This window comes from Salinimicrobium gaetbulicola (genome assembly GCF_042676025.1).
GTDB classification, from domain to species: Bacteria; Bacteroidota; Bacteroidia; order Flavobacteriales; family Flavobacteriaceae; genus Salinimicrobium; species Salinimicrobium gaetbulicola.
Window position 1 is genome coordinate 1 of sequence record NZ_JBHTJP010000002.1, and the last position, 57,671, is coordinate 57,671.

The window sequence follows — 57,671 nt, forward strand, 5'->3', positions numbered from 1 at the left end:
TTAAGCCCGTTAGCGCAGATGGTACTGCATCCCGTGGGAGAGTATGTCGCCGCCTTTTTTTTAAAGCCTCTACAGCAATGTAGAGGCTTTTTTTATACCCTAAATTTAAATCTGGAAAACAATCTCAGCTCCCCTCCCTTCCAGGGAGGGTGTCCGAAGGACGCGGAAGGTCCCGTTTCCTGTGGGAATCTAGAAAGTTATCGGGAGCATCCCATATTTTTAAACCCTTCATCATTCATTTGATGAAGGGTTTTTTTATGTGCTAAATCTAAATCTGGAAAACAATCTCAGTTCCCCTTCTTTCCAGGGAGGGTTGTTCTTCCCGCATATCTCTTGAAGAACTGGGATGTAAGACTTATCGCGACTGACCACTTCTCTTTTCCCTGAGGGCAGGACTGGAAACTAAAAAAGAAGATTTGTATCAAGGAAATACCGGTTAAGTCTGTTCGTAAGGTGTTGAACGAACTGGAAGATAATCCTTAAAGAATCTTACTGAACTTCATAAGTGATAAAATCTGTTTCGGAAAGACGAAAATATCCAAAAGGGAAGTTATCAGGTTGTGTCTGGTTCACTATATTCCCTCTAACAATGGTAGGTTGAGTCTGAAAAGGACCGCCTGCCGTCCCCGCTTGAGATCTTAATATAAATAAGTATTCATAGAATCCTTCTGATATTCCCTGGATCTCAAACCCTACTTCATCTCCAGGTTCCAGATCATCGTCACTAAAAAACGCGAAACTTTTGTTTCCATCAGTAAATTCGTCTGAATAGATCTGTAAAGCCAGGTCGTCATGAAAAAACCTGAAAAGGTAAAAATTCTCAATTCCTGCAGGGTCCGTGTAAAATAGTCTGAATTCGGTATCATCACCTGAAAAACCTCCGTCATTTTCCTGTAATACTTCCTCTAAATTTGACACTGAATAATAACTTTCCGTAGAAGTATAAAGCTGGTCATTGTAAAAAATGCTTAATTCATAATTACCGTCTTTAAATACGGGCATATCTTCACTTCGGTAAATCCCCGGACTAATTTCTTCAAATATGAAATCTTTTCCGTCTGGTGTTGATACCGAGACTTCTGCACCGGTTGCAGGAGGAATTTCAGTATCAAAATAGGGTGCAGTTGTTGTAAGTTTTATGACTTGCTGCTGCGCATTACCAGCTTCCTTATCCCATAATAAAGAGGCTTCAATGACCAATCTTGGTTCAGATTGTTCCAGATCAACATCAACAACTTCTTCGCAACTATAAAAACCGGCCAGAAATAATAAAAGGATCAATCTTTTCATAGCTTAAAATTTAAAATTATATGTTACTGATGGTACTATTCCAAACAAGGATAGTCTCAAAGCTTCATTTCTTCCTGAGTCTTCATTGTTACGGAAACTTAATGAAACTGCATTCTTACGGCTATAAATATTATAGATCCCGAAATTCCAGGAAGACTCGTAACTCCTTCGTCTTTTCTTTTGTGGCGTATAAGTGGCAGAAATATCCAAACGGTGGTAATCTGGTAACCTGTTACTATTTCGTGGAGAATACACAGGGATATTTAAACTCTCATATTCATATTGTGCCGTTGGGTAGGTAGTTGGTAAACCAGTCTGGAAAATAAAGTTGGCACTAAAATCCCATTTTTTCGATAGCTCGTAAGTTGTCGTAAGTGACAGGTCATGCGTTTTATCATAAGGAGTGTCATACCAATTGGAATTGTTAATCCCTGGCTCATTTTTGGTACGGCCGGGTGTTCTTTGTTCAGATTTAGAGATCGTATATGCCAACCACCCTGTTAGTTTACCGGAATTTTTCCGAAGTAAAACTTCAGCACCATAGGCTCTGGCTTCACCTTTTAAAATAACCTGTTCCAGGGCATCATTAGCGATCAAATTTGCCCCGTCAATATAATCTAGTCGGTTCTTTACTTTTTTAACGAATCCTTCGAGCTCTAAGGAATATTTCTCTTCATTAAAATTCCTGTAATACCCGGCCGCGATCTGATCGAGTTTTTGGGGTTCTACATATTTGCCGCTAGGAGTCCAGATGTCTAGAGGGGTTGGAGAGCTGGTGTTGGTGATCAAATGTAGATACTGCACCATTCTGTTATAGCTCAATTTTACCGAATGCGCTTCTGAAAGTGTATAGGCTAAAGCTAATCTGGGTTCCAGGTTTTGAAAGGAACGTTCAACTTTTCCACGGTTTAAACTAATAGTTCCTGATGGGTCTGCCTTTTCATAGATTCCAAATTCCTCATTATATAAAAGGGGTAGACCATTTTCGTAAATATTCAGTTCCTCTTGTCCCATTCTTAGGAAGTTGCTGAACCGGATACCGTATTCTGCGGAAAGATTTTCAGTTAATGAATGATCGAGTGATAAGTAAACCGCATTCTCAAAAGCATATTTCTTTGTGAGTTCTGAAGATATGATACCTGAAGATTCAGAATTCGGTTCTATTTCACCCGGATTAAATTCATGCCAGGTAGACTGGATTCCGTAGTCTAATTGGAGATCCTGGTTTATATAATGATCAAAATCATACTTGAAATTCAGGTTTTTGATCCCGCTGTTCCAGTTGAAACCAACAAAATCAAGGGTCAATCCATAATAATAATCACTGTAAATAAAGGAAAGGTTGCTGAAGATGTTTTCTCTCCACACATGGTTCCAACGTAAATTGAACACCGCGTTCCCATATACGTTGTCGAAACTTTCACTGATCTTAAAGACATCCCTTCCGAAGTACCCGGAAACTAAAAGAGTATTAGTGTTATCCAGCCTGAAAGTCAATTTGGTATTCAGGTCATAGAAATAAGCCGAATTCTCATTGTCGGTTAACTTCAGAAATAAATGCGCATAAGAACTTCTCCCGCCAATAAGAAAGGAGCTTTTATCCTTAGCTAGAGGTCCCTGTGCCAAAAGCCGGCTGGAGATCAGACCAATTCCTCCGTTTGCTTCAAACTTTCGACTGTTACCATCTTTTTGATACATATCCAATACAGAGGAAACCCTTCCGCCGTAATTGGAAGGAATACCTCCTTTATATAATTTAAGATTCTTGATGGCGTCAGGATTAAAAACAGAAAAGAGCCCGAAAAGATGACTGGCATTATAGATGGTGGCTTCGTCTAGTAAAATAAGGTTTTGATCAACCGCTCCCCCGCGCACGTTGAATCCTGAACTGCCTTCCCCGGCATTGGAAACTCCGGGAAGGAGTAAAAGGGATTTTATAATATCCACTTCTCCGAAAATAACCGGCAGTTTTTGGATGGTGGCAATCTCAAGTTTATTGACACTCATTTCAGGTTTTGAAATATTGGTGCGTTCAAAATCTTCTGTGATCACCACTTCTTCCAGACTTTCCGAAGCGGGTTCAAGATTAAAGTTTTGAACTGTATTTTCTGTCACATTTATTTTTGTGTTTATGGATGAAAATCCCAGAAAGGAAATGACTACTCTATGCTCTCCTTTTGGTAACCTGATAGAATAAAAACCATATTCATTAGTTACGGTGCCGGTAGAGAGATCGGGTAAGAGAATATTAACCCCGCTTAAGGTTTCATTGTTGGATGCGTCTTTGATAACCCCATTAAGAATGACGTTTTCCTGAGCTATAACAAATCCGGATAATAGCAAGAATAAGAAACTGAAAAGTATTTTCACTGAATGAAGTTTTTAGTTACCAATAAAGTCCGAAGATTTTGTTTTTAGTCAAACAGAGCTTTCATGACCGTCCTAATACCTTTGAACATTAAGAAAATGGCAGCTGCCATAGCGACCAATGCAAAAATTAGAATGGGAATAAACCATGCGTGCTCCTGATTTTTGAAAGAACTAAAAAGAACCACAGGTCCAAGGAATGAAAGAGGCAAAGCTCCTGCTAAGTATTTCAAGCCTTTCATGAGAAGGCTTTTATTGGTATGCTTCATCGAAATTTGATTATTTCCAAAGATACTTAAACTTCCCAGATCGTTTTCCTTGCATTCTTGTTCATATTTTTTGATAAAATGCATTACGAAATTCTTCATATTTCACATTGTATTTAAAAAATCATTAAATTTAAATTCATCTATCACTCTGATTGCTAGAATTAAAGATTTATTTTTTAAGTAATTGGAAAGGTTTTAACATTTTCCTATTCTAATAATGTTTAAATTTACAAATAAATATTTAAACATGAACTCTTTTTCGATATCTCAGCTTTCTCAATTTTCCGGAGTGAAACCTCATACCATCCGCATATGGGAGCAACGTTATAACGCCCTGCAACCACAGCGATCGGAAGGAAATACAAGATTTTATGACAGCTCTCAACTCAGGCGTCTTTTAAATATTGTCAGTTTGACGAAGACCGGGATGAAAGTATCAAAGCTATGTAAGATGAGCGATGAGGAGTTATATGGCCTTCAGAAAGAATATATAAATGAAGCCTTAGAGGAAAGTGATTTCGAATATTTCGTAAGTCAAATGATCTCTGCAGGAATGAATTACGATGAGAACAATTTTGAAAAGATCTTTTCTCATTGTTTTATTCGCTTCGGATTATTTAAGACTTACAGAGAAATAATTTATCCAATGGTAAACAGAGTGGGATTGCTTTGGACGACCAATACCATTCCGCCTTCACAGGAGCATTATATTACCAATCTCCTGCGCCAAAAATTATTTACCAGTATTGATTCCCTAACTACCGAAGCAGATAACCAGGGTGCCTGGATGTTATTTCTTCCGGAAGATGAATTTCACGAAATGGGTCTTTTGTTTGCCAACTATTTAATCAGAAGTATGGGAAAAAAGGTCATTTACCTGGGGCCGAATGTTCCGCTTTCTTCAGTAGAAAGGGCCCTGGAAGATACTGGGGCTGAAAACCTTTTGCTATTCATGGTTCATAAGGACCTGCCCGAACATATAGAACAGTTCATTGCCGAGCTTGGAAAAATAGGCAGGGATAAAAAGATCTTTGTTGCAGCCAATAAAGAATTAGCTGCGGATTTTTCAAAAGAAAAAGCTATCAACTGGTTGTATTCCATTGAAGATCTCGAAAAGCAATTCAATAACGAGAAAATCGAAATTTCATAAAATGGCAAAAATAGCAATTATAGGATCTGGTTTTTCGGGACTTAGTGCAGCATCTTACTTAGGAGCTGCTGGTCACCAGGTAGAGGTTTTCGAAAAGAACAGTATTCCCGGAGGAAGGGCCAGGCAATTCAAAACTCACAATGGGTATACCTTTGATATGGGACCCAGTTGGTATTGGATGCCAGATGTATTTGAAAAATTTTTCGGAGATTTTGGTTATCAGGTGTCTGAACTATACAACTTAGAGCTATTGGACCCTTCTTTTGATGTGGTAAATAAGGATCTTATAAAATTGAGTATTCCTGAGAATTACGGGAAACTTCGGGATCTATTTGAATCTATAGAAACCGGAAGCGCCACGAAGTTAGACAGGTTTATGGAAGAAGCCCAGTATAAATATGAGCAGGGAATGGATAGTTTGGTATACATGCCGGGACTTTCCCTTACAGAGTTTGCAGATCTTGACCTTATCAAAGGAGCCCTGAGACTTCAGGTATTTTCCTCATTCAGCAAGCATGTACGCAAATTTTTCAATGATCCCCGGTTAATCGCTCTTATGGAATTTCCGGTGCTCTTTCTTGGCGCCATGCCTCAGGATACACCTGCCTTATACAGTCTTATGAATTATGCCGGCCTTAAGTTAGGCACCTGGTACCCTCAAGGAGGCTTCGGAAAGGTGATAGAAGCCATGGTAAAAATAGCGAAGGAAAACGGGGTAGTCTTTCATTTTAATTCGGCTGTAGAGAGGATTTCCGCGGAAGGATCAAAAGTAGAAGGTCTCCTGGTGAATGGGGAGGAACTGCATTTTGATGCGGTAGTGGCTGCTGCAGACTATGAACATGTGGAAAATAAATTGCTTCCGGAGAAATTCAGGAATTACAGTGAAAAATACTGGGATAAAAAGACATTTGCCCCATCCTGTTTGATCTATTATCTGGGAGTTACTAAAAAGATTCCACAGCTGGAACATCATACTTTATTCTTTGATGAAGATCTATATGATCATTCTGTTGAGATCTACAAAGATCCCAAATGGCCAACTAAACCCCTTTTTTATGTTTGTTGCCCTTCCCAGACAGATGATACTGTCTCTCCTAAAGGGCATGAGAATTTATTCTTGCTAATGCCTTTAGCCCCTGGATTAGAGGATGATGAAAATCTAAGGGAGAAATTTTTCAACGTTATGATGGATCGCCTTGAAAAACAAGTGAAGACCAAGATAAGACCCTTTCTTGATTATAAAAAAAGCTATTGTGTGAATGACTTTGTTACTGATTACAATTCTTATAAAGGCAACGCATACGGGCTTGCCAACACCCTACAACAAACGGCTGTTTTAAAGCCAAAAATCAGAAATAAAAAATTGTCTAATCTTTTTTATGCCGGCCAGCTCACCGTTCCAGGCCCCGGAGTGCCTCCATCTCTCATTTCGGGGAAAATTGCAGCTGAACAGGTTATAAAAGAACTTAAAAAAAAGAAGTATGAAATCACTGTTTGATGATTTATCTGTAGAGGTGAGCCGAATGACAACACGATCTTATAGTACCAGTTTTTCCCTGGGTATCTATTTTTTACATGACCGTCTTCGTGATCCTGTCTATGCTGTTTACGGATTTGTGAGGGTTGCCGATGAGATCGTGGATAGTTTTGAAGGATATGACCAGGCCTATTTGCTTGATAAGTTCAAAAAAGATACCTACGAAGCAATTGATCAAAAAATATCAGCTAATCCTGTTCTAAATTCTTTTCAAAAAGTCGTTCATGATTATAAGATAGATATGGAACTTATTGAAACCTTTTTGGAGAGTATGGAAATGGATCTTCAAAAGGTGGATTATAACAGTGAAAAATATGAAAAGTATATTCTTGGATCGGCAGAAGTGGTCGGCTTAATGTGCCTTCATATTTTCACCGAAGGTGACATAGAGATGTTCAATAAGCTTAAACCATATGCCATGAAACTAGGATCTGCCTTTCAGAAAGTGAATTTCCTTAGAGACCTTAAGGATGATTATCACGTGTTAGGAAGAACCTATTTCCCGGGTGTGGATATGGCGAATTTTTCTTCTGCGGCTAAAAAAGAAATTGAAAAGGAAATTGAAGAGGAATTTAAAATCGCATTAAAAGGAATAAAAATGCTTCCCCCAGCCGCCAAAGGCGGAGTTTATCTGGCATATGTATATTATCAGTCCCTTTTTAAAAAGATAAAAAGACTGCCGGCCCAAAGAGTTCTTTCCGGAAGGATAAGGATCAATAACGGCCGTAAGTTCGGATTAATGATTAACAGCTTGGTAGAATGTAAAATGAAACTGGTTTAATGCAAAATCTAGTGATCATACTGGCAGTAATATTGGCTTTTGGGAATAACCAGGAATCGGCGCTTTCCAGGGTTAGAAGCTTGTATCAAAAAGCGCCAAATGAAGAAGGTGCTGCTAAAGACCTACTAAGGTTCACAAATGATTTTGATGAGGGCAATCCTGTACTTTTGGGCTATAATGGAGCCGCACATATGATGATGGCCAAACATGTCGTTAATCCGTTCTCTAAAATGTCACATTTTAATAAGGGAAAAAAGATCTATAAAAATGCCATTCTTTCGGCACCAGAAAATATTGAATTACGATTTCTGCGGTTTGCGGTTCAGTCTGAAGCACCAGGTTTTCTTGGTTATAAAGAGAATATCACTGAGGATAAAAAGTTCCTTATGGATGAAGTACTGACTTTGAAAGACCAGGAACTTAGAAAATTGATCCTTGATTATCTGTTAGCTTCCAAAAGCATGAGTGCAGGAGAAAAAATAATATTAAAAGAAAAAAGTAATTGAAATTCAGTATTTTAGAAGATGTTGAATTTGAAAACCTAAATCATGAATTCAATTGTAGTTAATATTCTAATAGTTTTGGCAGCTTTCCTTGCTATGGAAGGCGTTGCCTGGTTTACTCACAAATTCATAATGCACGGTTTGTTGTGGTCTCTGCATAAAGATCATCACAACAAGCAAACCTCCGGCTTCTTTGAGCACAATGACTTTTTCTTTCTCATTTTTGCTATCCCGGGTATAACCGCACTTTTCTTTGGGATGCAGGCCGGCTATAATTACTTGTTTTGGATAGGCCTGGGAATAACCATCTATGGAATGGCCTACTTCTTTGTACATGATATTTTTATACATCAGCGTTTTAAAGTTCTTCGGAAAACAGATAATGCTTATTTCAGAGCTATTAGGCGTGCACATAAAATGCATCACAAACATATGGGGAAAGAGGATGGAGAATGCTTCGGAATGCTTTGGGTTCCAATGAAATACTTTGCTGAACAAAGAAAAAAAGCCTAATGGAGTACACTTACTTATTAGTCAATTTTTTTACGATCCTTATCCCTTTCACATTTTCGTTTCATCCGAAGCTTAAATTTCATAAAACCTGGAGGGCATTTTTCCCTGCCGTGGTCTTCACCGGATTCATTTTTATAGTCTGGGACATGTTATTCACAGCGATGGGCGTGTGGGGATTCAATGATCGATACTTAACAGGACTTAAAGTGGGAAACCTTCCGCTTGAAGAAGTACTTTTCTTTTTTTGCATTCCATATGCTTGTGTGTTTACATTTCATTGTCTGAGCTTATTTCTTCCAAAAAGAGTAAATATCAGAAGGCAAAAAAATATCAGTGTTTTCCTGGCGACTGTTTTGCTGGTAGTTGGAATCCTGAACATCCAAAACCTGTATACTGCCAGCACCTTTTTAAGCCTGGCTGTATTGATCATTCTCTCGCATTTTGTCTGGAATATTTATTGGCTTACAAGGTTCTACATCGTGTACCTCGTTCTGCTGATCCCATTTTTCATTGTTAACGGAATATTGACCGGTACGGGAATTGAAGAAGAAGTGGTCTGGTATAATCCTGAAGAATTCTTGAATTTAAGACTGCTTACCATTCCGGTTGAAGATATTTTCTACGGAATGGAATTAATTCTCATGAACTTACTGATCTATAAATTCCTTCTGAATAGAAAGGTAGAAACAGCTTCTCATCAAAGAAAAAAGGAAGTTTCAAAAAAGGTGATTTCATGAAAAGAGTTCTTCAAATCCTGAATATTATCGCTTTTTTGGTAATGGTTACGGTCAATTACGCAGCTTCCAGTGGAGCCATTAATGGTAATACGATCGCGTCAATTTCTGCTAATTATGAAAATCTTTTCACTCCTGCCGGATATGCTTTCTCAATTTGGGGACTCATTTACCTTGGTCTTTTTGGGTTCGTTATCTATCAGGCCAGGGATATGTTCATGGATACCAAAAGATCTCCTGTTACTCTCCTAGTGGGGTGGTGGTTCATAGTCTCTTGTACTGCAAATATATTCTGGATCTTTGCCTGGATAAATGAGTACCTGGGATTCTCGGTCATCATGATGGTACTTCTTCTTTTCGCCCTAATGATGATCATTTTCAAGACCAGGATGGAACTGGATGACGAACCACTTTCGGTTATCGCTTTTGTGTGGTGGCCTTTCTCCATTTATAGTGGTTGGATCACTGTCGCCTTTATAGCAAACATGGCAGCCTGGTTGACTTCTGAAGGATGGGATGGTTTCGGTTTTTCTGAAGTTACCTGGACGGTAATTATGATCATAATAGCAGGTATAATCAACTTGGTCATCACCTGGACAAGAAATATGAGGGAATTTGCGCTCGTAGGAGTCTGGGCTTTAGCAGCTATTTCGGTGGCTAATTGGAATGAGCAGCAAACCGTGGTTATAACCGCTCTGATAGTTGCTTTAATAATTTTTGTTAGCAGCAGTGTCCACGGTTACATTAACAGAGAAACCAGCCCATGGAAAAAACTGTAGATCAAAAAATATCGGTTTTCTGGATGCGCAGGGACTTAAGGCTTTTTGATAATGCTGCATTAACCCATGCTCTAAAAAGTGATTTTCCGGTACTTATACTTTTTGTTTTTGACAAGGATATCCTTGAAAAGCTGTCTGATAAGAAGGATAAGCGGGTGGAGTTTATTCATCGGCAATTGAAGGAGATCAACAAAAAATTAAACAAGAAAACATCTTCCCTGTTGGTCTTGCATGATACTCCTAAAAAGGCATTTCAGAAACTGCTGAAAGATTATCAGGTTCAGTCAGTTTATACGAATCATGATTATGAGCCATACGCCATCAAACGGGATAAGGATGTAGAGGAGTTCTTATCTGAAAAAGGCATTTCTTTTCACACTTTTAAGGATCAGGTGATCTTTGAACGGGATGAAGTTATGAAGTCTGACGGCACACCGTATACCGTTTTCACTCCTTTTTCCAAAAAATGGAAAGAGCGTTTCTATAAGGAAGGTGTTACTGAATATGCTTCGGAAGAATTGCTCGAAAATCTTCTAAAGAGTCCAAGATCAGAATTGCCTTCGCTGGAAGATATTGGATTTGAAGCTACCGGGTTCCGGTTTACCGATCCTCATCTTTCCGAAGGACTCATAAAGGAATACGATAAAAAAAGAGATGTCCCGTCCGTAGAAGGAACCACCCATGCCGGCATCCACTTACGCTTTGGAACCATCAGCATCAGAAACCTTGTAAATCAGGCTAAACGACAGAACGAACAATTTTTGAATGAGCTTATTTGGCGTGAGTTCTTTATGATGATACTTTATCATTTTCCGGAGGTTGTCGATCATAACTTCCGAAGAAAATATGACCGTGTACAATGGCGGAACAATGAGGAGGAATTTGAATTGTGGTGCAGGGGAGAGACGGGTTATCCCATGGTGGATGCCGGGATGAGGCAGTTGAATGAATTGGGATGGATGCATAACAGGGTACGAATGATCACCGCCGGATTTCTTACTAAACATTTGCTGATCGACTGGAGGTGGGGAGAGGCTTATTTCGCTGAAAAATTGCTGGATTATGAACTTTCTTCCAATAACGGGAACTGGCAGTGGGCCGCAGGAACCGGCTGTGACTCTGCTCCTTATTTTCGGATCTTTAATCCTACCACTCAATTAAAGAAATTCGATCCGGATTTGAAGTATGTCAAGACCTGGATCAAAGATTACAAAGAAGATTATCTTCCCGAGATCGTTGAGCATAAATCTGCACGCGAACGTGCCTTAGAAACCTATAAAAAAGCGCTTGACAATTAAAGCATTCCCCGCTTTTTGATCTCCAGATATTTATTGATAGTATTGATGCTTAACTCCTGAGGTTTGGTAAGTACGGTCTGTATCCCGTATTTTTGAAGCTCCCTGGCCATTAGTCGCTTGTCATAAGCAAATTGTTCGGCTACGGTCTGGTCAAAGATACCCGGAATGTCATGCGCTTCTTTATTCACTAAAGACTCCAACTCGGTATTTTCAAAAAAGATAACTACCAACAAATGCTTTTTAGCCAGTGCCAGTAAATAAGGTAACTGTCTGTTCAAAGCGCTTAGGTGTTCAAAATTAGTGTAGAGCATTAGTAAGGTTCGTCTTGGCAATTTTCTATTAATGTGCGTGTACAGCATTCCGAAATCGGAGTCGAGGAAATCGGTGTCGATATTGTAAAGGTTCTCCAGAAGTATGTTCAGGTTTGACCTTTTTGAACTGGCAGGAACTATCTTATCAATTTTGTTCGAAAAAGAAACCAGGCCGGCCTTGTCTTTTTTCTTAAGGACGATATTTGAAAATGCCAGGCTGCTGTTAATGGCATAATCAACCAGTTTCAGGTTTTCAAAGGGCATTTTCATGGTACGCCCCAGGTCGATCACCGAATAAACGGGTTGTGACTTTTCATCCTGGTACTGGTTTATCATGAGTCCCCCCTGTTTGGCAGTAGCTTTCCAGTTGATACTTCTTATATCATCCCCTGGAACATAATCTCTTATCTGCTCAAACTCCATGGTGTGACCCACTTTCCTGATCTTTTTCAGCCCAGGCTGGGCGATCTTCCGGTCTATCGCCAGAAAATCAAGTTTTTTCATTTGAATGATAGAAGGGTAGACCTTGACCATTTGGCCTTTATCAAATGAAAATCGCTTTTTCGCCAACCTGAGTTGGGTGGAGGCGAAGATGTTCAACTTTCCGAAGAAATATTCACCTCTTTCAACCGGGGTAAGTCGGTATTCCGACACTGACTTGCTATTTGCCGGAATAAGAAGCTCCTGTTTAAAATCCCTTTTTTGAAACTGGATTGGAATTTCATCGATCACCTCGACATTCAGTTTGAATGGAAAATTATTCTGAATATTTACCTGTACCGGATTTTCATCACTATTCGAAAATTTCTCCGGAAGCTCCCTTCCGGCTCCAATTCCTGAGGCCGTGTACAGGGCGATCACATCAAAGAGAAAGATCACCACAAAAAGAACGGTGAGGATCCAAAGAACCGGGTAAAGCCACGCGAGCCAATATGAAAACAAGAAGCCTGCTGCCAGTGAATACACTACCAGGAAGAACCTTGAGTTGAGGTATAATGTTTTAAAGAACTTGATCAATTTATCTTGGGATTTCTACTGAATGCGTAATGATCTCTATGACTTTATCTGTGGTCATTCCCTCCATTTCACGTTCAGGCGAAAGGATGATGCGGTGTCTTAGCACCGGTGCCAGAGTTTTTCTTATATCTTCAGGAATGACAAAATCCCGTCCGTTAATTGCAGCGAAGGCTTTTGATGCGTTCATGATCGCGAGAGACGCTCGGGGAGAACCTCCCAGGTACAAATGCGGATGGTTTCTCGTACTGGTCACAAGTTGCGCGATATAGATCAATAATTTTTCCTCAATTCTTATTTTTTTGATCTGGTCCCGTAACACTTTCAATTGTTCAGGATCCAGAACGGGTTCAATCTCATCTTTTGGATCCTTGCCCTGGCGTTCATTATGTGTTTGCAGGATTTTCACTTCCTCTTCCAAAACAGGATAATCGACCTTTATTTTGAAAAGGAATCGGTCAAGCTGTGCTTCGGGTAATGCGTATGTTCCTTCCTGTTCAATCGGGTTCTGGGTGGCAACTACCATGAATGGTGGAGGCATGGAATGTACGGCACCGTCAATAGTGATCTGTCTTTCTTCCATTACTTCAAAAAGGGCGGCCTGGGTTTTTGCCGGGGCCCGGTTAATTTCATCGATAAGGATGATATTGGAAAAAACAGGGCCCTGTTTGAACTCAAAATCTGAAGTTTTTGCATTCAGGATTGATGTTCCCAGTACATCACTCGGCATAAGATCGGGGGTGAACTGAATTCTGCTGAAGCCTGTTTTTAGAGTCCTGGCGAAAAGTTTAGCGGTGATCGTTTTTGCGATCCCCGGAACACCTTCAATGAGAATATGCCCGTCTGCCAGTAATCCCACTATGAGCAGCTCAATAAAATCATGCTGCCCGATAATGATCTTGGACAACTGTGTTTTGAGATTTTCAACGGCCGATTTCAGATCCTCCAGAGGAATCCGGTTTTCAAAATTGATCTCTTCCTCTTTATTTTCCATGAGTTTGATTTTTGAAAGCGTTAATTACTTTATTTAATTTTTTCAGGTCTTCCTGGGTAATATTCGGTTTGTTTTTCAGAAATTCCATGAAGCTCCATAATTCTTTTACTTTTTCCTGAGAACTTCCGCTAACTCCAGCTAACTGCTGATAAGTTGTTTCTGAAGGATCTTCAGCAGGTATTCGAAAATGCGTTCTCACATAATCGAAAAATAAATTAATCTTTTTCAAGGTAATTCCCTTGTAGTCTCTCCTGTTGAGGTGTAAACCTGAAATTGTCCTTGTAAAATGATAGGTTTGGTTTAGCAAGGGTTTAATGACGGGTATACTGCGTTGCCTCCTTTTTCCTTCGAACAGGACGAAAAGAATGCTTCCGGCGATCACAAAATAATAAGCCCATTTAAGAGCCCTGGAATTCAGGAGCACATAAAGAGGGGAGGAGCTATAAGTTTTTCCGGTCTTGTAATATTGATCCCAGTAAACTGTTTCAGTGGGAGGAAGGTACGCCAGGGCGCGTTCAGCGTATTTGTAATTCTCATTTTCCAGTAAAAAGAAATTGGTAAAAGCGAGAGGAGCGTTGTGGATATAAATAGCGCCTTTTCCGATAGAATCTACCAGGTAATTAGTTTGGGGGTCGTTTATGAGCAGGGAATCTTTATAAAGGCCTGTCACACCCAAAACCTGTTGTTTTAAACTGTCGGTTACTTTGAAATACTTCGGAAAGGTTTCCCTCGGAAAGAGAAATGGCTGTTTCCCTTTTAAAGTTGAATCTGTGAGGTTAAAAAGGGGCTTTGAAACAATACTTTTTTCAGGATAGATGATTTCCGATTCCAGTCCCAGAGTATCCAAAAGATTCGGACTGTGGTTTTCAGTTATAAAGAAAACCGTATTGCCTTTTTCTACCCATTTCAGGATCCTGTTCAATTCACTGTCATGAAAGTTCAGGTTGTCATTCAAAAAGAGATAAGTTCCTTTAATGGTCGTATCTCCCAGGAATTCATAAGGCGGAATTTTCACCTTTTTTAATGGGAAAGACTGGTCTTTCAAATTTTCGAAAAGAACGGTGGTTCCAAAAGGAAGTTTATGAGAAGCTACAAAACTCGGAGTCCAATTAACTTTGTCCGGTTCTGTGGCTTCCAGGTAAGTGAGCCCTACCAGGAGGATAACCAATATAAAAAGTAATATTTTATAGGTTTTACTCATCTTTTGGAATTAATCAGGGTTTCCATTTTAGAGAATTCAGTTTTGATCTTCAGGTATACTTCCTCACCAGTTTCAAATTTACCATACCACACAAAATCATAGATCCTGTTCAGTTTTTTATAAACCGGTTTCAGCTCTTCTTTTTCTATTTCGTTAAGATAGTCTTCATCTGTTTTGGAACTGTCATAATTGATCACTCCAAAATGACTTAGCTGTTGAAGTATGTACAGAAAATGATAACGCACTGCCAGGTTAAAGTCATTGTTTGCGACCGCTTCGTCAATGAGAGCTTTAATATCTTCAAATTTGATGATATTCTCTTCTTCGTCCAATACGACCTTAGTTTTTTTAGGAGACCCCAGAAAGGCCGCGCCGGGATTCAATTTTGTGAACATATAAATCACAAAGACCACAAAACCGATCAAAATAAGATAGGGCAGTGCCTTTAAAATAATTGCCAGAACTGGAGATGCACTCAGATCACCGAAAAGCCAGTTTAAAATTTTCTTCCAGAGTAAAAACAACGATCTTTTAAATCTGGTCCACCAGTTCTCCTCTTTTATCTTTTCTGAATAATCAAAAGCGGGATCCTTCCGGAAATCCTTTAATTTTTCCTCCTGAAATTCTAAAGGTTTTAGTTGGCTGACTTCTTCCGAAGCATTTTCCTGTGAAAGAGCTGTAGCATTTAAAGCCGGACTGTTGATAGCCGGAAAATTCAGAAATAACCATATGCACAGGAAAGCTTTCAGCATTATTCAGAGTCTGAAGAACCCAGGTTAGAAATGGTCTTATAGGAACCTGTGTGATTAAGGCGTTCATCCAGGTTATAATAAATAAAGGCCGTCGCAACGATCAAAACTGTTGTAAGAATGTATTGAGCCAATGTCGAGATCACGTTGATCACAATAGAAAACCAGTCTACAAGGCTGGTAGGGTCTACCATACTAATTTCTTCAGAAGCAGTAAGGGCTTTAAAGAAATAGTAAAAGATCACCGGCAGTTGAAATATCAGACCTATAATGTAAATAAGGATAACCATTACCAACAGACATAGGAAAGTCGTCCACCAATTGTCCTTTATAAGGGTAAAGGTGTGACCTATTGAATCGAGGACTGACTGTCTTGAAAATACCAGGATAGCAGGGGCGATAGACATTGGGACCCATAAATAGATTCCTGGTAAGATACATAGAACCAGGCCTACCCCTGTAATTATGGTGGTGAGTATCAACAGGCCAAGCATGCCTCCAAAATCGCTTTTTATTCCGCTATAGATCTGGGATTCACTGACCTCCCCGTTATTTTCCACGTATGATCTTATGAAATGCAGAACAGAGGTGTACAGCAAAATATAGAATGCAAGCACAGAGAATGCCAGTATAAAAAAGGAGAAAATGAACGTATCTGTATCGAACAGTTCTCCTGAGGTTAGAATAGGGTTGCTAAAGGAGTCGAGTCCTAAATAAGAATAGTATCCCAAAGCGAAAATGAGGATAAGGAAAACCGGCCCGCATACCTTGAATATTATTTTTGAAAGCTGTTTATAGTTTTCACGCAAGAATTTAAAGGTATCGGTGATAATATCACCTAACTCACGTTCTTTCTGAAAATTGATGGGAGGATTGGTCATTTGTTGGTTTGTTATTTAAATAATGTGGGTAAAAAACATAGTAGAAAAGTATAGCGGCAAGGGAAATGGAAATAATCATAATTGCCAGCCAATCTGGCATTTCTGTATGCCTGGTGACAAAACCTTCCAGAAACCCTGCTGTTATAAAAAATGGAATGGTACTCACTACGATCTTTAGGCCGGATTTGATCCCTCTTACAAAGGAAGTCATGCGGGTATAGGTGCCGGGAAATAAAATGCCTTTTCCAACTACAAGCCCCGCGCAGGCAGCAATAATGATCACTGATATTTCAATAGTTCCGTGGATCCAGATGGTTCTTATCGACTCCCATAAAAGGCCTTTTTCATAAAAGAAATACTGGAAGGAACCAAGCATCACCGCGTTTTGCATGACCAGAAATATAGTTCCCAAACCAAAGAAGATCCCCAGGACAAAAGCGATCAACGCCACCCGAATGTTGTTTATGGTAATTCCCAGAAACATGTCCATTTCCCCCATTTCCTTATAGACAGCCATAGGATCTTTATTCTCGATATTCTCTAAAGTCATATTCACATAACCGTCTCCCAGGATTGACCTCACAAAGGCCCCATCGCTGGCCGCGGAAAATGTTCCAACCGCGGTGAAAAGTGTGAAGACCAGGAACGCTAATAAAAGCTGTTTTCTGTAGTTGTAAAATTCCCGGGGGAATTCAGAAGTATAAAATTTTAAAATTCGGTTAGAAGACTCTCTTTTGGTTTTGTATATTTTTTGATGTGCCTTTGAAGCAAGGGTGTTCAAATATTTGTAAGTATTACTTTTGGGATAAAAGGTGCGGGCGTAGCTCAAATGATCTGTTACCTCGAGATAAAGTGCCGATAATTCCTGAGGAGAAATAATAGTATTATTTTGCAAGGCTTTTTCAAATCTTGACCATTTATCTTTATTTTGCCTTACAAAAGCTGCTTCCCGCATCATTGTACTTTGTCTCAAAGAAACACATAAATGGATAATTTTCAAATTGAAACCGCTCAAAATATCAGTATAAGTCAGAATGTGGCTGGAATAGGAGAGCGTATTCTGGCATACTTGATCGACCTGTTGATCATGTTCGCTTATGTGATCACTGTAATCTTGATCTTAGGCAGCCTTAACCTGAAAGGGCCAGACGAGTGGGTTTTTATGGTTATTATTGGGTTACCCTTGTTTCTGTATTTTCTCTTATGGGAAGCCGGTTGGAATGGCAGGTCCCCCGGAAAAGCAGCGCTGCATTTAAGAGTGGTAATGCTGGATGGGTCAAAACCTCATCTTTCAAATTACCTGGTGAGGTGGTTACTTAGAATGGTTGATATCACCTTTACCAGCGGTAGTGTGGCTGTTATCTCAATCTTGATTACCGGAAAAGGGCAGCGACTGGGAGATCTTGCGGCGGGAACTACAGTGATATCTGAAAAAGAGAGGTTCGGTTTGCAACACACACTTCTTTATGATCTTCCGGATAATTACACGCCTGTTTACCCGCAGGTAACAATACTATCTGATAAAGATGTGCAGGAAATTAAGAACCTCTATAAAGAGGCACTTCAAAATTCGAATTTCAGATTGATAAGATCCTTGTCACAAAAAGTTTCCGATTTGCTGGGAGTTACTCCCAAAGAGAATGCTTCAGATTTTGTCAAGACAGTGATCATGGATTATAATTATTATACCCAGCAACTATAATTATTCGATGATCTCTACATCTAAATAAATATTCCGAAGGGGCCATTCGCCTTCATCCACTTCAACTTTGGAGATCTCATCTACCACATCCATACCGTCAATCACCCGGCCAAAAACAGTGTGCTCGTTATTAAGGTGATGTGCGCCGGTTTCACTTTGCACAATAAAAAATTCAAAAGGAGAAGAAGCTTTTGACACGTTTTGCTCCGCATATTTTGCTGCGGAAAAAGCACCTCTTACATGTTTATGTCCGGCATCGAACTCACTTGGTATGAGGTAATCTCCTATATAATGCCGTTTTTTATTGGTAGAAGGGTTGTCTGAATTTCCACCCTGAATTACAAACCCATCGGCCACCCGATGGAAAAAGGTCTCATCAAAATAGTCATTTTTCACCAGCAGGATGAAATTGGCTCGGTGAAGAGGGGTGTCATGAAATAGTTCTACTTCAATATTACCAAAACGGGTAATGATCCTTATTTTATCTTCGGGGTTCTCTTTACCATACTCGGTTAGGTAGGGGATTAATTCTTCCTGTACCAAAAGTGGGCCTTTGGGGCGTGATTTTTTTTTCTCCTTTTTAACTTCTTTCTTCTCTATTGTATCTGCAGATTCATTTTTTTCCGTTACTTCAGTAGTAGTTGCAGGTGCCTTTTCTAAAGAGGATTTCTTATCTTCACAAGCTGTTAGTAGAAGAACCGAGCAGACGATTAATAGAACGCGTGTCATGGATTTTGATAAATTTCTGAATAGAAGTTCGAAATTAAGAAAAATAAAACTTCCCGGAGAGGAGGCACATTATAAATTGGCCCCAATGTTCCGGTTTCGGGAATTGGAAAAGATCGATCTGGATAAAAAGAAGGCGAAACAGGCTGCGGTTATGTCTGTTTTCTATCCGGGATCAAAAGACGAGACCAAATTTGTCCTTATTCTGCGGAAGACCTATAAAGGAGTTCATTCTAACCAGGTAGGGTTCCCGGGCGGAAGGGTAGAGAAAGGTGATATAGATCTTATGCATACCGCATTAAGAGAAACTGAAGAGGAAGTTGGGATCCCAAGAAATGAGGTGCAGATCATTAAAGAATTGACTAAATTATATATTCCTCCCAGTAATTTTTGGGTGCATCCTTATCTGGGCATAATGGAAAAAACCCCGATCCTGGTTCCCCAGGAAACCGAAGTGGAAGCTGTTTTAGAAATAGACGTAGATGAATTTTTAAGCGATTCCTGCATGATACGACAAACGTTATCAACTTCTTACGCCAAGAATGTCGAGGTGCCTGCCTTTTTATTAGGTGGACACGTAGTGTGGGGTGCAACGGCAATGATGCTCAGTGAAATGAAAGATATTTTAAAGCAGGCACTGTAACTGCAGAAATAAGTATCTTTGGAACTTGAAAAAATGTAAGGGAATATGGGATTATTCAAAAAGAATCCTTTTGGACATTATTTGATTTTTAAGAAGTGGATTATCCGTTTATTCGGATTGCTTTCGCACAGACGATATCGTGGGTTTAACGAACTTAAGATTGAAGGGTCGGAAATCATTAAAAACTTACCCGATAATAACGTACTTTTTGTTTCTAACCATCAAACCTATTTTGCCGATGTGACGGCGATGTTCCATGTGTTCAACGCAGCTCTAAGCGGTAGGGTAGATTCCATTAAGAATGTGGGCTACTTATGGCAGCCCAAGTTGAATATTTACTATGTGGCCGCTAAGGAGACCATGAAGGCAGGCTTACTTACCAGATTAATGGCATATGCCGGGGCAATCACTGTTGAAAGAACCTGGCGTGAAAAAGGAAAAGAGGTGCAGCGCGAAGTAAATCCTCATGACACTGAAAATATTGGTGTTGCCTTGGAAGACGGGTGGGTGATCACTTTTCCGCAGGGAACTACCAAGCCGTTTAAACCTATTAGAAAAGGAACTGCTCATATTATCAAGAATCATAAACCTATCGTGATCCCAATTGTGATCGATGGATTTAGGCGATCATTTGATAAAAAAGGTCTTCGTATCAAAAAAAGAGGAATTCTTCAGTCTTTTCAGATCAAAGAACCATTGGAGTTTGATTATGAAAATGAAAGTATCGAAGAGATCGTAGAAAAGCTGGAATACGCTATTGAGCAACACCCGTCATTTTTGAAGGTTATTCCACAAGAAGAGTTGGAAGCTATGGAGGCTTTGAATAAGACACGACAGTGGGAATACTAGCTACTTCTTAATGAAAAGCATCTTGTTCTTTTCTTTTGCTCTTCGGTCCAGGTAGGCGCCAAGGCCAAGACCCAGGAACATTCCAAAAGGCAAGCCTAAGCCTAAAAAAACAACCTTTCCGGTAAGGATGAAAATTATAAAACCAGCGGGGATACCAAATATGACAGTTCCCAAAGGTAGCCATAGTCCTGTGTAATAATTCCGGTGAACTATTCCCAGATCTTTTTGAAGTATCTTTAGGATCTTACGTCTTGATTTTTCGATCTCCTTCAAATATCCTCGTGCTGACCTATCCCACGAATTAAGGTTAGTAATGATCTTTCCTATTTTTTGCTCTACATCGGGAGAAATATCTTTGTGACTGATCTCAGAAAGTAAAAACTGAAAATCTCTTATGGGTCCTGAATCTTTATCCGGGACAATGACCTTCACCTTTAATTCTGAAATCTTTATCATCTGATTAGTTCAAACTTCAAGTTTTTTAAGCTCTTTGTAATTACGCTTTAATCGCTTGAGAAGTATTCCGTAGATAAGCTTATAGAACAGCCAGAGAGCACAAAGGAACACACCCATGACAACTACGAAAGCCAAGGTGATTTTCACCCAATCCATGGTTTCGAAGGTGTATTTTGAAGTTTCTTCCACCTGTGTAACCATTTGATGATTAGCGAGAGTGAAATAAACATATACTAGAGATGAAATACCTGAAGAGATCAAGACAAACGCGATATAGGATTTAACCGTTCTCCTGGTATGAATTATATTTCCCATAAGAGTCACAGCATCATCGGTAGAGGATATCTTTTGGTAATTTCTGTAAAACCTGTAGATAAAATAAAAGGTTATACTGTAACTAAATATATATAAGCCAATAGTAAATTCTTTTAATTGTATTTTTTCCATATCTGCCCAGTAATCACCATCGGCGATAAAAATACTTAGCAGGGTAGAAAGTAGGAGTTCAAGGATACTTATCACAAAGATCCATTTCACAATAGACGAAGATTTCTTCCAAAGCATTTGGTAGATCTGGTCGTAGGATAGCCTTGGAAGATTTTCTTCCTGCTTTTTCCAGTTCTGTTTTAAAAATTCTAATTCATCCATCCTTTTACGGATTTAATACTTTTTTTAGGGCACTTTTAATTCTGTTCATTTTTACCCTGGCATTCACTTCAGAAATACCAAGAGTAGACGATATTTCTTTATAAGACTGATCTTCCAGGTAAAGAAAAACCAGAGCTTTGTCAATATCATTTAATTCTTTTACAGCTTTGTACATTAACTTAAGCTGTTGTTCAGTTTCATCATTGTATTCGTGAGCTTTAATCTTAAAACTTATATCATCAATATTCTGGGTCCTGATCTCTCGTTTTGATTTTCTGTATAAAGTGATCGCGGTATTCAGTGCCACTCTATACATCCAGGTACTGAACTTGGAATCTCCCCTGAATTTAGGATAAGCTTTCCATAGCTGTATGGTTATCTCTTGAAAAAGGTCATTGTGAGCATCCTGATCATTGGTGTACATTCTGCAAATCTTATGCACAATGTTCTGATTCTGCTCAAGATTACTCACGAATTGATGTTCCAGTTCTTTCTTCACAATGATGATTAGTCTCCTATTTGTAGTTCATTCTGCTTTCTTGTTACAAAAAGCTTAAAATTATTTTCACGTACGGTCACTTCTATTGAAAAGAATAACTTTGAGAAAATAACTTATTTGCCATGAATATACCTATTTCTGAGAATCCCCGAGTTGTTATTGTTGGAGGAGGCTTCGCCGGAATCTCAATCGCTAAAAGATTATTAAAGCAAAAGTTACAGGTTATTCTACTGGACAGGCATAATTACCACACATTTCAGCCATTACTATATCAGGTCTCAACATCAGGTCTGGAGCCCGACTCTATAGCTTATCCCCTTCGGAAGATCACCCGGCGGAGTAAGGATGGCTATTTCCGCCTTACCGAAGTAGAGAGGATATTACCAGAAGAGAATAAGATTCAAACCTCTATAGGTGAACTTTCTTATGATTACCTGGTTCTGGCTACAGGCTCAAAAACAAACTTCTTCGGAAATAAAAGCGTGGAAGATAACGCCATGTGGATGAAAACCATTCCGCAGGCGTTGAACATAAGAAGTCTTATTCTTGAGAACCTGGAACAAGCAGTGATCACAGAAGATCCAGCCGTCCGGAAGTGTTTGCTCAATTTTGTGGTGGCAGGAGCAGGGCCAACCGGCGTCGAACTATGCGGTGCCATTGCTGAGGTAAGAAATCACATAGTTCCCCGGGATTTCAGAGACCTTGATCCTAATGAAATTGAAATTCACTTGATAGAAGGACTGGATCGGGTACTCCCGCCTATGAGTGAAAAAGCTTCAAAAGAGGCAGATAGGTTCTTAAAGGAGTTGGGAGTCGAGATCCATCTTAACACTATGGTTCAAGGATATGACGGAAAGAAAGTGTCTACAAATAAAGAAGGTCTTAGTTTTGATACCGCCACTTTCATTTGGGCCGCCGGAGTGTCTGGTGCCCCGGTAAAAGGGCTTAAGGCTTCGGCCTTGATAGAAAAGGCGGGAAGATATGAGGTCAATGTCTTCAATCAGGTGAACGGTTATGAGAATATTTTTGCGATAGGGGATATAGCGTTAATGAAGAATGAAAAATATCCAAAAGGTCACCCCATGGTCGCCCAGCCAGCAATACAACAGGGGAGACACTTGGCTAAGAATATAAAGAGACTTATCAGGAAAGAAAAACTTATTCCTTTTGAGTATAACGATAAGGGAACTATGGCTACCGTGGGAAGAAATAAGGCGGTGGTAGATCTTGGGAAAATGAAATTTGGGGGCTTCTTTGCCTGGTTCCTTTGGATGTTCATCCATTTATATTTCCTTGTAGGCTTTAGGAACAGGATTGTGACATTCTTTAATTGGATCTACAATTATATCAACTTTGATAAAGCGTCTAGATTAATTATTCGACCTTTTAAAAGCAACAGGGAAAACCTCGAAGTGGATCAGAAGAAAGTTTAGGAATAAAAAAAGCGGCTCATTGCCGCTTTTTTTATTTGTTTTCGTGAGAACTATTCAACGTCCTTGATAACACCACAACCAATTCTTGTACCGGCAGCACCACTAGGTTGAGAAGTGAAATCATCAACACCATCATGTACGATGACAGCCTTACCTATAATATTCTTTTTATCGTCATCACAACCAATACACCATTGGTCTGTTGTGAAAGTTATACTTCCTTTTCCTTCTGCATTTACATCAAAATTTCCAATGTCTCCGCGGTGATATCCTTTTTGGCTTCCCCACTCGCCGTGATCTTCAAAAGTTGGATTCCAGTGTCCTCCTGCGGAAGTTCCGTCCTCAGCAGAACAATCGGCTTTTTCATGAAGGTGAATAGCATGCATACCTTCTTTAAGTCCGGTAAACTCAGCCGTCATAGTCACCTCTTCATTCTCCTGGGTAAAAGTCACGGTACCTGTAAGATCGCTTCCGCTTTTTGGCTCCATTTGAACTTTTAACTCAAGAACTTCTTCTTCAACCTCCTCAACATTTTCCTGGGTAAGATCTGTGTTCTCATCTACTCTTTCTTCGGGAGTAGTATTCTCATTTTTACAACCGGTGAAAATCAAAGCAGCTGAAAATATTGCTGATAAATAAATACGTTTCATAGATATTTTAATTAGTTAGTGCGACTAAAGTATAGAGATTGGCGACATTTGCCAAAAAATTAAGTATTGCTTAACAATGAAATCGGTTTCTATTTTTTAGATAATTTGGTGTTGATGGTGATCTTGTTGCTAAGCGTTTTATGGACCGGACATTTATCGGCTATTTCCAAAACCTTCTTTTGTTGTTCCTCGTCCAGATTTCCTTCCAAAACTATTTGCCTTTCAAAAACATCAATTTTTGAAGTGTTCCGGTCGCAGTTCTCACAATCCTCAAGGTGCTCTTTATTGTGGTTGACGTGAGTTTCTACATTTACGAGCGGCCATTTTTTGCGTCTTACATACATTTGAATTGTCATGGAGGTACAGGAAGCCAGCGCTGCTGAAAGGAAATCATAAGGATTAGGCCCAAAATCATTTCCACCGAATTTTTCCGGTTCATCTGCAATAAAATAATGTTTTCCCGATTTTAACTGAGTTGTGTATCCTTCCTCCCCTAGATTGGCCACTACCTGATGTGATGTTCTCAGTTCTTCTTTCTTTGGAATGTTGAGGTATTTTGAGGCCCAGGCCGCAATAACTTTACCGGCATATTGAGAATCTTCTTTCTTTGAGAGCAAATGATCAGCATTATCCAACGAAATAAAACTTTTAGGGTGTCTTGCGGCACGATATAGTTCTTCTGCATTCTTGATATCTACCACGGTGTCTTGCGGGGAATGGAGTATCAAAAAGGAAGCGTCTATCTTAGAAATAAGATCACCCATATCCTGGGTTTTAAGATCATTCAGGAAATGTTCTTTAATAGTAAAATCTCTACCACCTACATTTACTCTAGCTTTACCGTTTGCCTGTATCTCTTCTAATTCAGAGCGCAGTATGTGGGTAACATGTTGTGGAGAGGATGGAGCGTTTATTGTGGCGATAGCCCTTACCGTTGGAATTTGACTTGCAGCAACTATGACTGCGGCTCCTCCTAAAGAGTGACCGATCAACAGGGAAGGAGCTGAATGTTCCTTTTCTAAATAAGAAGCTGCCGCAACAAGATCTTCAACATTTCCGGAAAAATTTGTCTCAGAAAATTCGCCTTCGCTATCACCCAACCCCGTAAAATCAAACCGAAGCACTCCGAAGCCATTTTCAGATAGTGCCCTTGCAATGTTTTTTACTGCAAAAAAATTTTTATTACAGGTGAAACAGTGGGCAAAAAGCACAAAACTATGCGGTTCCTGGTTCAGGGGGAGTTCCAGGTACCCTGAAAGTTCGTCTCCTTCAGGATTAGGGAAAAATATTTTCTTGTAATTCATAATGAGATTAATTGAATGGAAAAAAGGGAAACCGCCGGGGTTTCCCTTTATAGTACTTCAGGGCAGTTATTTTCGGTATTTGTCCCTGTCAAATTCTCCTCTGTCATAAAAGGCATCGTCGTCAACCACTCTTCCTTTCCTTCTTGCGGCTTCGGTATTTTCATCATAGATCTGGTCTTCATCTACATGCCTGCTACGTTCATAGTCATCAAGTTCTTTTTTTCTGTTCTCAATTGCCTCAGCGGACTCATGTTTTCTTGGTCCTGTGTCTTCGAGGTCACGATTGTAAGATTCGAGAACGGCAACTTCATATTCCCGGGTCACATCATAGCCTTTTTCCATTCTCTTGGTCTCGGCAAAAGTGCGATGATTGATCCTATCTGAATAAACATATTTTTCCGAGGTATTCAGCCTGGCAAGGCCAATAGGAATGATGAGGTGGTTTTGTCCCTCCTTATTTATAAATTCGTGGATATTATCCTCTGCGGGTTTTCCATAGGGATCATGATTGGCATCGATGATAGAGCTGTCAACTTCTACATCCAGATAGACCACTCGCTTTCTTTCTTTACTAACCAAAAGGTTATCCACCTTTCCAATAACGCGATTATCCACATCCTTTACAGGCCAGCCCCTTACATCGGGATCATCACTGTCAACCTTATAGTCTGATAACTCGTTCAGGTAGTATAAATGTTTTTTCTTATCTGTCATAATGGTTGTTTTTTAAGATTAGCTCATTTTCTTTAATACATCGGCAGCTTCGTTAAAGAACTTTTTTATTTGTTCTTTTTGCTGAAGGGTTTTAACAGATACATCTATATTAGATGCTGCGGTCTTCATTTCCTGAATATCCTGATTTAGGGCCGGAAATTTTTGCTGCTGCATTTTTTGAAGAATATTGGCCAGTTTAGTACCTGCATCTTTGATCTTTTTGACATGCGTAGCGGCTGTTGGGTTCTCTTTTATTGCACTGGCATCCTGTTTAACCGCTGCCATATCTGCACTAATGTCAAAATTTATTTCATCTGCTTTCGCCTGTACAGCATCCATTAATTTTAGTAATGCCATATTGGTGTATTGGTGGTCAACCCCCATTTTTGTAGAATCAGCAATATGGGTCAGGTATCCGGTAACTCCGGCCCCTGCAGCACCAATGGTATCGCCTGTTGTATCCCAGCCAGTGGTATCAGTTTCTTCTTCCCAGGAAGTAGTATCGGCATCATCCCAAACTGATTCTTCATCAATTTGTTCCATGTCATCCATTTCTTCCATATCATCAGCAGCATCATCGTCTGCAAAAACCAGAAAATACAGAATTGCTAAAATGACAAGGACCAGTATGATCCATGGCCAAATCGGTTTTTTCTTTTCAATCTTAATCTCTACCATAATTACTTGATTTAGTTAGAGTCATTTCTTTCTAAATTACTGATTATGAATGCTTAAATGTTTTAATTCTGACCTAAATTATTGTTAATTAAGGATTAAAAAGCTGAGATAAATGAAAGATTGTTAAATGATTAACTTATTTGGAAGTTTTTTTTGAGGAACGGCAATTTTGATCTTTATAGGGGAGATGGCCGCATGTACTTTTTTTACCTCTCCTCGGTACTCCCCGTCTATTTGGAATGGGATTTCTTTTGGGCATTCGAGCATTACTTCCGAAGTGGAAAATATTTCTATGAAATCGCTGCTTAGCTCGACATCCTCCCGGAAAGTTTTTAAAATTTCGGGTATATTGAATTCTTTGAATACCAGTACTTCAAAGACTCCATCGTCATATTTTCCTTTCGGGTTTATTGTTGACCCTGTTCCATACCTCTTAGCATTCGCGATCGCCAGTAAAACCGCATTTCGGTGAAGGGTAATACCTTCTTTTTCGATCTTGAAGTGAAAGGGGAATTCACTTTTTATAAGGGTCGGTATGGACTGAATAATATAACCCAGCTTCCCTCTAATATTGCCTTCTTGATAGTTCTTTATCAACTCTGCATTTAGGCCTATGTCGCTAATATGTAAACAAAGTTCTTTGTTGATCTCGATCGTGTCCAATAAAATGAAATTATCGCCCAGGGCAATTTCAGTGAGCTCCTCAATGTTACTGGGAAGTTGAAGATTTTCTGCCAGGCCGTTGGCAGAGCCGGCAGGGTAGATCCCAATAGGAATATCATCCCCTTTCAGTATTTCGGCCATAAGCTTAATACTGCCATCCCCTCCGGCTATAAGTACACGTGTAGGCTTGAAATCTTCTACGATCTCCATTAACCTGTACTTGTCATGGGTTCCGGTAGTCTTATAAATTTTTAGTTCTCCTTCAGTTTCCTGAATTTTCTTTTGAACCTGTTCTATGATGGGGGTCTTGTCGCGGCCTCCCGAGATGGGATTTACGACCAGTAATACCCTTTGATTTGTGGACATTCTACTTGAGTTATTGATAAAATTAAGTAATTTGGTAAGGCAACAGAGTTAATGAAATCTAAAGATGAGGTTAGATATTAAATTATATAGAGGATATGTAAATGACCAGGAATTAATAGTTTTTGGTCATGTTTTCAGCTCCCTGGCCCCAGATAAATATGAAATTGACCGAAGAGGCTACCGGCATGCAAAATCGGTGATCAAAATGTTCACAATTTCTCCGATAAAAAATGCAGAGATCACCCTGAAATTTCAAGACCTGGAAGTGAAGACAAGAACTTTAGATGACGGATATTTCAGGTTTACCATTCCTTACAATCAATATCTTGACAGCGGGTGGCATAAATATACGGTTTCATGCAATGTGAACGGCAACGGTATTGTGGAGCAAGGGGAGCTGCTTAAACCCTTTAAAAGTAAATTGGGGATAATCTCTGATATTGACGACACATTTCTAATATCCCACACCCATAATATTTTTAAAAAATTATACGTGATCCTTACCAGAAATATTGATAACAGGGAGGTTTTTGATGACGTAGTGCCGCACTATCAGGCTTTGAGCAGAGCAGGGCAGGAAGATCAGGGGAAATTTAACTCCTTCTTTTATGTATCTAGCAGTGAATGGAACCTGTATCAATTCATTTTACAATTTGCCCGAATGCATGAATTACCTAAAGCCATCATTAAACTGAAAAAGATAAAGACCGGACTGGCCGATTTTCTATTTACCGGAAGGGGAGGACATGATCATAAATTCATTAAGATTAAAGATATTATCTCATTTTATCCGCAACTGCAATATGTCTTGATGGGAGACGATTCGCAAAAAGACCCTTACTTATATGAACGGGTGTGTAAAGTTTTTCCCATGAACATAAAAGCGGTTTACATTCGCCAAACCAAATCCCGTCAAAAGCCGAAAGTGAACAAAGTGCTTGGAAATCTCGAGCAGATGGGAGTAGCCACCTGTTATTTTAAAGACAGCGGGAAAGCCATTTCACATTCAAGAGAAATCGGGATCGTGTAAAATGCTTTTAATCCCTGAAAGTTTCGGAAGGAAAAACAACCACGCTCTCATTTCCATTTTTTCCGACGGCGGCGACACCAAAGAAGTAATTGTCGATGACAAATCCTTCTACTGTAAAATTGTCCACCTTTCCTACGAAGCGTGAATATTCCCATTGAGGAGAAGTAGTTTCTCGCCAATAGATCTTATATCCCGCGACATTTTCATTGTTTACGGTAGACCACTTCAATTTAGCGGAAGCTTCTACGATCCCACCGATAGATACTTTTTCCGGAGCGGGAGGTGCCCAGGCTAAACCTGCCATATTGATAGCATTGACAGCAGTCAATTTTTTAGCATAATCAAAGTTTACATGCTCAATGACATCCCCGTATTCTATGCCATTTTCGGTACGTATATCCTGATGCTGCTGGGTGTAATTTTCATGAGCCTCCATGATCCTGATTCCCGGAAATCCCAGGTCGTTGAACGGCCTGTGATGACCTCCGCGACCAAACCTGTCAAGCCTGTAAATTATCATGGGATTCATCTCGGGCATATAAGTTTGAGTTGTCTTATGTACATATCGGGCTAACTGTCTGGAGATGCCGTCAACTTCACCGCCATAAAATCTTCTCATGGCTCTCTCGCGATCACTCTCTGTAGGAGGTACAGGTTCTGAAAATATTCTGAAACTGCGGTTGTCAATAACTCCGTCGACCCCTTCAATATTTCCGATCATATCATTATTGAGAACCCCTATAATTTCCCAGCCCTTATCCTTTGCCATTTTCGCGAAACCTTTTCCTCCAAAAAGCCCCTGTTCTTCCCCTGAGAGACCCAGGTAAATAATACTGCTGTCAAATTCATATTTTGACAGTACCCTTGCTGCCTCCATAACTCCTGCCATACCGCTGGCATTGTCATTGGCACCGGGAGCATCGGTAGTGAAATCCATGGTGTTACTTGCTCTTGAATCGATGTCACCACTCATGATGACATAGCGATTGGGATATTTTTTCCCTTTTTGAACAGCCACAACATTCACCACCCAGGCGTCTTTAGGAACCCGGTCATTTCCTTCTTTGGTAACAAAGTCTTTTTGGTAAAAAACATCCAGGCAATTATTACAGTTTTTGGAAATTTTTTCAAGATCAGATTTTATGAACCGCCTGGCAGCGCCAATTCCTCGGGTATCGGAAAGGGTGTCGCTGAAAGTATTTCGTGTGCCAAAACTAACCAGTTTTTGAATATCTGCTTTTATACTATCGGCCGAGACCTCATTAATGATATCGTACATTCGAAGGTCTACCTGAGGTGGAGCTTGTTCCTGGGAAAAGAGGTTGAAACAGGAAAACAAGAGAAAAGTAAAAAGCAGATTTTTGGACATGCTGACTTATTTATGATTAGAAAGCTACCAAATTAATGAAAATCCATAAAAAAAGCTGCCCGTTTGGACAGCTTTCATTTTTTCTAATTCATAGCAACTTAATAAATGATCTTATCATCACCATCTAAAGACGCTTCCATTTTTTTGGATTTATTTCTCATTTTAGACTTTACAGAATCATATCTGTGTGATAGGTTGTCAGCAAGATCGTTGAATTTGCTTTTTGTTTCATACATGTATTCATTGCTTCTATCAGCGATTCTTTTACGGGTATCAGCCCCTTTTTTAGGAGCGAATAACATTCCAACGGCAGCACCGGCCGCAGCCCCTGAAAGAATTCCTAATATCATTTTTCCTGCTTTCATAGTTCAGATTTTTGGGTTTTAAATTAAGTTTTCAGTTGAACTAATATACCGCCTTTTCGCCTGTCCTCCTTGGGTTCCCTAGTTAAGAATGAATTAAAATTTTGATCAAAATTCAGGGATTTTAACATTTTACCGATTAATCCTGTTCTTAATGGGTCAGGCTCAGGAATTGGGATAATAACTCACTTACCTGCTCAGAAGTTTTAATGTAATATTTAGCCTGGGTTTTTGACATCCCTACTTTAACAGTGGTGGCATTGTCCGGTAGTTCGTTAAAGAAATATTCATCTGTATAGTCATCTCCTATAGCAAAGAGGAAATCATAATTCTCTTCCAGTAATTTTCCGGCAGCCTTTCCTTTAGTTACACTGCTGTTCTTTATTTCCAGTACTTTATTTCCTTTTAAAACACTTAATCCATGATCTGATATGAGATCGCGCAGCACCGCAGACAGTTCATTAGAGCGCACCTCACCTAATTCTGGATTTGCTTTTCGAAAATGCCATGCCAGGGAATAATTTTTTTCTTCTATGAAAGTGCCGGGAGTGCGATCAACATAGGTCTCCAGGACCGGCCTTATTTTGGCCATCCATTCGCAATCCAGCGTTTCTGTAAGTTCCCATTCCCCTTCCCCTTTTTTGAACCAGATCCCATGTTCTGCGATAAGGTCAATATCCGGGGAATTCCACCAGGCACCCAATGTTTCCTTATCCCTTCCGCTGATTAACACCACACGGGTATTTTCTTGTCTTCCTAAACTGGTTATCAATTCTATAAGTTCAGGGTCAGGTTTCGCATCTTCGGGCTTATCTTCGTAGTTTACCAGGGTTCCGTCATAATCTAAGAACAGGATACGTTGCCCTGCCTCACTGTATTTTTCAAAAAGATCTTTTTTGATGATTTCATTGATCTCCAGGGTTCTAAAGGTTTTACGAGTCCAGGTCGTTTCGCGCAGATTGGTCATAAAATCTTTAGCCCATTTCTCGACACTGTAACGCCGAAGCCTTTTCTGCATGATCTTATTCCGTCTTATTTGTTCTTCCTCCGGCATTTCCAGGGCATACTTAATAGAGTCTACGATCTGCTCAAAATTATTCGGGTTGATCAATAAGGCTTCGCTCAATTCCTGGGCGGCTCCCGCCATTTCACTAAGAATGAGAACTCCCGTATTATCTGTTCTGGTCGCGATATATTCCTTGGCAACCAAATTCATCCCGTCCCGAACCGGAGTGATTAAGGCAACATCACTTGAGGTGTACAAGTCTATAAGGTTATCAAAAGGCATGGACCTGTAAAAATACCAGATAGGCGTCCAGTTCACCGTGGCGAACTTTCCATTTATACGACCTACCAGTTCATCGATTTCCTTTTTCAACAGTTGATACTGAGGAACATTGGTCCTTGATGGAACGGCAAGCATGATGAGCCGAACATTTTCCTGGTATTCGGGGTATTTTTCGAGGAAATAGCCAAAGGCTCTTATCCTGTTGGCAATTCCTTTGGTGTAGTCTAACCGGTCAATAGAAATGATCAACTTGGTACCCTTTGAGACATATTTGTGATAATCAAGTTTTTTTTGAATATCTGTAGTTTCGCTTTTGGGCTGACTTTTATGTTCAAGGGCAGAATTCCTGAACTTATTATAATCTATTCCCATAGGGAATGAATCTGCCTTTACTATCCTATTACCTTTATTTACCGCGTTAAAATTAATATCATAATGTAAAATACGGTTTACAGATCTTAGGAAATGTCTTTCATAATCATAGGTGTGAAAACCTAAAAGATCTGCCCCGAGCATTCCGCGGAGGATCTCTTCCCGCCACGGTAAAGTTCGAAAGACCTCGTATGAGGGAAAAGGGATGTGATTAAAAAAACCAATGGTAACCTTGGGTTTTTCTTTTCTAATTAAAGCGGGAAGTAACAGTAATTGATAATCATGAACCCAAACCGTATCCCCGTCCTCAAGTTTCTCTATTACCGCATCAGCATATTTCTGGTTCACTTGTTTATAAGCCTCCCAATGTTCGGCGTCAAATTCAGTATACTCCATGAAATAATGGAACAATGGCCAAATGGTTCTATTACTGAAGCCGTAATAGAATTTTTCGATCTCTTCGGATGTTAGATCAACCGGAATACAACCCTGGCTTTTAGCTTTTTCAAGAACCTTAGGTTTTAGATTTTCGGGAATTTCTTCAGAAGCCAAGCCGGTCCAGCCGATCCATATGCTATCACCTTCCTGATGAAAGGATTTCAGTCCGGTGGCCAGGCCACCCACACTGGGAGATACTTCTAAGTCATTTTCTGAAATGTTTATTTGTAAGGGTAAGCGGTTGGAAATAATTATTGTTTTCCCCATAATGTTTTTTCTGGACTTTTAAACTAATTCATTTTGATTAAATTTCCGAAATTTACTAGAGGAATTTTCCGTTTTAAAAGAACTTTAAGATACATGGAGACATTAGATTATGGGATTATAGGGAATTGTAAAAGTTCAGCGTTGATATCCAGAAATGGGTCATTGGACTGGTGTTGTTTGCCTTATTTTAATTCGGCTTCGGTATTTGCCAAGATCCTTGACGAGAAGAAGGGAGGCCACTTTTGTTTTGAAGTGGATGACAGCTACAGCATATCTCAAAAATACCTGTGGAAGACCAACATATTATGTACTACTTTTTCAAGTGATGAAGCCGCTTTTCAGGTGATTGATTTTATGCCAAGGTATCCAAAGGAAACTGGGAATGGCGGATTTTATGCACCACCAGATATAATCAGGTATCTGTATGTCACGAAAGGAAATCCTAAAGTAAGGGTAGATTACAATCCGAAGCTTGATTATGCTAAGGAAAAGACCTACACCGAAAATCACCGTCATTATATAAAGAGTTTTACTAAAGAAGGGAAATATGACTCCCTTTACCTGTATTCCAGTCTTGACCTGGATATGATCCTCAATAAAGAAGAGATAACCCTTACCGGAAATGAATTTTTCCTCATGGGTTATCATGAGAAATTGGTCGAACAAAATCTTGAGAGGGCTTATTTGAAATTTCAGCGTACCAAGACCTACTGGATGGACTGGAGTGAAAAGACGACCAAGTTTCCCTATTATAATAATGAGATCAACCGCAGTGCCCTTGTCTTAAAGGCCCTAACCTTTGAAAAGACCGGTGCCGTACTGGCAGCTGCTACCACCTCAATACCTGAAACTATTGGAGAGGTTAGGAACTGGGACTATCGTTTTTGTTGGGTCAGAGATGCTTCCATGGTGATCAAAGTAATGGCCGGCCTTGGCCACTTGGGCTCGGCGCACGATTTTCTTCAGTTTATCATAGATATTATCCCGGATAAGGATGAGAAGATCCAGATCATGTATGGGATCAATGGGGAAAAAGCACTTACCGAGCATATTTTAGATCACCTGGAAGGATATAAAGGCTCCAAGCCGGTAAGGATTGGGAATGCGGCTTATATTCAGCGTCAAAACGATATTTACGGGATCCTGATGGAAGTGATCTTCCAGCAGTTCCTTCAGTTTGAAACGACTCTTGAGAATAGTGAAGTCCTGTGGACAATAACTCGGGGAATCGTTAGGATTGTTGAGGAGCACTGGAAACAACCGGATAAAGGGATCTGGGAGTTCAGGACTGAGGAACGACATTTCACGTTTTCAAAATTGCTTTGCTGGGTAGCTGTAGACAGAGCGGTAAAAATTGGAGAGATCCTTAGAAAAGGGATCAATGATCAAAAGTGGAAAGCGCTTCGACAGGAGATCTACGATGATATCTATGAGAAAGGTTGGAATGAGGAGATCCAGGCCTATACGCAATCATATGGCTCTAAAGATCTGGACGCCTCTACCTTGTTAATGGAAACTTACGGATTTATTAAAGCAAAAGATCCCAGGTTTGTTAGTACCGTAAAAGCAACCGAGCGGGAATTGTGCCATAATGGTCTCATGTTCCGGTATAAGAACAAAGATGATTTTGGAATTCCATCGTCTTCCTTTACAATTTGTACTTTCTGGTTGATCAACAGCGTTTATAAAATAGGAGAGAGGGATCGGGCAATTAAAATGTTCGAGGAGTTACTTTCTTATAGCAACCATTTAGGACTTTTCAGTGAAGATATTGACTTTGAGACCAAACGTTTGTTAGGGAATTTCCCACAGGCATATTCACACCTTGCGCTTATTGAAACCGCCATGAACTTTTCTCATGGTCTTACTGCAGAAGAGCGAATGAAAGCTATGGTCGATGAGGATGATTTTCTTTAATCACGACTCTTGACTGCGGAAGACTTTCAGGGTAATTTTCCTGAATGAATTTCACCAGGTGTTCCCTAATATATACCCGAAGGTCCCAGGCTGTAGGTGAATCGCTGGCGCTCATTAAGGCCCGCATTTCCATGGTCTTTTCAGTTACGTTGGTAACCTGGATCACATTTACCTTTTTATCCCATAGATCTGTGCTGTGAAGCAGCCGTGTAAATTCCTTCCGAAGTTCATCAATAGGAAAATTATAATCGGTGTAAATGAAAACCGTCCCAAGAATATCCGAAGAGTTTCGGGTCCAGTTTTGAAATGGCTTTTCAATAAAATAAGTAGATGGCAGTACCAGTCTTCGCTTGTCCCAAATATTGATCACCACATAGGTAAGTTTGATCTCTTCAACGCGACCCCATTCCCCCTCAACGATCACCACATCATCCAGCCTGATGGGCTGGGATATAGCGATCTGGATTCCCGCAAGTATAGCGCCAATCACCTTTTGAGCTGAGAGCCCCAGTATGATACCTGCAATTCCTGCTGAGGTAAGCAAGCTGACACCAATCTCCTTAATTCCATCGAAGGTAAGTAACGAGATTCCTATTGCGAACAAGATCACCACGAAAATGGCGATCCTCTCTATAATGTTGAACTGAGTATAGAATTTTCTTGCACGTAGGTTATCCCTTGTGTTGACATCAAATTGCTTTAAAAATCGATTTTTAGATATCCTTAATGCTATGATAATGAACCAGGTGAAGGTAAAAATAAGCATCAAGGATCTTAATTGCTTCAGAAGCGCTGCTGTAGTTTCATTTATTAAAAGTTGTTGATTTATCAGTCCGGCCTGTATCCCTATCGCCAGAAGCAATACAATAAGCGGGACCTTTATTCTGGTTGCAATATTATGAGGTAAGACATTGTGAGGATCTTTTCCTAATCTTTTTAGCAGGAAAAAAACCAGAAAATATGCAACAATTAGGACTATTATTGTGACAAGCACATACAGGTTTAGATTATCCATCCAGCTTTCACTTTGAGTAGTTATTGAAAGCTATAAAATGTAAGGCGGTTAGGCTGTTAAGAAAATACCAAAATAAAACGGGCCGCCCCAAGGGCGACCCGTTTGTCAGACTTAATTAATGCAAATTATTAAAAACAGTATTTGTTTTCTTCGATCACTTTATCTGCAATGGTGTTACGTAATTCAACTACGTTAGGCATGTTCTGATATTTAGTGAAACGCTTCAAGCCCATTAGCATCATACGTTGTTCATCACCTTCGGCGAAAGAAACAATTCCTTCTTTTGCACGGCTGTTGATGATATCTACTGCATGATATAAATATAATTTAGCCATCGCGATCTGTTCTTTTTGAGAGTCTTCTCCAAAACGCTTAGCATTCTTTTCAGTTCTTAGAATGGTAGATTCTGCCATATAGATCTCGATAAGAATATCTGCAGAAGCAAGAAGCAATTGTTGGTGGTCCTCAAGTTGAGGTCCGTATTTTTGAACTGCGCTACCGGCAACCATCAGGAATACCTTCTTAAGCTTGGCGATCATTTCCTTTTCTTCCGCGAACAATTCAGAATAATCTGGAGTTTCAAAAGATGGAATTCCGGTTAGCTCATCGGCTACCTTAGTAGCAGGGCCCAGAAGATCTACATGACCTTTCATGGCTTTCTTGATAAGCATACCTACAGAAAGCATTCTGTTGATCTCGTTGGTTCCTTCATAGATTCGGGCAATACGCGCGTCTCTCCATGCAGATTCCATTGGAGCATCGGCAGAGAAGCCCATTCCTCCAAAGATCTGGATACCTTCATCTGTACAGTTTTGAATATCCTCGGAAACTGCTACTTTCAGGATAGAACATTCGATTGCGAATTCTTCCACACCCTTAAGTTCAGCTTCCTGATGAGAAGCTCCTTCTTCCTTACGGATCTCAATTCTACTCTCAATATCTTTGGCCGCACGATATGAAGCTGATTCTCCCGCATAAGAAGAAGTAGCCATTTCAGCAAGTTTAGACTTAATTGCGCCAAACTGTGCAATAGGGGTTTTAAACTGAACTCTGTCATTAGCATATTTCACACCTTCAGTAATGGTTCTTCTTTGAGCGTCCAGACAGGCACCGGCCAGTTTGATACGTCCCACGTTCAGTGCGTTCATTGCGATCTTGAAGCCCTCTCCTCTTCCTGCAAGCATATTCTCAACAGGAACTTTTGTCTCGTTGAAGAATACCTGACGGGTAGAAGAGGAGTGAATTCCTAACTTCTTTTCTTCTTCCCCTAAAGAAATACCGTTTTCAGGGTCATATTCCACGATGAATCCGGTGATGTTCTTATCATCCTCAATTCTGGCGAAAACGATCATCAGGTTACAGAAACCTGCATTTGAGATCCACATTTTCTGACCGGTGATCGAATAATATTTTCCATCTTCAGAAAGAACCGCTTTTGTTTTCCCTGAGTTTGCATCACTTCCAGCACCTGGCTCAGTAAGAGCATAAGCCCCGAACCACTCTCCGGAAGCTAATTTTGGAACATATTTTTTCTTTTGTTCCTCAGTTCCGTAAAGGGTGATAGGCAAAGTTCCAATTCCTGTATGAGCACCAAAAGCAGTTGAGAAAGATCCAGTTGCACCTGAAATGTAATCTACTACCAACATGGTAGTTACGAAGCCCATTCCCAGACCATCGTATTCTTCAGGAACCGAAACCCCCAGGAATCCCATTTCACCTGCTTTTCTCATCAGCTCTTCTGTAAGCTGATAATTTTTCTTTTCAAATTCCTCTTTTTTCGGCCAGATCTCGCGATCTACGAATTCCTTCACCGAGTCACGCATCATTTTTTGCTCATCGGTAAAATCCTCAGGCGTAAATACGTTTTCTGCTTTTGTTTCCTTTACCAGGAACTGCCCTCCGCGAAGAAGGTCTTTCTTGTTATCTGTTTCTGTGCTCATTGTATTGATATTTGAAGTGAGACGTTAGATGGACAATCTCAATATGATTATTTTCTCTTTAGTTTTTTGGATTACGACAGGAATTCATAGACTCCTGCAGCACCCTGTCCTGTTCCTACACACATGGTCACCATGGCATATTTGTTTTTCAGGTCACGCTTGCGCATTTCATCAAAGATCTGAACTGAAAGTTTGGCCCCTGTACATCCCAGCGGGTGTCCCATTGAAATAGCGCCACCATTTGGGTTCAGTCTTTCAGGATCCAGTCCTAACTCTCTAATTACTGCAAGGGATTGAGAAGCGAAGGCTTCATTCAACTCTATAAGTTCAATGTCATTCAATTGAAGTCCCGCTTGTTTTACGGCTTTTGGAATAGCATCCACAGGTCCGATTCCCATAATTCTTGGTTCGACTCCCACAGCCGTATAGCTCACAAGTCTGGCGATTGGTTCAAGATTTAATTCTTTTACCATTTCCTCGCTCATGACCATTACGAAAGCTGCACCGTCACTCATTTGTGAAGAGTTTCCGGCAGTAACGCTTCCTCCGGCTTCAAACACCGGTCTAAGTTTACCCAGCACTTCCTTGGAAGTATCAGCACGAGGACCTTCATCTTTATTTACAGTGTAAGATTTGGTCTGTTTTTTACCATTTTCATCTACATAGGTCTGATCAACTTTTATTGGAACTATCTGGTCCTGAAAACGATCTTCAGCCTGAGCTTTTAAAGCTTTTTGATGAGAATTGAATGCGAATTCATCCTGGTCTTCACGGCTAACTTTATATTTCTGAGCAACTGCTTCCGCGGTTAGTCCCATTCCCCAGTAATAATCCTCATGGCCTTCTTTTGCCAGTTTATAATCAGGTACCGGTTTGTAACCACCCATTGGGATGTAACTCATGCTTTCTGCTCCTCCTGCAATGATACAGTCTGCCATCCCGCTTTGGATCTTCGAAGTGGCAATGGCAATTGTCTCAAGGCCAGATGCACAATACCTGTTCACCGTCATTCCCGGAACGTCCTTAATGTTCAGTCCCATTAATGAGATGAAACGACCCATGTTAAGACCTTGTTCGGCTTCGGGCATCGCGTTACCCACGATCACGTCATCGATCCTCTTCTTGTCAAATTCCGGAAGTTTGTCCATCATGTACTGGATGGTTTCCGCAGCTAGCTCATCAGGTCTTTTGAATCTGAAGACTCCTCGTGGTGCTTTACCTACTGCGGTTCTGTATGCTTTTACTATATATGCTGTTTTCATTTTTGTATTTTTTTAGATATTCGATTGAAAATGAGATCTATTAGAGCCTCATATCTAGTTTCTTAAAGGTTTTCCTTTTTTCAACATATGTTGTAACCTTTCCAGTGTCTTTCTCTCACCTGTTAAGGAAAGGAATGCTTCTCTTTCCAGGTCAAGAAGATATTGCTCACTCACATAAGAGTTTTCAGATAGATCTCCACCGGCCATTACATAGGCCAATTTGTTGGCGATCTTCTTATCGTGTTCGCTAATGTATTTTCCTGCAAACATTTGATCGGTTCCTACGTAGAATGCTCCAAGAGCTTGTTTTCCGAGAACTTTAATGTCTGTTCTGTGAATTGGTTTGGTATATCCATTTTCTGCCATTAGCAAAGCGTGCTTTTTAGCGATCGCTAGCTGACGATCTGGGTTTACCACTACAATGTCCTTTCCTTTTTGAAGGATATTGGTGTCAAATGCTTCATAGGCTGAGGTTGAAACTTTTGCCATACCTATGGTCAGGAAGTGCTCACGAAGACGATTTAGTTCCACGTCATCTTTTTGGAAAGTGTCGGCCGCGCGAACGGTCATTTCCTTGGAACCACCACCACCTGGGATCACTCCAACACCGAATTCTACTAATCCAATGTACGTTTCAGCTGCTGCGACCACTTTATCTGCGTGAAGTGAAAGCTCACAACCACCTCCCAGCGTCATCGCGTGCGGTGCGGCAACAGTTGGGATAGAGGAGTAGCGCATTCTCATCATGGTATCCTGGAAATATTTGATAGCCATGTTCAGTTCGTCATATTCCTGCTCAACAGCCATCATGAAGATCATTCCGATGTTTGCGCCTACAGAGAAGTTCTTTCCGTCGTTAGCGACAACTAATCCCTGGTATTCTTTTTCGGCTAAGTCTATTGCTTTATTCAGACCGTCAAGGACATCCCCGCCAATAGTATTCATTTTACTACGGAATTCTACGTTCAGGATTCCGTCGCCAAGGTCTTCTACCACCACACCACTGTTTTTGAAAACAGCTTTACTTTCTCGAATGTTGTCCAGGATGATGAAAGTGTCCTGTCCCGGCACTTTTACATGCTCCTTCTTAGGTATGTCGTAATAATAGGTATTTCCTTCCTTGACTTTATAGAAACTCTTGTTCCCTTTTTCAAGCATTTCATTCACCCAGGCTGCAGGTTCTTTCCCTTCAGCTTTCATGATCTCGATACCTTTCTCTACACCAACAGCATCCCAGATCTGGAACGGTCCATGTTCCCAACCGAATCCGGCTTTCATGGCATCGTCAATTTTATAAAGCTCATCTGTGATCTCAGGGATACGGTTTGAAGCATATGCGAACAGGGCGGCAAAATTCTTACGGTAGAATTCACCTGCCTTATCTTTCCCATCGATCAATACCTTGAAACGATCTTCCACCTTATCAATGGTCTTCGTCAATTCAAGAGTGGCGAAAGAAGCTTTTTTCTGAGGTCTGTATTCAAGAGTATTAAGATCTAAAGATTTGATCTCGCTTGAACCATCCTCATTTTTTATCTTTTTATAGAAACCTTGTCCGCTCTTACTTCCAAACCACTCATTTTCGATCATGGTGCTGATATAGTCAGGCATCGCGAACAGGTCATGTGCTTCATCTGATGGTACACCTTTATGCAGCCCGTTTGCTACATGTACCAAAGTGTCAAGTCCTACCACATCTACTGTTCTGAAAGTGGCAGATTTCTGTCTTCCGATAACCGGCCCGGTAAGTTTATCCACTTCCTCAATGGTCATATCCATTTCCTTTACCATATGGAAAAGGCTCATGATACTGAAGATACCTACACGGTTCCCGATAAATGCCGGAGTGTCTTTTGCAACTACTGAAGTTTTTCCAAGGAATTTTTCACCATATTCATTTAAGAACTCCAATACTTCGGCAGAAGTGTCTGGACCGGGAATGATCTCGAACAATCTCAGGTAACGCGGTGGGTTGAAAAAGTGAGTTCCGCAGAAATGCTTTTTGAAATCCTCACTTCGGCCTTCATTCATATGTTGAATAGGAATACCAGAAGTGTTTGACGTGATAAGGGTACCTTTTCTTCTGTGCTTTTCAAGGTTGTCAAAAACCTGTTTTTTAATATCAAGTCTTTCTACAACCACCTCAATGATCCAATCTGCTTCAGAAACTTTGGAAATATCATCTTCCAGGTTACCGGTCTTGATACGCTTGGCAAAATCCTGGTGATATATAGGAGAAGGTTTTGATTTTAAGGAAGCTTGTAAGGAATCATTTACAATCCTGTTCCTTACAGCTTTATCCTCAAGGGTAAGACCTTTCTTTTTTTCTTTGTCATTTAATTCTCTGGGAACAATGTCAAGCAATAATACCTCCACGCCGATGTTAGCGAAATGGCAGGCAATACCGCTACCCATAATTCCAGAACCTATTACTGCAACTTTATTGATTCTTCGTTTCATGTTGTTTGGTTATTTTTTGAACGGGAAATAGTGCCCGCTCTTCATTTATTGATTATATATTTTCTTTGAAGAGATAAGGTCCATGATCTTGTAGGCAACATTTATGAACTTGTCAAGATCCTCTTCAGGGATTTCTTTTTTTACAGCCTCATCAAAAGTGAGCACCACTTTCTTTGAGTAATCTCTCATCTCCTTTCCAAAAGGAGTAAGGTATATAAGTACGCTACGGCCGTCAACAGGGTTCTTTTTCCTTTCAATAAGTCCCTTTTCCTGCATAGTTTTCAAGGTGCGGGACAAACTGGTCGCTTCCATTCCCATTTTTGGTCCTAGCGATGTGGAGGGGGTGCCTTTTTCTGGATCTATGCTTAATAGAGCAAATCCTGTAGCCATCGTACTTCCTTCTTTACCGGCTTCTTCATTGTACATTTTGGCGATGGAGATCCAGGTTGCCCGAAGCACATAATCAATGGTCTTTTCTTTCATAAGAACCCAAAGTTAAAAAAATTTTGTTATGCACGCATAATAAAATAGGGGATTTTTTTCAACTTTTCATGTTCTCTAATAAATTTATGAGATTTAGGCAATTAGAAAACGATGTAGTCGTATAGTTTAACACATAATTAGTGAAAGTTCAAGTATTCGGTTTTAAGAAAATTCTGGAAACCCTTAAAATGTCTCTACAGTAAGGGCAAGTCTATTTTTATATCTTTGCAAATCTATTCTTGATACTGACTATGCTCAATTACCCTATTAAATTTAATCCTATTCTTAAGCAAAAGATCTGGGGAGGTGATAAACTGAAAACCAGATTGCACAAAACCTCTTCCAAATCAAATTTGGGGGAGAGCTGGGAAATTTCCGGATTAAAGGGGGGAACTTCAGTAGTTGAAAACGGCGTTTTAAAGGGAAGGGCTTTAAACGACTTGCTGGAAGATTATGGCGCCGGCCTGGTTGGCCAAAAGGTCTTTAAGGAATACGGGAATGAATTTCCTCTACTTATAAAGTTCATCGATGCGAAATCTGAACTGTCGGTGCAGCTTCATCCGGGAGATGAAATTGCTCGCAAACGTCATGATTCCTTCGGAAAGACCGAGATGTGGTACATTGTGGAGGCCGATGAAGGTGCAGAGATCAACATAGGCTTCGATAAAAGTATTTCTAAGAAAGAATATTTAGCTCATCTTGAAAATGGAAAAATTACCGATCTATTACATTTTGAAAAGGTAAAAAAAGGAGATGCCTTTTTCATCAATACCGGGAAAGTTCATGCGATAGGAGGCGGGGTGCTGCTTGCTGAAATTCAGCAACCGTCAGATGTTACGTATCGAATTTTTGACTGGGACAGAAAAGACGAACACGGAAATCCCCGGGACTTACACACCGCTGAAGCATTGGAAGCGATCGATTTTGAAAAAAAGGATGATTTCAAGTTAGATTATACCAGAGAGTATAACAATCCATCGGTAATTAAGAAGTGTAAATATTTCACTACCAATTTTCTTCCCATAACTCAAAATATAATAAGAGATCTTTCAAAAATCGATTCCTTTGTGATCTACATGTGTGTTGAAGGTAAGGCTGCTATTAGTGTAGATGGTAATTCCGAAGAGATCCAAAAAGGGCAAACCCTATTGATCCCTGCGAAAAATAAGTCAATAGAAATATCTTCGGAAAAGTCTGAACTTCTGGAAGTTTACATTGAACTTTAAGCCATATAGTTAAAATTGTTTCCGTGTTATATATCCTTTCAAGGGTGAATTTAGGGTTTATACCACATACCAACTTTTTTAGGTTCCCGATAAATGCTTTTTTAGTTGTTAATGATTTTTACAGGGTACGGTTTGTAATTTTCATTTGAAATGGGCAAAAAAAATGTCCGGAAGTTGTTTCCGGACATTTTTTTTAAAACTCTCTATCGATTAATATTTCTCGTAGATATTATCGTAGAGATTCTGGTATATTTTGATGATGTTTCTTCTCTTCAGTTTCATGGTAGGAGTAAGGTGATCTCCTTCAATACTCCAGACATCAGGAGTAAGTTCGAATTTTTTCACTTTTTCCCAGCTTCCGAATTTCTGATTATAGAAATCAACTTCTTCCTGGATTCGGGCAACAACTTGAGGATTAGCGATAAGTTCTTCATTAGACTCGCCTACCTCAATATGCTTGCGATGAGCCCATTCTCTCAAGAATTCAAAATTTGGCTGAATAAAGGCTGCCGGCATTTTTTCGCCTTCCCCAATGACCATGATCTCATCAATGAAACGAGACTGTTTCATTTGGTTTTCAATCAGCTGCGGAGCTACATATTTTCCGCCGGAAGTCTTGAACATTTCTTTCTTACGATCTGTGATCTTAAGGAAGCCGTCTTTGTCAAGTTCCCCAATGTCACCCGTATGGAAATATCCGTCACTGTTTATTGCCTCACTTGTTTTTATAGGATCCTTATAATATCCTTTCATAACATTAGGCCCCTTACAGAGGATCTCTCCGTCTTCGGCGATCTTCACATCTACGTCACTAAGTACCCTTCCTACCGTTCCAATTTTAAAACCGTGATTTCTTTGATCGTTCACAGCGATCACAGGAGAAGTTTCGGTTAAACCGTAACCTTCCATTACCGGAATTTCAGCTGCAGCAAAAACTCTGGCAAGACGCGGTTGCAGAGCAGCACTTCCTGAAACGATCAACTCAATATTTCCGCCTAATCCTTCTTTCCATTTTGAAAAGATCAGTTTACGCGCAAGGCTTAATTTAGTTTCATACCACCAGCCGTTCGCGCCGTATGGTTCATATTTTAATCCAAGTTCAACCGCCCAGAAGAAAAGTTTCTGTTTAATTCCACCAACGGTAGAACCTTTCGCGATGATCTTATCATATACCTTTTCAAGCAATCTTGGTACGGCAGAAATTACATGCGGCTTGACCTCTTTTAAGTTATCACTGATCTTATCAATTGATTCAGCGAAATGGACTGATACACTATAATACTGGTATAGATACAGGATCATTCTTTCAAAAATGTGACATACAGGCAAAAAGCTGAGTGCTACATATTCTCCAAATGTAAAAGGGACTCTTTCTGAACTTAAGAGAACATCACTTACAATATTCTTATGTGTAAGCATAACCCCTTTAGGTCTTCCGGTAGTTCCAGAAGTATAGATTAGTGTGGCCAGATCGTCTTCTTTAACGGCATTTTTTCTAGCTTCAACTTCCTCCTGGTTAGATTTATCTTCTCCCATTTTGACGATCTCTTCCCAATTATCACATCCCGGGATCTCATCAAAGGAATACACGCCTTTTAATGCGGTATTTGCTTTTATCTTGTTAAGCTTGTCCAGTATCTCTTTATCTGAAACAAAACAATAAATAGACTCACTATGATTGATCACATATTCGTAATCTTCTTCGGAAACAGTGGGGTAAATAGGCACATTCTGTGCTCCCAGCTGCAGGATCCCTATATCCATTACATTCCATTCTGTCCTGTTGGTTGAAGAGATCACGGCGATCTTATCGTGTGGTTGAATACCCAGCCTTAATAAACCGCGACTTACCGCATTGGCTTTATCAATATATTCCTGGGATGATAGGGCTTCCCATTTACCGTCACGCTTTGTTACCAATGATTTTTCCAATGGTGCATTTTCCAGCTGAAAGTAGGGGAAATCAAAAAGTCTTTTTATTTCAGTCATTTATTCATTTATTACTATACGTGTCGCAAAATAGCAAAAGAAGCAGCGAATTCAAATTGTATTTTTCAAAATAATGAAAATAAGCTTATTTATTTATCAAATTCATTCTTTTCTTAAAACCCAATTTTAAGACGGAATTTTTCTCAATGAAAGTATTCCCAGGTATTTAGAGTTCCGTCTGAAGGTTAATCTTTCAAGCTAAAACGACAATTAAAGATAAGAATTTGTATAGTTAATTGTTTGGAAGGCTGCAGGAACGGTATCTATCTAAAAATCAGGGTTTTTGCCTATTGTTTGTGTCCTGATAATCACATATTTTATATGGGCTTAAAAATCTCTCCGTGACCGGGCTCCCTGTTATCTTACTATCTGTTAGGTGGAAAAGACAGGTGTATAGAAAATTAACCATTCTAAATATTAATCAAAAACCAAAACATTATGAAAACAATGAAAGTGTATTTCATGTTTCTTGGCATCCTGGCATTTTTATTTACTGCCTGTAGCAAAGAGGAAACCCAGCCGGGCTCTGAAACCAGTAAAGCTACCTTGACTTTTGGCGCGATAGTTCAGGACCTGGCAAATAAATCTGCCAATAAGCAATCTATGGATGATATTCCCGCTTGCTCAGATGATGCTCCGGCATACGTTGAGATCATTCTTATGCAGGGAGATACAGAGATTGTAGGTACTATGGAAGATCCTTTCAGGATTGACCTCGTGGCCGACCAATTATTTACCCAGGATGTACCTGAACTTGAGCTTGATCCCGGGAATTATTCCCTGACCCATTTCGCGGTTTACAACTCAACCGGAGATCTAATTTGGATTGCTCCAAAAAATGGAGGTGTTCTGGCTGAATTCCTTGATAAAGTACTTCCTTATGACATTAGCCTTGGAGCAGGGGTGAAAAAATATGTAGATGTTTCGGTATTGTGTTTCGACGACCGGGATGTGAATCAATATGGATACCTTTTCTTTGAATTGGAGGCCACTAAGCTTTTCGAATTTTGCTTCTTTGTGAATTACTGCGATGAAGATGGTCGTCATTATCCTGCCCGCTATTCAGTAGATGTTTCAATTGATGGAGAGCTGGTGATAATGGGAGAAGTGAATACTACGGGCACAAATAGTGACGGGGATTGGTATGCTGAACCCTTATGTTTACAATTGCCTGACTTAGCTGAATTTGATGACGATGAAGAATACCTGGATTATACCATCACTTTACTTGACTGGGAAGGTGTGTATGATGCTGATGAAATGACCCTCTCCGGAAGTCTTAGCAGGGAAGATGTAATGGAAAACTTTGATGGTGATGATAACGTGGATTATGAACATTTAAGGTTTGGCTGTGAAGACGGTGATGGGGAATTGCCTGATGGAATCCCTGCTTTTGGAGATGCCACTTTCTCGAACCCTACAAATATTACCAATCCTTATTATGGACCGTCTGCTGACGCTTTCTATGAATATGAGGTTTATGAAGTTGAAGACGGGGAAATAGGGGAAGAGGCAGTCGAAACCATTTGGATCGAACGACGAACAGAAACCAAGGAAGTGATGGGGATTATGACAGTGATCCAGCATGATGTTGTGTACGTAGACGGAATAATAGTGGAAGATACAGATGACTGGTTGGCCCAGGATAATTCCGGAAACCTTTGGTATATGGGTGAACTTTCCAAGAATTATGATGAAATGGGAAATTTTATCGATGACGAAGGTTCCTGGGAAGCAGGTGTTGATGGTGCTCTTCCCGGATACTGGCTGCCTGCAGATCCTATTGTGGACCAATTCTATTACCAGGAATATTACCAAGGCGAAGCTGAGGATTATGCTGAAGTAATCGCTGTAGGGGAAACTGTTGAGGTGAATGGTGTTACCTATGAAAATGTTTTGAAAACCCGCGACGTTAATCCATTTGAACCGGAAGTCTTTGAATATAAATATTACGCTTCAGGAACCGGTCTCATAAAAGAAGAAGCTTATGAAGACGGAGAACTTGTAGAAATAGTTGTTTTAACAGCTATCGCGATGGAATAATTGTTCTCCTGAATGAATAAAAAAAGCTCCTGATCTTTGCGGTCAGGAGCTTTATGTTTTAGGGATATTATTGGTGTTTTTCCAACCATTTTCTGGCGTTCACCAAAGCTTCTACCCATGGAGAAACTTCGTCACTTCTGTGTTTTGGATAGTGAGCCCAGTTCCAGGGGAAAGTAGATCTTTCCAGGTGAGGCATCATGGCCAGGTGTCTTCCGTCATCACTTACGATCATTGCCGCATTGTGATGCGAACCATTTGGGTTGGCAGGATAATCATCGTATCCATACTCTCCTATGATATTGTAGCGCTCTTTCTCATATGGGAAACTGAATTTTCCTTCTCCGTGGGCAGCCCAGATTCCCAGCCTGCTTCCGGATAATGAATGCATCATTACCGAATTGTTTGCTGCGATCTCCATGTTGGTGAAAGTACACTCGAACTTATGAGATTCGTTGTGCAGCATTTTTGGCTTTTCTTCATGGTCAGGGTGAATTAAACCGAGTTCCATAAATAGTTGACATCCGTTACAAACTCCCAGTGACAGCGTGTTTTCTCTCGCGAAGAAATTGTCAAGCGCCGTTTTGGCTTTTTCGTTGTATAGGAAAGCTCCGGCCCAGCCTTTTGCACTTCCCAGTACATCTGAATTGGAGAATCCTCCAACCGCTGTGATGAACTGAATGTCTTCCAGGGTTTCTCTTCCCGTAATTAGGTCGGTCATGTGAACGTCTTTCACGTCAAAACCGGCAAGATCCATGGCGTAAGCCATTTCTCGTTCAGAATTTGAACCTTTCTCACGAATGATGGCAGCCTTTATTCTTGGTTTTGAAGGATCGATCTTCGGAAGTTTTCCGTCGAAGTTCTCGGGGAATTTAAAATGCAACGGCTGCTTCGCGTAATTTCTGTAACGCTCTGCCGCGATATCTCTTCCGCTTTGTTTCTGGTCTAATAGGTAAGAAGTCTTTGACCAGGTATCGCGCAAGGCAGGGATATTGAATTCCAGTTCCTCTTTTCCGTTTTTAAGACTAAGGGTCTCGCCGGAAGTTACTTTTCCTATTTTTAAATATTCAACCTTGTTATTCTCTAAAATGTCTTCTACGGAAGCATTTTTAGACTGGAATACAATTCCGCAGTTCTCCGCGAAAAGCATTTTTACAGTATCTGTTTCGTTTAATCCTGAAAGATCTAAATTGGCAGCAAGATCAACATCGGCAAAACACATTTCCAAAAGGGTAGTGATCAATCCTCCTGAAGCCACATCATGCCCCGCAAGGATCAGGTCTTTTTTGATCAACTCCTGCATTGCATTGAATGCAGTCGCGAATTTTTTGTCATCCTGAATTGTCGGAGCTTCGGTTCCCACCTTATTAAGGATCTGTGCAAAAGAAGAACCTCCCAGTTTAAAGGAATCCTGAGATAAGTTGATATAATAAATGTCTCCCCCGTCTTTTTGAAGGACCGGTTCAACCACTTTTGTAATATTATCGCAGTGTCCCGCCGCAGAAATGATCACCGTGCCCGGTGCCAGCACGTTCCCGTCTTCGTAACGCTGTTTCATGGAAAGGGAATCCTTTCCGGTAGGTACATTTATTCCCAGGGAAATCGCGAAGTCTGAAACTCCCTGCACGGCTTCGTATAATCTCGCGTCTTCTCCTTCATTGTTACAAGGCCACATCCAGTTTGCAGAAAGTGAAATAGATTTCAATCCTTTTTCAAGAGGTGCCCAGACAATATTGGAAAGTGCTTCGGCAATTGAATTTTTAGAACCTGCAACAGGATCGATCAGAGCAGAAACAGGGGAGTGGCCAATTGACGTGGCGACTCCTTCTTTTCCTTTATAATCCAGGGCCATTACCCCGCAGTTGTTCAAAGGTAATTGTAACGGCCCGGCAGTTTGTTGTTTGGCAACCTTTCCGGTCACACAACGGTCAACCTTATTTGTTAACCAGTCTTTTGAACCAACGGCTTCAAGTTGTAATACCATGTTGAGGTACTCATGAAGATCCTCCTCATAATATTCAAGACCGGCATATTTTCTGTCGATCGTCTTATCTTTCATGATCATCTTTGGAGAACTTCCAAACATATCACCCAGCGCCAGGTCCATTGGTTTAGCACCTGTCTTTTTGCTTTCAAAGGTGAACTGTCGATCTTCGGTCACTTCTCCAACAGCGTAGAGAGGAGTTCGTTCTCTCTCGGCGATCTTCTTCATGGTCTCAAGATCTTTTTCAGAAATGATCAATCCCATTCGTTCCTGAGATTCATTTCCTATAATTTCCTTAGCGGAAAGAGTAGGGTCTCCCACAGGTAATTTGTCAAGGTCGATATTTCCTCCTGTATCTTCTACAAGTTCGCTCAGGCAATTCAAGTGTCCTCCCGCACCGTGATCATGGATCGAAACGATCGGGTTTTTATCTGCTTCTACCATTGCGCGAATAGTGTTCGCTGCACGTTTTTGCATTTCAGGATTGGAACGTTGGATGGCGTTCAGCTCAATTCCGCTGCTGAATTCTCCTGTGTCGGCGGAAGAAACCGCGGCTCCACCCATTCCGATTCTGTAATTTTCTCCTCCCAGCACTACGATCTTATCTCCTTTTTTAGGAACGTCCTTGATCGCCTGGTCGGCTTTTCCGTAACCAATTCCTCCGGCCATCATGATCACTTTGTCATATCCAAGGGCACGGCTGTTCTCTGAATGCTCAAAAGTAAGTACAGACCCCGTGATTAGAGGCTGCCCGAATTTATTTCCGAAGTCTGAAGCTCCATTAGAAGCCTTGATCAAAATATCCATTGGAGTCTGGTACAGCCAGGGGCGTTCAGGAAATGCTTTTTCCCACGACCTGTTCTCTTCCAGGCGGGAATAAGAAGTCATGTAAACGGCGGTCCCCGCAAGCGGCAAAGAACCTTTTCCTCCTGCAAGCCTGTCGCGAATTTCACCCCCGCTGCCGGTAGCAGCACCGTTGAAAGGTTCAACAGTAGTAGGGAAGTTATGGGTTTCAGCTTTCAGGGAGATAACCGAGTCAAAATCTGACTTTTTATAGTAATCAGGTTTATCAGCTGTTTTAGGCGCGAATTGCTCCACCCTCGGGCCTTTTACGAAAGCCACATTATCTTTATATGCAGAAACTATTTCGTTCGGATTTTCTTCCGAAGTTTTTCTAATGAGTTTAAACAGGGAAGCTGGTTTCTCCTTGCCATCTATCACAAAGGTCCCGTTGAAGATTTTATGGCGGCAGTGTTCAGAGTTCACCTGTGAAAATCCGAAGACTTCAGAATCTGTAAGGTTTCTTCCTATGCGTTCAGCAAGTTTTTCAAGGTATTGAACTTCTTCGGCATTTAAAGCCAGCCCTTCTTTTTCGTTATAAGCAGCAATGTCTTCAACCTCAATAATAGCCTCCGGCTCAATATCAATGGTAAATATCTTTTGGTCAAGACCGTCATATTTTTGAGACAGCATAGGGTCAAAATCGTGATAGTGCTCATCGACCTTATAAAACTCCTCGATACGCCGAATACCTTCAATTCCCATATTCTGGGTGATCTCCACGGCATTGGTACTCCAGGGAGTAACCATTGCGGCACGGGGACCAACAAAAAAATCTGCCAGGGCAGATTTCTCTAAGTATTGTGCGTTTCCAAAAAGCCAGTCTAATTTGGCAATGTTTTCAGCCGAAAGTGATTTATACGTCTCTACCGCATAAACCTTGTTAGGATGATTTCCGAAGAATAGGATCATTCTGGGATAGTTTTGTGTTGTTGAGGCGCAAATTTACATTTTTTTTGAATGATATGCAGGCCAGCTTGAATCAAAAAAGCCTCAAATTTACCTCTTTGAAAAAGGTGAATTTGAGGCCTGGAATATTAGTTCTTAGAATTATTTCTTTTCCAGCAGGGCCATGTAAAATCCGTCAAAACCGGTTTCACTTGACAGGATCTTTTCTTCCTTTTTAAGGCTGAAACTCTTTCCTTCTTCAGATTTTAGGAATTTTTGTACCTGTTCCTGGTTTTCTGAAGGGAGGACAGAACAGGTGGCGTACACCAATTTTCCGCCGTCTTTAACGATCCTGGAGTATTGTTTTAGAATTTCTTCCTGGGTTTTCTTTATGTTCTCCATGAACTCCGGTTGCAGTTTCCACTTGGCATCAGGGTTACGGCTAAGAACACCAAGTCCGCTACAGGGAGCATCAATTAGAACACGGTCAGCGCTTCCGTAAAGTTTTTTTATCACTTTAGAAGATTCAATTTCCCGCGGGTCAATATTATGAGCTCCGGCACGACGGGCACGTCTTTTTAATTCCTTTAGTTTGTTGCCATAAATATCTGTCGCTACCAACTGACCTTTATTTTCCATTAAGGCCGCCAAATGAAGGGTTTTTCCCCCGGCACCAGCACAGGTGTCAACCACGCGCATTCCCGGTTCCACTTCAAGGAATTCAGCCACCTTTTGCGATGAAGCATCCTGTACCTCAAAAAAGCCGTTTTTGAAGGCTTCTGTTTTGAAGACATTCGCACGCTCCTTTAGCCGTAAAGCGTCAGGATATCCGGCGATGGATTCGGTTTCGATTCCTTCTTTCTGAAGTTCTTTCTGAAGTTTCTCCTTCGTGGTCTTTATAGTGTTGGTCCTTAAAATTACAGGTGCCTGCTCGTTCAAAGCGTGCAATTCCTTCTCCCACAATTCTTCTCCCAGTTCTTTTACTCCCAATTCATCCAACCAGTCCGGAACAGATTCACGGTATTTCCTGATCTTGCTCAACTCATCAAATTTTCCTTTGATACGTCGGGTAGGGGTAGGTTCTATTTGTTTCCAGTCAGGCAATTCAATACCTCGTAAAGTCGCCCAAACCGCGAATAATCTGAATAGATTCTCTCTTGAATAAGGCGCTTTTACTTCGGCTATTTCAGAATACAGCCTTTTCCAGCGTACTATGTCGTACGTGGTTTCGGCAATAAAGCTTCTGTCTCGAGAGCCCCAGCGTTTGTCGCGTTTCAGGGTTTTCGCGATCACCTTATCGGCATAACCCCCTTCATTAAAAATTTCTCCAAGTGCATCGACGGTTGCGAAGACCAGATTCCTGTATAAGCGCATAAAATTTGTTTAAAGCTGCAAAGGTACGGTTTTTTGACTTCGGAAAAATCTATCTTTACAGGCAAATTCTTAATATGAGAAAACTATTTTACCTCTTTGCACTTAGTTTAATTGCTTGTAATTCAAATGAAAAAGAATCGAAGCAGCCTTCGACTTTTTCTGAAGTGGATATACAAACGCTTCTGGAAGACTCGGTAAGCATCAGGGCGATCGAAATTATGGGTGGTGGTGTGGCTTTCGCGGGCTCCAACGGATATTACGGATTTTATAATTCCGCAGAGAATCAGGTTAAAATAAACCGCCAGCAACATGATTCGCTTTATCCTGAATTCAGAGCTGTGGCTTCCACTGCCAATGATTTTTTCATGTTAAGTGTTGCAAATCCGGCATTGTTGTATAAAACCGGGGAAAGCGGTCAGATGGAACTGGTCTATAAAGAGGAGAACGAAAAAGTTTTTTATGACTCCATGACCTTTTGGAATGATGAGGAGGGAATTGCCATGGGTGATCCTGTGGAGAATTGTCTTTCTGTAATCATAACCCGGGACGGAGGGAATTCCTGGAACAAATTATCCTGTGACCAACTGCCTGAAGCAGCTGAAGGGGAAGCGGCTTTTGCAGCAAGTAACTCTAATATCGCCGTAGAAGGAGATAATACCTGGATCATTTCGGGAGGGATGAAATCAAGAGTGTTCTTTAGCCCCGATAAAGGTGAAACCTGGGAAGTTTTTGAAACCCCTTTGGTTCAGGGTGAAAGTACGAAAGGTGCCTATTCATTAGACTTCTATGATGAAAATAATGGGATCATGATTGGAGGAGATTATACAGCTCCTGAAGGAAATACCGCGAACAAGGCCATTACGAAAGATGGTGGGAAGACATGGACTTTGATCAGTGATGGTAAAGGACCCGGCTATAAGAGCAGTGTTCGTTTTGTGCCTGGGAAAGATGCCAAAGAAATTGTTGCCGTGGGATTTACCGGAATTTCTTATTCTTATGACGGAGGTGAAAGCTGGGACGAACTTTCCAGGGAAGGATTTTATACCATCAGGTTTCTTAACGATTCAATTGCCTATGCAGCCGGAAAGAATAGGCTCGCAAAGCTTAGGTTTAAATAAAAAATGGTCCGGAATTCCGGACCATTTTAGTTTTTCTTTCTCTATTTCTGAGAGTTTTGGCGCTCACGGTATTCTCTCATTAATTTTCTATTGAATTCCTCTTCGATCTTTTTAAGCTCCATGATCTTTTTGGCTGAAAAGAACTTTTTAAGATTTTCAAAGTATTGTTTCTTCAGAAGAAAATCTTCTCTTTCCAGCTCCACATACTCCTGGAGTTTTTGATTGGCCTGGTCTTCGCTCATGCATTCCAGGTTCTTGATATCTGCGCGTTCCTTTCTATAAAGCTCACGTCTTTTTTCTTCAAATTCATTGTAAACCGGCCAGAATTGCTGCGCTTCTTTTGGGGTTAATTTTAAGCCATCAGTAATATAAGCCGTTTTAAGTGCTCTGATCTTTTCGCGATGCTCATCCCGGTCCTGAGCCATAACAGTCAAGGAACAGGTTAGGAAAAGTGCAATAAATAATACTTTTTTCATTTTAATTGTCATTAAGTAGGAGGGAAGGGTCTTCGGTGTTTTCGTTAAGATATTCAAGTACTGCTTCCTGGTTAAGATCAGCAGTGACGGGAGTAGCAAAACTAAAATCGCCTTCCTTAATTAAATGGGATTCTTCTGGAGTGGTTAGGTCCAGCTTTTCTAATAGGTAATTTTCCACGGCAGTGATCTCAAGATCATCATAACCGGTAGATTGGGATCGATCAAAGAACTGAAGGCTAAAGATAACAGCGATAACCGCTGCAAATCCTGCAGCATAAGATAAATAACGATTTGACACCAGCGAAATAACTTTAGGCTGTTTGATCTTGTTATTTAATTTTTGACTGAGCTTGTCTTCAAAAGATTCAAAATAATTCTCAGGAACTTTAAAAGGGTTAGGGGAATCTAAATTTTTCTTTTGCTCATTATTTACCAAATCGAGCATACGGGCTTCGAAATCACCGAAATAATTTTCGGGGGCTTTGAATCCTGATTTGCTTTTATTTGGTAAATCGTTCTTTTTCATTTGCTTATTTGACTCTTTCCGGTCTTAAAGGTTTAACCCTGTTTTAAATATTCCTCTATTTTTTTTGTGGCAATATGGTAAGAAGCTTTTAAGGCTCCTTCTGAAGTTCCCAGGATTTCTGAAATTTCTTTGTATTTCAAGTCCTGAAAGTACTTCATATTGAAGACCTGCTGTTGTTTTTTAGGTAGCATCGCGATCGCCTTTTGAAGTTTCAGCTGAATCTTATCTCCTTCGAAATAGACGTCACTTTCCAGGTTATCGATTATTTGTAGCTGAAGCTCTTCTGAAGAGATCTTGAGTTTTTTTGCCTTTTTATTGAGGAAGGTTATGGCTTCATTGGTCGCAATGCGATACATCCATGAGAATAACTGACTTTCTCCCTTGAATTTATCGATGTTTCTGAAGACCTTTAAAAAGGTATTCTGCAGGACGTCATCAGTATCGTCATGATCCTTGACTATATTCCTGATCTGCCAGTACAATCGTTCCTTGTAGAGATCTAATAATTCCCTGAAAGCGGCCTCCTTATGGTTGGGGTCTTTCAGATTAATTATTAATATTTCTTCGGAAGAATTCAAGTGCTAACGATATTTTGATAATAAAAGGCTAAAGATAATTTGAATTTATGACACTTCCGAAGAGGCCATTTTTCTTGAAAACATCGATGAAATACACATAATATAGATAAAATACACAAAAAATTTGTTTGAAAGGATTTTTGTAGTATATTCACATTGTGAAAAAGTTATCTTTTTTGCTCCAAATTCTGGAGATCTTATCTCCGTAAGCCCCAATACGGTGGATAAGATTAATTGAAAAATGGATGAACCTACTTCATCCATTTTTTTTATTTATAACCTTTTTTAAAATTTCTTTTGTAATAATTAGTCAAAAGACTGCATCTCAACCAGTTTCTGATAGGTCGCTTTTTTGGCCAGAAGTTCTTCGTGTTTTCCCTGTTCCACGATCTCACCTTTTTGCATTACCACAATTTGGTCTGCATTCTGGATAGTGGAAAGTCTATGGGCGATGACAATGGAAGTTCTATTCTTCATCATATTTTCCAAAGCTTTCTGTACCAATCTTTCACTTTCTGTATCAAGAGCTGAAGTGGCTTCATCCAGTATCATGATGGGCGGATTTTTAAGAACCGCACGTGCTATTGACAGACGCTGCTTTTGCCCGCCACTCAGTTTATTTCCGCTGTCTCCTATATTTGTTTCCAGGCCTTTAGGCAGGTCCTTTACGAATTCCCAGGCATTGGCGATCTTTAACGCATCAATGATCTCCTCATCTGAAGCATTGTCCTTACCCAGACCCACATTATTCCGTACGGTGTCATTAAACAAGATACTGTCCTGCGTCACTAAGCCCATAAGATTACGCAGGGAATGTTTGCTGATATTGCGAATATCTGTTCCATCGATAGTAATAGAACCCTCATTTACATCGTAAAAACGGGTGATCAAATTCGCGATGGTAGATTTACCACTTCCTGACTGGCCTACTAAAGCGACCGTCGATCCCTTAGGAACCTTAATGCTGAAATTCTTTAAAACGTTCTCATCTTCATATTTAAATGAAATGTTTTCGATCTCAACATGCTCATTAAATTCCGTTTTTTCAACGGCGTTGGGAGAATCTACTATGTTCGATTCAGTTTCTAAAACCTGGAAAATACGTTCTGCAGCTGCATCACCCTTCTTGACACTGTAAGTGGCCTTGCTAATTTGTTTTGCCGGCGTAAGAATATTGTAGGCCAGCCCCATAAATGCAATAAAAGTGGCCCCGTCTAAAGTACCTTCCACCAAGACCATATTTCCTCCATACCATAGTATAATCACAATCACGAAAATACCAAGGAATTCACTGGTGGGAGAAGCCAGGTTCTGACGATTTATTAAGCTGTCTAAAATCTGTTTTAGACGGTGGGTAGATTCTCTAAATTTATGTCTGAATTTATCTTCCGCATTAAAGCCTTTTACGATCTTCAGGCTGGAAAGGGTTTCTTCCACTAAAGAAAGAAAATGTCCGTTTTCTTCTTGAGCCTGATTGGATTTGCTTTTCAGTTTTTTCCCAATCACCGAAATTATAAACCCTGAAATCGGCAGGAATATAAACACGAAAATTGTCAAAGTCGGACTCATTAACAACATCGCCAAAATTGTAAAGATGATGGTAAGCGGCTCACGAACGATCAATTCCAGGATCGATAAAAAGGAAGTTTGGACTTCATTTACATCGGCCGTGATTCGGGAAATAGTGTCTCCTTTTCTCTTTTCAGAAAAATAAGAAACCGGAAGCGCGAGGATCTTATCATAGATCGCATTTCGAACATCCCTTAAAACACCATTTCTCAAAAAGGTAATAAAGAACGCGGCGAGGTAACCGAAGAGGTTTTTCAGAAAGAATAGTACAACCACCACTCCGCAAACGAATAGTAAAGCCGAAACTTCATCTTCGTTGATACGCTGAGTAACCTCGTAATTAAAAGTGTCTACCACAAAATCCTTTGCAGAACCCCACCCATCCCATTTAGGGGCGATAGCGACCCTTTTTGTCTTATCAAATAAGATTTGGATGACCGGGATCAACGCCAGAAAGGAGAGAGTGCTGAAAAGCGCGTAAAAAATGTTACAAACAATATTCAGTACCGCAAACCTCTTGTAAGGAAGGGCAAATTGAAGGATCTTCTTAAAATAGTTCATTGAATGCAGCTTATGCCAGTTTTAGCTCAGATTTTATTGCATTTACTTTATCTGAAAGCTCTTTTTCTACTGTTCTGTAGTTTTCCTTGCTATCCAGAGGTTCATTGACGCTAATATAGAACTTGATCTTTGGTTCGGTTCCACTTGGGCGTGCAGCTACTTTGGTTCCATTCTCAGTGTAATAAATAAGAACATTTGATTTCGGAACTTCCAGTTCTTTAATGTCTGTATCTGTTAACCCATATTCAAACGCCTTTGAACTCTGATAATCCTCGATCAACACCACCTTTTCACCAATGATCTCTTCTAAAGGGTTGTCTCGTAGACCTATCATCATGTTTTTAATTTGTTCAGCGCCATCAAAGCCTTTTTTCACAAGTGAAATAAGTTCTTCCTTGTAGAAGCCATATTTGACGTATAATTCTACCAGTTTTTCGTAGAAGGAAATTCCTTCGGCTTTCATTTGCGCTGCGATCTCACAGGCAAGCAGGGTAGAAGTTACCGCGTCTTTATCACGCACAAAATCTCCCACCATAAATCCGAAGCTTTCTTCACCACCGCCAATAAAATCCAATCCCGGATTGTCCTTGATCATTT

At 40.3% G+C, this 57,671-nt stretch carries 51 protein-coding genes (1 of these 51 running past the window's edge); 17 read left to right on the forward strand and 34 right to left on the reverse strand.

The genetic code is table 11. From position 1 onward, the window contains the following. Positions 1-489: 489 nt before the first annotated feature. The 3 genes from ACFQ1G_RS00020 to ACFQ1G_RS00030 are packed head-to-tail and all read right to left on the reverse strand — an operon-like array spanning position 490 to position 4,025. A complete protein-coding gene (locus ACFQ1G_RS00020; RefSeq protein WP_380736175.1) occupies positions 490-1,290 on the reverse strand; it encodes a DUF4249 family protein in 801 nt (266 codons plus the stop codon). Positions 1,291-1,293: 3 nt separating this feature from the next. Further along, on the reverse strand, positions 1,294-3,660 hold the full coding sequence (locus ACFQ1G_RS00025; RefSeq protein WP_380736176.1) for a TonB-dependent receptor: 2,367 nt from the start codon (positions 3,658-3,660) through the stop codon (positions 1,294-1,296). A 44-nt stretch (positions 3,661-3,704) separates the two neighbouring features. Continuing rightward, positions 3,705-4,025 (reverse strand): DUF6095 family protein, encoded by a 321-nt coding sequence (locus ACFQ1G_RS00030; protein ID WP_380736177.1) that lies wholly within the window; start codon positions 4,023-4,025, stop codon positions 3,705-3,707. Positions 4,026-4,173: 148 nt separating this feature from the next. Here ACFQ1G_RS00030 and ACFQ1G_RS00035 point away from each other — a divergent pair, with 148 nt between their 5' ends. From ACFQ1G_RS00035 to ACFQ1G_RS00070, 8 genes are read left to right on the forward strand one after another with little or no spacing between them, the layout of a single operon-like run. After that, complete coding sequence (locus ACFQ1G_RS00035; RefSeq protein ID WP_380736178.1) at positions 4,174-5,076, forward strand: MerR family transcriptional regulator; 903 nt, start codon at positions 4,174-4,176, stop codon at positions 5,074-5,076. Between the two features lies 1 nt (position 5,077). Continuing rightward, complete coding sequence (locus ACFQ1G_RS00040; RefSeq protein WP_380736179.1) at positions 5,078-6,574, forward strand: phytoene desaturase family protein; 1,497 nt, start codon at positions 5,078-5,080, stop codon at positions 6,572-6,574. Continuing rightward, entirely contained in the window at positions 6,558-7,394 is an 837-nt protein-coding gene (locus ACFQ1G_RS00045) for a phytoene/squalene synthase family protein (protein WP_380736181.1), read from the forward strand. The genes ACFQ1G_RS00040 and ACFQ1G_RS00045 overlap by 17 nt, the downstream gene beginning before the upstream one ends. After that, positions 7,394-7,900 (forward strand): hypothetical protein, encoded by a 507-nt coding sequence (locus ACFQ1G_RS00050; protein ID WP_380736182.1) that lies wholly within the window; start codon positions 7,394-7,396, stop codon positions 7,898-7,900. Before ACFQ1G_RS00045 ends, ACFQ1G_RS00050 begins: the two co-directional genes overlap by 1 nt. A gap of 42 nt (positions 7,901-7,942) precedes the next feature. Beyond that, a complete protein-coding gene (locus ACFQ1G_RS00055) occupies positions 7,943-8,410 on the forward strand; it encodes a sterol desaturase family protein (protein ID WP_380736183.1) in 468 nt (155 codons plus the stop codon). Next, a complete protein-coding gene (locus ACFQ1G_RS00060; protein ID WP_380736184.1) occupies positions 8,410-9,147 on the forward strand; it encodes a lycopene cyclase domain-containing protein in 738 nt (245 codons plus the stop codon). The genes ACFQ1G_RS00055 and ACFQ1G_RS00060 overlap by 1 nt, the downstream gene beginning before the upstream one ends. Next, complete coding sequence (locus ACFQ1G_RS00065) at positions 9,144-9,923, forward strand: tryptophan-rich sensory protein (RefSeq protein WP_380736185.1); 780 nt, start codon at positions 9,144-9,146, stop codon at positions 9,921-9,923. The genes ACFQ1G_RS00060 and ACFQ1G_RS00065 overlap by 4 nt, the downstream gene beginning before the upstream one ends. After that, positions 9,908-11,221 (forward strand): cryptochrome/photolyase family protein, encoded by a 1,314-nt coding sequence (locus ACFQ1G_RS00070; protein ID WP_380736186.1) that lies wholly within the window; start codon positions 9,908-9,910, stop codon positions 11,219-11,221. Before ACFQ1G_RS00065 ends, ACFQ1G_RS00070 begins: the two co-directional genes overlap by 16 nt. On the opposite strand, the gene ACFQ1G_RS00075 is transcribed toward ACFQ1G_RS00070, so the two are convergent. From ACFQ1G_RS00075 to ACFQ1G_RS00100, 6 genes are read right to left on the reverse strand one after another with little or no spacing between them, the layout of a single operon-like run. After that, a complete protein-coding gene (locus ACFQ1G_RS00075) occupies positions 11,218-12,549 on the reverse strand; it encodes a DUF58 domain-containing protein (protein WP_380736187.1) in 1,332 nt (443 codons plus the stop codon). The genes ACFQ1G_RS00070 and ACFQ1G_RS00075 overlap by 4 nt on opposite strands. Position 12,550: 1 nt before the next feature. After that, entirely contained in the window at positions 12,551-13,540 is a 990-nt protein-coding gene (locus ACFQ1G_RS00080; RefSeq protein ID WP_380736188.1) for an AAA family ATPase, read from the reverse strand. Further along, on the reverse strand, positions 13,530-14,741 hold the full coding sequence (locus ACFQ1G_RS00085) for a DUF4350 domain-containing protein (protein ID WP_380736189.1): 1,212 nt from the start codon (positions 14,739-14,741) through the stop codon (positions 13,530-13,532). The genes ACFQ1G_RS00080 and ACFQ1G_RS00085 overlap by 11 nt, the downstream gene beginning before the upstream one ends. Beyond that, complete coding sequence (locus ACFQ1G_RS00090; protein WP_380736190.1) at positions 14,738-15,493, reverse strand: DUF4129 domain-containing protein; 756 nt, start codon at positions 15,491-15,493, stop codon at positions 14,738-14,740. Before ACFQ1G_RS00090 ends, ACFQ1G_RS00085 begins: the two co-directional genes overlap by 4 nt. Next, positions 15,493-16,371 carry a hypothetical protein gene (locus ACFQ1G_RS00095; protein WP_380736191.1) on the reverse strand — a complete coding sequence of 293 codons (879 nt, stop codon included), beginning with the start codon at positions 16,369-16,371 and terminating at the stop codon, positions 15,493-15,495. The genes ACFQ1G_RS00090 and ACFQ1G_RS00095 overlap by 1 nt, the downstream gene beginning before the upstream one ends. After that, positions 16,334-17,326 (reverse strand): stage II sporulation protein M, encoded by a 993-nt coding sequence (locus ACFQ1G_RS00100; RefSeq protein ID WP_380736369.1) that lies wholly within the window; start codon positions 17,324-17,326, stop codon positions 16,334-16,336. The genes ACFQ1G_RS00095 and ACFQ1G_RS00100 overlap by 38 nt, the downstream gene beginning before the upstream one ends. A gap of 30 nt (positions 17,327-17,356) precedes the next feature. On the opposite strand from ACFQ1G_RS00100, the gene ACFQ1G_RS00105 reads away from it, so the two are divergent. Beyond that, complete coding sequence (locus tag ACFQ1G_RS00105) at positions 17,357-18,073, forward strand: RDD family protein (protein ID WP_380736192.1); 717 nt, start codon at positions 17,357-17,359, stop codon at positions 18,071-18,073. On the opposite strand, the gene ACFQ1G_RS00110 is transcribed toward ACFQ1G_RS00105, so the two are convergent. Then, positions 18,074-18,802 carry a peptidylprolyl isomerase gene (locus ACFQ1G_RS00110; protein ID WP_380736193.1) on the reverse strand — a complete coding sequence of 243 codons (729 nt, stop codon included), beginning with the start codon at positions 18,800-18,802 and terminating at the stop codon, positions 18,074-18,076. Between ACFQ1G_RS00110 and ACFQ1G_RS00115 the strand changes: the two genes are divergently transcribed. After that, a complete protein-coding gene (locus ACFQ1G_RS00115; RefSeq protein ID WP_380736194.1) occupies positions 18,801-19,442 on the forward strand; it encodes an NUDIX hydrolase in 642 nt (213 codons plus the stop codon). The genes ACFQ1G_RS00110 and ACFQ1G_RS00115 overlap by 2 nt on opposite strands. Positions 19,443-19,487: 45 nt before the next feature. Then, positions 19,488-20,291: a lysophospholipid acyltransferase family protein gene (locus tag ACFQ1G_RS00120; protein ID WP_380736195.1), complete on the forward strand. Its 804-nt coding sequence runs from the start codon at positions 19,488-19,490 to the stop codon at positions 20,289-20,291. On the opposite strand, the gene ACFQ1G_RS00125 is transcribed toward ACFQ1G_RS00120, so the two are convergent. From ACFQ1G_RS00125 to ACFQ1G_RS00135, 3 genes are read right to left on the reverse strand one after another with little or no spacing between them, the layout of a single operon-like run. Next, complete coding sequence (locus ACFQ1G_RS00125; protein WP_380736196.1) at positions 20,292-20,747, reverse strand: hypothetical protein; 456 nt, start codon at positions 20,745-20,747, stop codon at positions 20,292-20,294. It lies immediately after the preceding gene. A gap of 9 nt (positions 20,748-20,756) precedes the next feature. Then, the gene (locus ACFQ1G_RS00130) at positions 20,757-21,395 is read right to left on the reverse strand and encodes a hypothetical protein (protein WP_380736197.1); all 639 of its coding nucleotides are present in this window, start codon (positions 21,393-21,395) and stop codon (positions 20,757-20,759) included. Between the two features lie 4 nt (positions 21,396-21,399). Beyond that, positions 21,400-21,894 carry an RNA polymerase sigma factor gene (locus ACFQ1G_RS00135; protein ID WP_380736198.1) on the reverse strand — a complete coding sequence of 165 codons (495 nt, stop codon included), beginning with the start codon at positions 21,892-21,894 and terminating at the stop codon, positions 21,400-21,402. A 122-nt stretch (positions 21,895-22,016) separates the two neighbouring features. On the opposite strand from ACFQ1G_RS00135, the gene ACFQ1G_RS00140 reads away from it, so the two are divergent. Further along, positions 22,017-23,327, forward strand: a complete 1,311-nt coding sequence (locus ACFQ1G_RS00140) for an NAD(P)/FAD-dependent oxidoreductase (RefSeq protein WP_380736199.1) — start codon at positions 22,017-22,019, stop codon at positions 23,325-23,327. 50 nt (positions 23,328-23,377) lie between these two features. Here the strand turns inward: ACFQ1G_RS00140 and ACFQ1G_RS00145 are convergent, their stop codons facing one another. The 5 genes from ACFQ1G_RS00145 to ACFQ1G_RS00165 form a co-directional block, all read right to left on the reverse strand. Continuing rightward, the gene (locus ACFQ1G_RS00145; RefSeq protein ID WP_380736200.1) at positions 23,378-23,977 is read right to left on the reverse strand and encodes a superoxide dismutase family protein; all 600 of its coding nucleotides are present in this window, start codon (positions 23,975-23,977) and stop codon (positions 23,378-23,380) included. Between the two features lie 89 nt (positions 23,978-24,066). After that, a complete protein-coding gene (locus ACFQ1G_RS00150; RefSeq protein ID WP_380736201.1) occupies positions 24,067-25,281 on the reverse strand; it encodes a bifunctional alpha/beta hydrolase/OsmC family protein in 1,215 nt (404 codons plus the stop codon). A gap of 66 nt (positions 25,282-25,347) precedes the next feature. Next, the gene (locus ACFQ1G_RS00155; RefSeq protein WP_380736202.1) at positions 25,348-25,995 is read right to left on the reverse strand and encodes a photosystem reaction center subunit H; all 648 of its coding nucleotides are present in this window, start codon (positions 25,993-25,995) and stop codon (positions 25,348-25,350) included. An 18-nt stretch (positions 25,996-26,013) separates the two neighbouring features. Continuing rightward, positions 26,014-26,673, reverse strand: a complete 660-nt coding sequence (locus ACFQ1G_RS00160; protein ID WP_380736203.1) for a hypothetical protein — start codon at positions 26,671-26,673, stop codon at positions 26,014-26,016. A 123-nt stretch (positions 26,674-26,796) separates the two neighbouring features. Further along, positions 26,797-27,702 (reverse strand): diacylglycerol/lipid kinase family protein, encoded by a 906-nt coding sequence (locus ACFQ1G_RS00165; protein WP_380736204.1) that lies wholly within the window; start codon positions 27,700-27,702, stop codon positions 26,797-26,799. A 64-nt stretch (positions 27,703-27,766) separates the two neighbouring features. On the opposite strand from ACFQ1G_RS00165, the gene ACFQ1G_RS00170 reads away from it, so the two are divergent. After that, a complete protein-coding gene (locus tag ACFQ1G_RS00170; protein ID WP_380736205.1) occupies positions 27,767-28,732 on the forward strand; it encodes an App1 family protein in 966 nt (321 codons plus the stop codon). 7 nt (positions 28,733-28,739) lie between these two features. Here ACFQ1G_RS00170 and ACFQ1G_RS00175 read toward each other — a convergent pair whose 3' ends face one another. The 3 genes from ACFQ1G_RS00175 to ACFQ1G_RS00185 form a co-directional block, all read right to left on the reverse strand. Next, a complete protein-coding gene (locus ACFQ1G_RS00175) occupies positions 28,740-30,101 on the reverse strand; it encodes a M28 family peptidase (RefSeq protein ID WP_380736206.1) in 1,362 nt (453 codons plus the stop codon). 98 nt (positions 30,102-30,199) lie between these two features. After that, positions 30,200-30,466 carry a YtxH domain-containing protein gene (locus ACFQ1G_RS00180; RefSeq protein WP_380736207.1) on the reverse strand — a complete coding sequence of 89 codons (267 nt, stop codon included), beginning with the start codon at positions 30,464-30,466 and terminating at the stop codon, positions 30,200-30,202. Between the two features lie 148 nt (positions 30,467-30,614). Then, a complete protein-coding gene (locus tag ACFQ1G_RS00185) occupies positions 30,615-32,828 on the reverse strand; it encodes a bifunctional alpha,alpha-trehalose-phosphate synthase (UDP-forming)/trehalose-phosphatase (RefSeq protein WP_380736208.1) in 2,214 nt (737 codons plus the stop codon). A 93-nt stretch (positions 32,829-32,921) separates the two neighbouring features. Here ACFQ1G_RS00185 and ACFQ1G_RS00190 point away from each other — a divergent pair, with 93 nt between their 5' ends. After that, the gene (locus tag ACFQ1G_RS00190; protein WP_380736209.1) at positions 32,922-34,745 is read left to right on the forward strand and encodes a glycoside hydrolase family 15 protein; all 1,824 of its coding nucleotides are present in this window, start codon (positions 32,922-32,924) and stop codon (positions 34,743-34,745) included. Here the strand turns inward: ACFQ1G_RS00190 and ACFQ1G_RS00195 are convergent. The 5 genes from ACFQ1G_RS00195 to ACFQ1G_RS00215 form a co-directional block, all read right to left on the reverse strand. Beyond that, positions 34,717-35,760: a mechanosensitive ion channel family protein gene (locus ACFQ1G_RS00195; protein ID WP_380736210.1), complete on the reverse strand. Its 1,044-nt coding sequence runs from the start codon at positions 35,758-35,760 to the stop codon at positions 34,717-34,719. The two genes, ACFQ1G_RS00190 and ACFQ1G_RS00195, sit on opposite strands and share 29 nt — an antisense overlap. Positions 35,761-35,888: 128 nt before the next feature. Continuing rightward, positions 35,889-37,700, reverse strand: a complete 1,812-nt coding sequence (locus tag ACFQ1G_RS00200; RefSeq protein WP_380736211.1) for an acyl-CoA dehydrogenase family protein — start codon at positions 37,698-37,700, stop codon at positions 35,889-35,891. Positions 37,701-37,771: 71 nt separating this feature from the next. Then, positions 37,772-38,962, reverse strand: a complete 1,191-nt coding sequence (locus ACFQ1G_RS00205; protein ID WP_380736212.1) for an acetyl-CoA C-acyltransferase — start codon at positions 38,960-38,962, stop codon at positions 37,772-37,774. A gap of 54 nt (positions 38,963-39,016) precedes the next feature. Continuing rightward, positions 39,017-41,422 carry a 3-hydroxyacyl-CoA dehydrogenase NAD-binding domain-containing protein gene (locus tag ACFQ1G_RS00210; RefSeq protein ID WP_380736213.1) on the reverse strand — a complete coding sequence of 802 codons (2,406 nt, stop codon included), beginning with the start codon at positions 41,420-41,422 and terminating at the stop codon, positions 39,017-39,019. A gap of 45 nt (positions 41,423-41,467) precedes the next feature. Beyond that, positions 41,468-41,905 carry a MarR family winged helix-turn-helix transcriptional regulator gene (locus tag ACFQ1G_RS00215; RefSeq protein WP_380736214.1) on the reverse strand — a complete coding sequence of 146 codons (438 nt, stop codon included), beginning with the start codon at positions 41,903-41,905 and terminating at the stop codon, positions 41,468-41,470. 239 nt (positions 41,906-42,144) lie between these two features. Between ACFQ1G_RS00215 and ACFQ1G_RS00220 the strand changes: the two genes are divergently transcribed. Then, positions 42,145-43,131 carry a type I phosphomannose isomerase catalytic subunit gene (locus ACFQ1G_RS00220; protein ID WP_380736215.1) on the forward strand — a complete coding sequence of 329 codons (987 nt, stop codon included), beginning with the start codon at positions 42,145-42,147 and terminating at the stop codon, positions 43,129-43,131. Between the two features lie 210 nt (positions 43,132-43,341). Here ACFQ1G_RS00220 and ACFQ1G_RS00225 read toward each other — a convergent pair whose 3' ends face one another. Further along, positions 43,342-45,120 carry an AMP-dependent synthetase/ligase gene (locus ACFQ1G_RS00225; protein ID WP_380736216.1) on the reverse strand — a complete coding sequence of 593 codons (1,779 nt, stop codon included), beginning with the start codon at positions 45,118-45,120 and terminating at the stop codon, positions 43,342-43,344. Between the two features lie 438 nt (positions 45,121-45,558). Between ACFQ1G_RS00225 and ACFQ1G_RS00230 the strand changes: the two genes are divergently transcribed. Continuing rightward, positions 45,559-47,163 (forward strand): hypothetical protein, encoded by a 1,605-nt coding sequence (locus tag ACFQ1G_RS00230; protein WP_380736217.1) that lies wholly within the window; start codon positions 45,559-45,561, stop codon positions 47,161-47,163. 67 nt (positions 47,164-47,230) lie between these two features. Here the strand turns inward: ACFQ1G_RS00230 and purL are convergent, their stop codons facing one another. Next, positions 47,231-50,896, reverse strand: coding sequence for a phosphoribosylformylglycinamidine synthase (purL, locus tag ACFQ1G_RS00235; RefSeq protein ID WP_380736218.1), 3,666 nt, complete (start codon positions 50,894-50,896; stop codon positions 47,231-47,233). A 138-nt stretch (positions 50,897-51,034) separates the two neighbouring features. Then, the gene (locus ACFQ1G_RS00240; RefSeq protein WP_380736219.1) at positions 51,035-52,246 is read right to left on the reverse strand and encodes an RsmB/NOP family class I SAM-dependent RNA methyltransferase; all 1,212 of its coding nucleotides are present in this window, start codon (positions 52,244-52,246) and stop codon (positions 51,035-51,037) included. A gap of 74 nt (positions 52,247-52,320) precedes the next feature. On the opposite strand from ACFQ1G_RS00240, the gene ACFQ1G_RS00245 reads away from it, so the two are divergent. Beyond that, complete coding sequence (locus ACFQ1G_RS00245) at positions 52,321-53,364, forward strand: WD40/YVTN/BNR-like repeat-containing protein (RefSeq protein WP_380736220.1); 1,044 nt, start codon at positions 52,321-52,323, stop codon at positions 53,362-53,364. Positions 53,365-53,405: 41 nt separating this feature from the next. Here ACFQ1G_RS00245 and ACFQ1G_RS00250 read toward each other — a convergent pair whose 3' ends face one another. From ACFQ1G_RS00250 to ACFQ1G_RS00270, 5 genes are all read right to left on the reverse strand, one after another. Then, the gene (locus ACFQ1G_RS00250; protein ID WP_380736221.1) at positions 53,406-53,840 is read right to left on the reverse strand and encodes a hypothetical protein; all 435 of its coding nucleotides are present in this window, start codon (positions 53,838-53,840) and stop codon (positions 53,406-53,408) included. A gap of 1 nt (position 53,841) precedes the next feature. Then, positions 53,842-54,366, reverse strand: a complete 525-nt coding sequence (locus ACFQ1G_RS00255; protein ID WP_380736222.1) for a hypothetical protein — start codon at positions 54,364-54,366, stop codon at positions 53,842-53,844. Positions 54,367-54,398: 32 nt separating this feature from the next. After that, positions 54,399-54,944 carry an RNA polymerase sigma factor gene (locus ACFQ1G_RS00260; RefSeq protein ID WP_380736224.1) on the reverse strand — a complete coding sequence of 182 codons (546 nt, stop codon included), beginning with the start codon at positions 54,942-54,944 and terminating at the stop codon, positions 54,399-54,401. 306 nt (positions 54,945-55,250) lie between these two features. Next, entirely contained in the window at positions 55,251-57,074 is a 1,824-nt protein-coding gene (locus ACFQ1G_RS00265) for an ABC transporter ATP-binding protein (protein ID WP_380736225.1), read from the reverse strand. 10 nt (positions 57,075-57,084) lie between these two features. Further along, a protein-coding gene (locus tag ACFQ1G_RS00270) for a phospho-sugar mutase (RefSeq protein ID WP_380736226.1) crosses the window boundary here: on the reverse strand, positions 57,085-57,671 show its 3' portion. 1,144 nt of this gene lie beyond the right edge of the window; the window shows 587 of its 1,731 coding nt (coding positions 1,145-1,731); its start codon lies beyond the right edge, outside the window; it ends in the stop codon at positions 57,085-57,087.

What these genes read in the sequence shown, in the direction of transcription:
- ACFQ1G_RS00215 (WP_380736214.1), bottom strand. Translation starts at nt 41,905, where the DNA reads ATGAAAGAAAAGACCATTGATTATGTGCTTCGGGCAACCTGGATCTCC.
- ACFQ1G_RS00170 (WP_380736205.1), top strand. Translation starts at nt 27,767, where the DNA reads ATGAGGTTAGATATTAAATTATATAGAGGATATGTAAATGACCAGGAA.
- ACFQ1G_RS00105 (WP_380736192.1), top strand. Translation starts at nt 17,357, where the DNA reads ATGGATAATTTTCAAATTGAAACCGCTCAAAATATCAGTATAAGTCAG.
- ACFQ1G_RS00110 (WP_380736193.1), bottom strand. Translation starts at nt 18,802, where the DNA reads ATGACACGCGTTCTATTAATCGTCTGCTCGGTTCTTCTACTAACAGCT.
- ACFQ1G_RS00180 (WP_380736207.1), bottom strand. Translation starts at nt 30,466, where the DNA reads ATGAAAGCAGGAAAAATGATATTAGGAATTCTTTCAGGGGCTGCGGCC.
- ACFQ1G_RS00225 (WP_380736216.1), bottom strand. Translation starts at nt 45,120, where the DNA reads ATGACTGAAATAAAAAGACTTTTTGATTTCCCCTACTTTCAGCTGGAA.
- ACFQ1G_RS00120 (WP_380736195.1), top strand. Translation starts at nt 19,488, where the DNA reads ATGGGATTATTCAAAAAGAATCCTTTTGGACATTATTTGATTTTTAAG.
- ACFQ1G_RS00130 (WP_380736197.1), bottom strand. Translation starts at nt 21,395, where the DNA reads ATGGATGAATTAGAATTTTTAAAACAGAACTGGAAAAAGCAGGAAGAA.
- ACFQ1G_RS00070 (WP_380736186.1), top strand. Translation starts at nt 9,908, where the DNA reads ATGGAAAAAACTGTAGATCAAAAAATATCGGTTTTCTGGATGCGCAGG.
- ACFQ1G_RS00050 (WP_380736182.1), top strand. Translation starts at nt 7,394, where the DNA reads ATGCAAAATCTAGTGATCATACTGGCAGTAATATTGGCTTTTGGGAAT.
- ACFQ1G_RS00150 (WP_380736201.1), bottom strand. Translation starts at nt 25,281, where the DNA reads ATGAATTACAAGAAAATATTTTTCCCTAATCCTGAAGGAGACGAACTT.
- ACFQ1G_RS00230 (WP_380736217.1), top strand. Translation starts at nt 45,559, where the DNA reads ATGAAAACAATGAAAGTGTATTTCATGTTTCTTGGCATCCTGGCATTT.
- ACFQ1G_RS00085 (WP_380736189.1), bottom strand. Translation starts at nt 14,741, where the DNA reads ATGAGTAAAACCTATAAAATATTACTTTTTATATTGGTTATCCTCCTG.
- ACFQ1G_RS00240 (WP_380736219.1), bottom strand. Translation starts at nt 52,246, where the DNA reads ATGCGCTTATACAGGAATCTGGTCTTCGCAACCGTCGATGCACTTGGA.
- ACFQ1G_RS00090 (WP_380736190.1), bottom strand. Translation starts at nt 15,493, where the DNA reads ATGCTGAAAGCTTTCCTGTGCATATGGTTATTTCTGAATTTTCCGGCT.
- ACFQ1G_RS00080 (WP_380736188.1), bottom strand. Translation starts at nt 13,540, where the DNA reads ATGGAAAATAAAGAGGAAGAGATCAATTTTGAAAACCGGATTCCTCTG.
- ACFQ1G_RS00160 (WP_380736203.1), bottom strand. Translation starts at nt 26,673, where the DNA reads ATGGTAGAGATTAAGATTGAAAAGAAAAAACCGATTTGGCCATGGATC.
- ACFQ1G_RS00095 (WP_380736191.1), bottom strand. Translation starts at nt 16,371, where the DNA reads ATGACCAATCCTCCCATCAATTTTCAGAAAGAACGTGAGTTAGGTGAT.
- ACFQ1G_RS00195 (WP_380736210.1), bottom strand. Translation starts at nt 35,760, where the DNA reads ATGGATAATCTAAACCTGTATGTGCTTGTCACAATAATAGTCCTAATT.
- ACFQ1G_RS00100 (WP_380736369.1), bottom strand. Translation starts at nt 17,326, where the DNA reads ATGCGGGAAGCAGCTTTTGTAAGGCAAAATAAAGATAAATGGTCAAGA.
- ACFQ1G_RS00140 (WP_380736199.1), top strand. Translation starts at nt 22,017, where the DNA reads ATGAATATACCTATTTCTGAGAATCCCCGAGTTGTTATTGTTGGAGGA.
- ACFQ1G_RS00205 (WP_380736212.1), bottom strand. Translation starts at nt 38,962, where the DNA reads ATGAAAACAGCATATATAGTAAAAGCATACAGAACCGCAGTAGGTAAA.
- ACFQ1G_RS00200 (WP_380736211.1), bottom strand. Translation starts at nt 37,700, where the DNA reads ATGAGCACAGAAACAGATAACAAGAAAGACCTTCTTCGCGGAGGGCAG.
- ACFQ1G_RS00035 (WP_380736178.1), top strand. Translation starts at nt 4,174, where the DNA reads ATGAACTCTTTTTCGATATCTCAGCTTTCTCAATTTTCCGGAGTGAAA.
- ACFQ1G_RS00155 (WP_380736202.1), bottom strand. Translation starts at nt 25,995, where the DNA reads ATGACAGATAAGAAAAAACATTTATACTACCTGAACGAGTTATCAGAC.
- ACFQ1G_RS00125 (WP_380736196.1), bottom strand. Translation starts at nt 20,747, where the DNA reads ATGATAAAGATTTCAGAATTAAAGGTGAAGGTCATTGTCCCGGATAAA.
- ACFQ1G_RS00265 (WP_380736225.1), bottom strand. Translation starts at nt 57,074, where the DNA reads ATGAACTATTTTAAGAAGATCCTTCAATTTGCCCTTCCTTACAAGAGG.
- ACFQ1G_RS00185 (WP_380736208.1), bottom strand. Translation starts at nt 32,828, where the DNA reads ATGGGGAAAACAATAATTATTTCCAACCGCTTACCCTTACAAATAAAC.
- ACFQ1G_RS00030 (WP_380736177.1), bottom strand. Translation starts at nt 4,025, where the DNA reads ATGAAGAATTTCGTAATGCATTTTATCAAAAAATATGAACAAGAATGC.
- ACFQ1G_RS00250 (WP_380736221.1), bottom strand. Translation starts at nt 53,840, where the DNA reads ATGAAAAAAGTATTATTTATTGCACTTTTCCTAACCTGTTCCTTGACT.
- ACFQ1G_RS00060 (WP_380736184.1), top strand. Translation starts at nt 8,410, where the DNA reads ATGGAGTACACTTACTTATTAGTCAATTTTTTTACGATCCTTATCCCT.
- ACFQ1G_RS00040 (WP_380736179.1), top strand. Translation starts at nt 5,078, where the DNA reads ATGGCAAAAATAGCAATTATAGGATCTGGTTTTTCGGGACTTAGTGCA.
- ACFQ1G_RS00055 (WP_380736183.1), top strand. Translation starts at nt 7,943, where the DNA reads ATGAATTCAATTGTAGTTAATATTCTAATAGTTTTGGCAGCTTTCCTT.
- ACFQ1G_RS00020 (WP_380736175.1), bottom strand. Translation starts at nt 1,290, where the DNA reads ATGAAAAGATTGATCCTTTTATTATTTCTGGCCGGTTTTTATAGTTGC.
- ACFQ1G_RS00175 (WP_380736206.1), bottom strand. Translation starts at nt 30,101, where the DNA reads ATGTCCAAAAATCTGCTTTTTACTTTTCTCTTGTTTTCCTGTTTCAAC.
- ACFQ1G_RS00045 (WP_380736181.1), top strand. Translation starts at nt 6,558, where the DNA reads ATGAAATCACTGTTTGATGATTTATCTGTAGAGGTGAGCCGAATGACA.
- purL (WP_380736218.1), bottom strand. Translation starts at nt 50,896, where the DNA reads ATGATCCTATTCTTCGGAAATCATCCTAACAAGGTTTATGCGGTAGAG.
- ACFQ1G_RS00065 (WP_380736185.1), top strand. Translation starts at nt 9,144, where the DNA reads ATGAAAAGAGTTCTTCAAATCCTGAATATTATCGCTTTTTTGGTAATG.
- ACFQ1G_RS00145 (WP_380736200.1), bottom strand. Translation starts at nt 23,977, where the DNA reads ATGAAACGTATTTATTTATCAGCAATATTTTCAGCTGCTTTGATTTTC.
- ACFQ1G_RS00190 (WP_380736209.1), top strand. Translation starts at nt 32,922, where the DNA reads ATGGAGACATTAGATTATGGGATTATAGGGAATTGTAAAAGTTCAGCG.
- ACFQ1G_RS00115 (WP_380736194.1), top strand. Translation starts at nt 18,801, where the DNA reads ATGGATTTTGATAAATTTCTGAATAGAAGTTCGAAATTAAGAAAAATA.
- ACFQ1G_RS00210 (WP_380736213.1), bottom strand. Translation starts at nt 41,422, where the DNA reads ATGAAACGAAGAATCAATAAAGTTGCAGTAATAGGTTCTGGAATTATG.
- ACFQ1G_RS00165 (WP_380736204.1), bottom strand. Translation starts at nt 27,702, where the DNA reads ATGTCCACAAATCAAAGGGTATTACTGGTCGTAAATCCCATCTCGGGA.
- ACFQ1G_RS00245 (WP_380736220.1), top strand. Translation starts at nt 52,321, where the DNA reads ATGAGAAAACTATTTTACCTCTTTGCACTTAGTTTAATTGCTTGTAAT.
- ACFQ1G_RS00255 (WP_380736222.1), bottom strand. Translation starts at nt 54,366, where the DNA reads ATGAAAAAGAACGATTTACCAAATAAAAGCAAATCAGGATTCAAAGCC.